This is a genomic window from Metapseudomonas resinovorans (assembly GCF_002003485.1).
GTDB lineage: Bacteria > Pseudomonadota > Gammaproteobacteria > Pseudomonadales > Pseudomonadaceae > Metapseudomonas > Metapseudomonas resinovorans_D.
Genome location: NZ_BDMA01000095.1, coordinates 1 through 56939 on the forward strand (window position 1 = coordinate 1; position 56939 = coordinate 56939).

Below are 56939 nucleotides of genomic sequence, written 5' to 3' on the forward strand. Positions count from 1 at the left end.
CAGCTTAACGCCCTATCGGGGTGTCCAGAATCATTAGGCCACTTCACCCCCGGCCCCTCTCCCAGAGGGAGAGGGGTGACTATCGGGGAGCGTTCGGTGCGAATTACCTTCCGCCCATGATCGCGATGTAGTCCTGGGTCCAGCGGCTGTACGGCACGTACTTGCCGCCCTCGGCCTGCGGGGTTTTCCAGAAGGCGATCTTGTCGAACTGCTCGTAACCGTTGGTGGCGCAACCTTCGGCACCCAGCAGGGCACTGGCCTTGCAGCCGGCGGGAACGGCGGGCAGGGCGCCGAACCAGGCGGAAACGTCCCCCTGGACCTTGGGCTCCAGCGACCAGTTCATCCATTTGTAGGCGCAGCTCGGGTGCTTGGCGTCCACGTGCAGCATGGTGGTGTCAGCCCAGCCGGTGACCCCTTCCTTCGGGAACACGGTAGCGACGGGCTGACCTTCGGCCTTCAGGGTGTTGGCCATGTAGCCCCAGGTGCTGGAAACGGCCACGCCTTCGTTCTTGAAGTCGCTCATCTGCACGGTCGCGTCGTGCCAGTAGCGGTGCACCAGGCTGTGCTGCTTGCGCAGCAGGTCGAGCGCGGCGGTGTACTGCTCTTCGGTCAGTTGGTACGGGTCCTGGATGCCCAGTTCCGGCTTGGCGGACTTCAGGTAGAGGGCGGCGTCGGCGATGTAGATCGGGCCATCGTAGGCCTGGACGCGGCCCTTGTTGGCCTTGCCGTCGGCCAGTTGCTGCGGCTCGAACACCGCGCTCCAGCTGTCCGGGGCCTTGGCGAAGGCCTTGGTGTTGTACATCAGCAGGTTCGGGCCCCACTGGTAGGGCGTGCCGTACTGCTGGCCCTGGACGGTGAACCAGGGCGCGTCCTTCAGGCGCGGGTCGAGGTTCTTCAGGTTGGGGATCAGCTCCGGATTGATCGGCTGCACGCGCTTGCCGTAGATCAGGCGCAGGGACGCGTCGCCGGAGGCGGTGACCAGGTCGTAGCCGCCCTTGGCCATCAGGCTGACCATTTCATCGGAGGTGGCGGCGGTCTTCACGTTGACCTTGCAACCGGTGTCCTGCTCGAACTGGGTGACCCAGTCGTAGTTCTTGTCCGACTCACCGCGTTCGATGTATCCGGGCCAGGCGATGATGTCGAGCTGACCTTCGCCGGCACCGACTTGTTTCAGGGCTTCGGCGGCCTGCAGGCTGCCACTGGCGAGGATGGCGGTGGCCACTGCACTGAGCAGGGCGGTTTTGCGCACGGACATGTTGTTCCCTCTTTTTCGTTATTGGTCGGGGCAGATGAAGCAGGTACAGCCGGCCTTCAGGGCCTTTTATCTCTCTTAAAAATCAGTGCCGTGGCGGGCCATGATGTGACGCACCACGCTGTAGTCCTGCAAGGAGTCGCTGGACAGGTCCTTGCCATAGCCGGAGCGCTTGAGACCGCCATGGGGCATCTCGCTGGCCAGCATGAAATGGGTGTTGATCCAGGTGCAGCCGTATTGAAGCCGCGCGGCCACCTGCATGGCCTTGTCCAGGTTTTGCGTCCACACGGACGAAGCCAGGCCGTACTCGGAGTCGTTGGCCCAATCCACGGCTTGGGCCAGGTCGTCGAAGCGGGTGACGGTGACCACGGGGCCGAAGACTTCGCGCTGGACGATTTCGTCCTGCTGCTTGCAGCCGGCCAGCAGGGTGGGCTGGTAGTAGAAGCCCGCACCGGAGTGCACGGCGGCCCCGGTGACGCGCTCGATGTGGGGCTGGCCCAGGGCGCGCTCGACGAAGCTGGCCACGCGGTCGCGCTGGCGGGAGCTGATCAGCGGGCCGATTTCGTTGTCCTGGTCGCGCTTGCGGGCGAAGCGCAGGCTGGCCACCGCTTCGCCGAGCTCGCTCACCAGACGGTCATGGATGCCGGCCTGGGCGTAGATGCGGCAGGCGGCGGTGCAATCCTGGCCGGCGTTGTAGTAGCCATGGGTACGTACGCCCTGGACCACGGCTTCGATATCGGCGTCGTTGCAGACGATCACCGGCGCCTTGCCGCCCAGTTCCAGGTGGGTGCGCTTCAAGGTGCGCGCGGCGCTCTGGAGAATCTTCTGGCCGGTGACGATATCGCCAGTCAGCGACACCATGCGGACCCGTGGGTGGCCGACCAACTGGCTGCCGACGCTGTCGCCGCCGCCGCAGAGAACGTTGATCACTCCCGGCGGGAGGATTTCCGCGAGGGCCGGGGCCAGGGCCAGGATAGACAGCGGTGTGTGTTCGGAAGGCTTGAAGATCAGGGTATTGCCGGCGGCCAGCGCCGGGGCGATCTTCCAGGCCGCCATCATCAGCGGGTAGTTCCAGGGGGCGATGGAGGCGACCACGCCCACCGGATCGCGGCGCACCAGGCTGGTATGTCCGGGCACGTACTCGCCGGCGAGCTGGCCCTGCTGGCAACGCACCGCGCCGGCGAAGAATCGAAAGACGTCGGCGGTAGCCGGAATGTCGTCCTGGCGCGCCAGATGCAGCGGCTTGCCGCAGTTCAGAGCTTCCAGGCGGGAGAGTTGGTCCGCGCGCTTTTCGATGGCGTCGGCAATGGCCAGAAGGGCGGTGGCGCGTTGTGCAGGCGTGGTTCGCGACCAGTGGGTAAAGGCGCGATTGGCGGCAGCGATGGCGACTTCCACCTGTTCGATGGACGCTTCGGCGATAGTCACCAGGGTCTCGCCGCTGGCGGGGTTGATGATCGGCTCGGCCAACCCTTCTCCGATGACGAGCTGGCCGTCGATCAGCAGTTCGGTGTGCAGGGTTGGTGTGCTGGCGGCGCCGGTCATCTTGCTGGCTCTTTTCTTCTCGGGTTTTTGTTCGGTCATGCCGGTGCTCCCTGAATGGGGCCCGGCATGCCTCTGCTTATGGGGACGAGAGACTAGAGGCCGGACCTGAGGTCGACAAATTCTAAATATTGAAAGCAGCGTTCGATTAAATCGAAGGCTTGCGATTGTTCGGCTGCTCGCGCGCCACAGTGAGGAATGGGTCCACTAGTGCGGGGCGAGCGGTGCCTCGACGCCAGGCCAGGCCCACGTCCAATGGTGCGCCCAGGTCCACCAGCGGACGGGCTTCGATGATGTCGCCTTCGAGCGACCAGGGGCGGTAGGTCATGTCCGGCTGGATCGACAGCCCGAGGCCAGCCGCCACGAGGCTTCGGACCGCTTCCACCGAGGCGGTGCGCAGGGTGACCTGGGGTGTCAGTCCGGCGCGGGACCAGATGCGCTGGGTGTGCAGGCCCATCTCGTCGGCGTTGAGCTGGATCAGCGGCTCGCCAGCCACATCCGCCAGGGCGATGCTGTCGCGTTCCAGCAGAGGGTGCTGGGCTGGCAGCCAGAGGCGGTGGGGCGAGTGGGTCAGTACTTCGGTCTGCAGGGCGTGGCGGTCTTCCAGGTTGGAAAGGATCAGTACGCCCACATCGATCTCGCCGCTGACCAGAAGGTGCTCGATGTACGGGCGCTCGTCTTCCACTACGCGGGTCTTCACGTTGGGGTAAGCGCGCTGGAAGCGGGTGATCAGGTCGGCCAGGTAGTAACCGGCTACCAGGCTGGTCACGCCGATCGTGAGGCTGCCGGCTACCTGGTCGGTGCTCTGTTGCAGGCTGCGCTTGGCGTTCTCCACCGTCGCCAGGATCAGGTGCGCCTGGCGCAGGAACTGGTGGCCCTGATGGGTCAGCGACATGCCCTTGGCGTGGCGGTTGAACAGGTTGACGCCGATCTCCTCTTCCAGTTGCTGAATGGCCAGGGTCAGGGTGGATTGGGAGATGAACACCGCCTGGGCGGCGGCGGAGATGGAGCCGGTCTCGGCAACAGCGATGAAATGTCGGATCTGGCGGAGGGTCATCATGGGCGTGGTTCGCGTCTGGATGGCGGCCGGTGGTTGGGGTTTATCGAAATATGAACGAGTGATTCGCTTTTTTAGATGGTTACGTCGATTTCCGCCACCCTGCGGACCCGCAGCAATATCTCGAAGCACTCTGTGAACTGCTGTGTGGAATCCCTCCGGCTAGAGTCGGTCGATCTGTGAACTCGGAATGACTCGGAGGTTTTCCATGATTACCCGCGGACTGCTCGACCAACTGCTCAAATCCGGCCAGGACCTCCTGCAGCAGAAAACTGCCGGCAAATCCGGCGGTTTTTCGGGCGGGAAGTCCAGCTCCGGCGATCTCGGCAGCCTGCTCAAAGGCGCGGGTGGAGGCGCGCTTGCAGCAGGTGCCTTGGGCCTTCTGCTCGGCAACAAGAGCGCCCGCAAGCTGGGCGGCAAGGCGCTGACCTATGGCGGCCTGGCCGCACTCGGCGTGCTGGCGTACAAGGCCTACGGCAATTGGCAGGCGCAACAGGCCGGTGCGCCGCAAGGCGAACCCCAGACCCTCGATCGTCTGCCCGCGCCCCAGGCCGAGCTGCACAGCCAGGCCATCCTCAAGGCGCTGGTGGCGGCGGCCAAGGCCGATGGCCATGTGGATGCCCGCGAGCGCCAGTTGATCGAAGAAGAGTTGGCCAAACTGACCCAGGATGCCGACCTGCGCCGCTGGCTGGACGCCGAACTGAACAAGCCGCTCGACCCGGCAGACGTCGCCCGTGCTGCCACGACCCCGGAAATGGCCGCCGAGATGTACCTGGCCAGTGTGCTGATGGTGGATGAGGAGCACTTCATGGAACGTGCCTACCTGGAAGAGCTGGCGCGCCAGTTGCGCCTCGATCCGGGGCTCAAGGTCGAGCTTGAACGCCAGGTGCGGCAGGAGCTGGCCTGAATGGCGACGCCTTGTGGGGGCGATTTCAATCGCGAATGAATTCGCTCCCACGATGAGTCGAGCACGTACCTGAAGAAGGGTAGGGTGCGCCATGCGCACCGACGATCAAGCATGAAACGCCCTGCTCCGGGTCGGGTGCGAGCTTTCCAACTGAGAATTCCTTCCCCCTGCAAACTGGCAACTTTCTGCCAAACTCCCCAAGGCCACGCGCCGTCGGCTTTCTGGCGACGTAAATGTATGTCGTCCGGTGCTTGCGAGCGTTGGGGCGAGTCACTAGAGTCGCCGCCAATGGCGCTGGGCCGCCAAGATTCCGGGCATTGGTAACTGGGGAAGTTTTGTGAAGAACTGGACTGTTCGCCTGCGTATCCAGGCAAGTTTCGCGGTGATCATCGCCATCATGCTGTTGATGGCCACCATGTCCTACCTGCAGCTGCGAAACATCGAGCACGAAGGCGACCGGGTGCTGGCCGATTCCGTGCCCGGCATGTTCGTGATCAGCAAGCTGCGCAGCAGCTGGACTGACAACATGCTGCGCACCCAGGCGTTGCTGGGTGGCACAGACGAAAGTGACATACAGGTCTATCCCGGCGATGAGAAGGCGCTCAAGGACAGCACCGACCAGCTCGATGCCTTCCTCAAGTCGTATGAAGCGACCATCTCCAAGGCCGATGACCTGGACAGCTACCGGCAATTCCTCGGTATCCACAAGACCTATCGCGAGCACCAGGCGCAAATACTGGAGCTGGTGCACGCCGGCAGCCTGGAACAGGCTCGCCGGACCTTCCGCGAAGGGCTCGTCGTGCAGTGGAACGGTGGACGCCAGCTGCTCAACGAGATGATCGATTTCAACAAGGGGACTGCCGAGAGCTCCGTCGGGGAGATCGTCGGCTCGGTGCGCAACGCCGAGCGCAGCATGCTCCTCGCCATGGTGCTGGCGGTTGCCGCCGCGGCCGTTTGCGGCCTGTTGCTGATGCGCGCGATCACCCGTCCGGTCGGCGGCATCGTCGATACCCTGCGCATCATGGGCGGCGGCGATCTGTCCACGCGTCTGGACCTCAAGCGCCAGGACGAATTCAACGCCATCGAGACCGGCTTCAACAGCATGGCCGAGGAGCTCAAGGCGCTGGTATCCCAGGCCCAGCGCTCTGCTGTCCAGGTGACCACCTCGGTCACCGAGATCGCCGCCACGTCCAAGCAACAGCAGGCCACCGCCACCGAGACCGCTGCCACTACCACCGAGATCGGCGCCACCTCGCGGGAGATCGCCGCGACCTCCCGCGACCTGGTGCGGACCATGAACGAGGTGTCCGGCACCGCCGAGCAGACCTCCATCCTCGCCGGCTCCGGCCAGCTTGGCCTGGCGCGCATGGAAGACACCATGCACCAGGTAATGGGCGCCGCCGAGCTGGTGAATGCCAAGCTGGCGATCCTCAACGAGAAGGCCGGCAACATCAACCAGGTGGTCACCACCATCGTCAAAGTGGCCGACCAGACCAACCTGCTGTCCCTCAACGCTGCCATCGAGGCGGAAAAGGCGGGCGAGTACGGCCGCGGTTTCGCCGTGGTTGCCACCGAGGTGCGCCGCCTGGCCGACCAGACCGCCGTGGCCACCTACGACATCGAGCAGATGGTGCGCGAGATCCAGTCGGCGGTGTCCGCCGGGGTCATGGGCATGGACAAGTTCTCCGAGGAAGTCCGCCGTGGCATCGCCGAAGTGGGGCAGGTGGGCGAGCAACTGTCGCAGATCATCCAGCAGGTGCAGGCGCTGGCGCCGCGCGTGCAGATGGTCAACGAAGGTATGCAGGCCCAGGCCACCGGCGCCGAGCAGATCAACCAGGCCCTGGTGCAGCTGGGCGAGGCCACCGGGCAGACGGTGGAATCCCTGCGCCAGGCCAGCTCAGCCATCGACGAACTGAACCTGGTGGCCAACGGCCTGCGAACCGGCGTCAGCCGCTTCAAGGTCTGAGTCGGCGCCATGTGCCCGAGTCGTACCCGCGCGCCGGCCCGTACCGTCAGGGGCCAGCTCTACCTGCAGTTCCGCATGGGCGGCGACCGCTATGCGCTGGATGTGCATGAAGTGGTGGAGGTCCTGCCCCTGCGCCAGCTGAAGCAGGTGCCCGAGACGCCGAGCTGGGTGGCCGGGGTGTTCTCCCATCGCGGCGTGCTGGTCCCCGTGCTGGACCTGGGCGTGCTCGCCTTCGGCCAACCCGCGCAGGTGCGCACCAGCACCCGGCTGGTGCTGGTGAATTACCCGCTGGAAGGGCGGACGCGCTGGCTTGGGCTGATCCTCGAACAGGCGACCGACACGCTGCGCTGCAGTCCGGACGAGTTCCGCGACTACGGCCTTGAGCAAGGTGGGGCGCGTTACCTCGGGCCCGTCTACCAGAGCGCCGATGGCCTGGTGCAGCGCATCCGCGTTGCCGACCTGCTTCCGGATGAGGTGCGCGCGTTGCTGTTCCCGGCCACGGAGGGCGCGGCATGATCGAGCGCTTCGAGGCCCTGTTGAAGAGCCGCATTGGCCTGGAGGCGGAATCCGTCGGCCGGGTAGTGATCGAGCGTGCCCTGCGCCAGCGCATGAGTGCCTGCGGCAGCCTGGACGAAGAAGCCTATTGGGCCACCCTCAACGCGTCGCCGGCCGAGCAGCAGGCGCTGGTGGAAGCGGTGGTGGTCCCCGAAACCTGGTTCTTCCGTTATCCGGAATCCTTTGCTGCCCTTGGCCGCCTGGCCTTCGAGCGCCTGCCAAACCTGGTGGGTGGGCGGCCCTTGCGTATCCTCAGCCTGCCCTGTTCCACCGGGGAAGAGCCGTTTTCCATTGTCATGGCACTGCTGGATGCCGGCCTTGCGCCGGGGCTGTTCCAGGTGGATGCGGTGGATATCAGCGAACGGGTACTGGAACGGGCGCGCCAGGGACTTTACGGACGCAACTCGTTCCGCGGTGACGACCTGGGCTTTCGCGACCGTTACTTCATTCCTTCGGGCGAAAGCCATGCGCTGGCCCAGCAGGTGGCGTCCAAGGTGCGCTTCCTGCGTGGCAACCTGCTGGACCCCGGCCTGCTCGCCGGTGAGCCGGCCTACGACTTCGTCTTCTGCCGCAACCTGCTGATCTATTTCGACCGAACCACCCAGACCGCCGTGCTGGAGGTGCTCAAGCGCCACATGCAGAAGGACGGCGCCATGTTCATCGGCCCGGCCGAAGCCAGCCTGCTCAGTCAGCAGGGCATGCAGCCGCTGGGTTATCCACAGGCCTTCGTGTTCCGCAATGCGCCACCCCAGGTGGCCGCCAAACCGGCCAAGGTACGCATCCCGGCGCCGGCTCCCGTCGTTGCCGCGCCATTGTCCAGCCGAGCGCCGGCCAGGCCGCGCGCGCCGCTGCCGAAGCCCGAGCTGCCCAAGGCCAAGGCCGATGGCGCGGGACCTGAAGCTGCCCTGACGACTATCGCCAGCCTGGCCAACAGCGGCCGGACCGAGGAAGCCCGCGCCGCTTGCGAAGCCTTCCTGTCGGCCCACGGCCCGTCGGCGGAGGCCTTCTACTGGCTGGGCCTGCTCAGCGATGTGGCTGGCAAGGCCGATGAAGCCCAGGACCATTACCGCAAGGCGCTCTACCTGGAACCCCAGCATGCCGAGGCATTGGCGCACCTGGCGGCGTTGCTCGCTGCCCGTGGCGACCGCGCCGGCGCAGAACGCCTGCTGCAGCGCGCCAGTCGTGGAGTGAACAGCCATGGCCGATAACCGTCTGCCCCTGATCGCCAGCGACCAGTTGCCCGCCGTGGACGACTGCTGGAATCGCATTGGCGTGCATGGCGACAAGTCCTGCGAACGCCTGGAAAACCACGTGCACTGCCGCAACTGCGAGGTGCATGCGGCCGCCGCCACCCTGCTGCTCGACCGCTACGCGCTGGTTCGCGAGGAGATCGCCGCCGCGCCGGTGGAGGAGGAGGAAGATGGCCGCGAGCGTCGTTCAACCCTGGTTTTCCGTATGGGCGAGCAGTGGCTCGGCCTGGCGACGCGCAGCCTGGTGGAGGTGGCTTCAATCAACCCCATCCATTCCCTGCCGCACCAGCGTTCCCTGGCCCTGCTGGGCGTGACCAACGTGCGTGGGGCGCTGGTGGCCTGCCTGTCGTTGAGCGAGTTGCTGGGGCTGGAAAAAGGCGGGCAAGTGAACGGTGAGCGGCGTGTCGTGCCGCGTATGCTGATTCTCGCCAGCCAGGGTGGACCGCTGGTGGCGCCAGTGGACGAAGTAGACGGAATACACGGCATTCCCGTGGACGCGGTGATCGACCCGGGCCGTACCCCGGACCTGGCAGCCCGCCAGTTCGCTTCGGGGGTGGTGCAGTGGCGTGGACGCAGCATCACGCTGCTGGACGAAAGCCTGCTGTTGCAGGCCATGGCAAGGAGCCTGGCATGACGCCGGACCAGATGCGCGACGCATCCCTGCTGGAGCTGTTCCGCCTGGAGGCGGATGCCCAGACCCAGGTGCTCAACACCGGCTTGCTGGTGCTGGAACGCAATCCGACCCAGGCCGACCAATTGGAAGCCTGCATGCGTGCTGCCCACTCGCTGAAAGGGGCGGCGCGTATCGTCGGGCTGGATGCCGGGGTGCGGGTCGCCCATGTGATGGAAGACCTGCTGGAGGCCGCGCGCCAGGGGCACGTGCGCCTGCAGCCGGACAATATCGATGCGTTGCTGCAGGGTTCCGATCTGCTGGTGCGCATTGGCAGCGACGCTGACTGGGCGGAGAACGCCGGTCGCGATGTCATCGCTGCGCTGGTAGCCCGCCTGCAGGGGCAGCCCGCCGAGCCTGCGCCAGCGACGGGAGGGCTTATCGAGCCGGTCATCCCCGCGCCGGTCATTTCTGCACCTGCCATTCCTGTCGCGCCGTCGCCATTACCGTCGCCTGAACCTGTCGAAGCCCAGGTCCCTGCGGATACCGGTGCCGAGGCCCGTGACCGGGTGTTGCGAGTCAGCGCTGAACGTCTTGATCACCTGCTGGATATCTCCAGCAAGTCGCTGGTGGAGTTCCAGCGCATAAAGCCCCTGAACGATGCCCTGCACCGTCTCAAGCGCCTTCAGGCCAGCGCCAGTCGCGCCCTCGACGTGGCGCGCGAATCGGTGCTGGACGGCACCCTGGACCCGCAAGCCCAGGCGATGCTTGGCGAGGCCCGGCAACTGCTCGGCGAGTGCCAGCAGATGCTTTCCGGCTACATGGCCGATTTCGATGAATTCGGCTGGCAGGGCGGCCAGCGTGCCCAGTTGCTCTATGACGCCGCCCTCGCGTCACGCATGCGTCCGTTCGCGGACGTGTTGGCTGGCCAGGCGCGCATGGTCCGGGATCTCGGCCGCTCGCTGGGCAAACCGGTGCGGCTGGAAGTGAGCGGCGAGACCACGCAGGTCGACCGCGATGTGCTGGAACGTCTGGAGGCGCCGCTCACGCACCTGCTGCGCAATGCCGTGGATCACGGTATCGAGAGCCCCGCCGTGCGCCTGCGCCTGGGCAAGCCGGAGGAGGGTGTGATCCGCCTGCATGCCCGCCATCACGCCGGGATGCTCCTGCTGGAGCTGGCGGATGATGGCGCCGGGGTGGACCTGGAGCGGCTGCGCGATGCGGTGGTCGCCCGCCAGTTCGCCAACCTCGAGACCGCTGCACGGATGACCGAGGAAGAGCTACTGGCCTTCCTCTTCCTGCCCGGCTTCAGCATGCGCGAGCAGGTCACCGAGGTGTCCGGGCGCGGCGTCGGCCTGGATGCCGTGCAACACATGGTGCGCCAGTTGCGTGGCGGCGTGCGCATGGAGCAGCGCAGCGGCCAGGGGGCAACCTTCCATATCGAAGTACCGCTGACGCTGTCGGTGGTGCGCAGCCTGGTGGTGGAAGTGGGCGGCGAGGCCTACGCCTTCCCCCTGGCCCATATCGAACGCATGACCCGTTTGCAGCACGAGGACATCGTCCAGCTCGAAGGGCGTCAGCACTTCTGGTACGAAGGCCGGCATGTGGGGCTGGTTTCGGCCAGCCAGATCCTTCAGTGCGCCGAGGGCAAGCGCGACGAGGCCGGTATTCCGGTGGTGCTGATCAATGAACGCGACACCTGCTACGGCGTTGCCGTGGAGCGGTTCATCGGTGAGCGCACCCTGGTGGTGATGCCGCTGGACCCGCGTCTGGGCAAGGTCCAGGACCTGTCCGCCGGGGCCTTGCTGGATGATGGCCGGCCCGTGCTGATCCTCGATGTCGAGGATCTGCTGAAATCCGTTGGCAAGCTGCTGGGCAGTGGCCGCCTGGAGAAGGTCGACCGCGGTGGCCGCCAGGGCGCTGGCGCCCAGCGCAAGCGCGTCCTGGTGGTGGACGACTCGCTGACGGTGCGTGAACTGGAGCGCAAGCTGCTGACCGGTCGCGGCTACGAAGTGGCGGTGGCGGTGGATGGCATGGACGGCTGGAACGCACTGCGTTCGGAGCACTTCGATCTGCTCATCACCGATATCGACATGCCGCGCATGGACGGCATCGAGTTGGTCACCCTGGTGCGTCGTGACAACCGTCTGCAGTCGTTGCCGGTGATGGTGGTTTCCTACAAGGATCGTGAAGAGGATCGTCGACGCGGCCTGGACGCCGGCGCCGACTATTATCTGGCGAAGGCCAGTTTCCACGACGAAGCGTTGCTGGATGCAGTGGTCATGCTGATCGGGGAGGCCCAAGGGTGAGGATAGGGATAGTCAACGATATGCCCCTGGCGATCGAAGCGCTGCGTCGGGCCCTTGCCCTGGAGCCGGCGCACCAGATCGCCTGGATCGCCTGCAATGGCGCGGAAGCGGTGGAGTGCTGCGGTCGGGATGTGCCGGATGTGGTGCTGATGGACCTGCTGATGCCGGTGATGGACGGGGTCGAAGCGACCCGCCAGATCATGGCGCGCAGCCCGTGCGCCATCCTCATCGTGACCGTGGATATCGAACAGAACGTGCACCGGGTGTTCGAGGCCATGGGTCATGGCGCCCTGGATGCGGTGAATACCCCTGCGCTCGGTAGCGGTCAGGCCCAGGAGGCCGCGCTGCTGTTGCGCAAGATCCAGAACATCGGCTGGCTCGTGGGCCAGCGCGACAATCGCGCCCGCGGCGCAGCCGAACCGAGCGCCCGGCGCAGCGGGGGGCAGCGCCTGGTCGCCATCGGTGCCTCGGCAGGCGGTCCGGCGTCCCTGGCGCAGTTGCTCAAGCAGTTGCCGGCGAACTTTTCGGCGGCCGTGGTGCTGGTCCAGCACGTGGACGAAGTCTTCGCCGGGGGGATGGCCGACTGGCTGGCCAGCGAGTCTCGTTTGCCGGTTCGACTGGCACGGGAAGGCGAGCCGCCACAGCCGGGAACCATCCTTCTGGCCGGCACCAACAACCACCTGCGATTGCTGAAAAATGGCACTTTGGCCTATACCGCCGAGCCCACCAGCTTCGTATATCGTCCTTCCATCGATGTCTTCTTCGACAGCTTGGTGGAGCACTGGAAGGGCGAAGCCGTCGGCGTGCTGCTTACCGGCATGGGCCGGGACGGCGCCGAGGGCTTGAAGCGCATGCGCGGCCGCGGCTTCCTGACCATTGCCCAGGACCAGGCCAGCTGCGCGGTCTATGGCATGCCCAAGGCCGCCGCCGCCATTGGCGCGGCGGTGGAAATCCTCGCCCTGGAGCGCATCGCGCCCCGGCTGGCCGAGGTATTCGGATAATTTCTACCTGAGGCCTGCGGGCCCGGAGAGCGTGATGCAATACCCCTATCGCAACCCCATGGACATGACCCCGGTCGAGCCTTCGGCAATGGTGCTGCTGGTCGATGACCAGGCCATGGTCGGTGAAACGGTGCGTCGGGCACTGATGGCCGAACCGGGCATCGATTTCCATTTCTGCGCCGACCCGCTGCAGGCGGTCGCCGTGGCCTTGCAGATCAAACCCACGGTCATCCTTCAGGATCTTGTGATGCCCGGGGTAGACGGCCTCAGCCTGCTCGCCGAATACCGCGCGGTGCCGGCGCTGCGCGATGTGCCGATCATCGTCCTGTCCACCAAAGAAGAACCCACGGTGAAGAGCGCCGCCTTCGCCGCCGGCGCCAACGATTACCTGGTCAAGCTGCCCGACACCATCGAACTGGTCGCGCGTATCCGCTACCACTCGCGTTCCTTCACCGCCCTGCAACAGCGCGACGAGGCGTATCGCGCCCTGCGCGAGAGCCAGCAACAACTGTTGGAAGCCAACCTGGTGCTGCAGCGGCTGATGAACTCCGACGGCCTGACCGGGCTGTCCAACCGGCGTCACTTCGACGAGTACCTGGACATGGAGTGGCGACGCGCGCTCCGCGAGCAGAGCGAGCTGTCGATGCTGATGATCGACGTCGACCACTTCAAAGGCTTCAACGACAACTTCGGCCACGTAGCGGGTGACGAGGCGCTGCGCCGGGTGGCGGAATCCATCCGTGCGTGCTGCAGTCGAGCCACCGACCTGGCCGCACGCTACGGTGGCGAAGAGTTCGCGATGATCCTGCCGGGCACTGCGGCTGGCGGCGCACGCCTGCTGGCGGAAAAGGTACGACGCTCGGTGGAGGCGCTGGCCATTCACCACGATCTGCCGGTGGCGGGCTCGGTGCTGAGCGTCAGCATTGGCGTCGCCACGCTCACGCCGAAGTCGGGCCAGGTTTCCCTGGTGCTGGTGGACATGGCTGACCAGGGCCTCTATCAGGCCAAGAACAATGGCCGTAACCGGGTGGCCATGGTGGCAGCCAGCCCCGCGCCCTGATCGGGAGGGGGCTCCAGTGCGCCCGTGCGTCGCCGGCGGGGCGCATTTCGCGGCTGGCATGCTGCCGGCATCCGGTGACTCGGGTATACTCGCCGGCTTTTCCGAAAGTTTTGCCAGCGAGAGCTTCCCGTCATGGAAATCAACCCGATCCTGAACAGCATCAAGGACCTCTCCGATCGCACCCTGTCTATTCGGGGGTATCTTTGACTACGATCAGAAGCATGATCGTCTCGTCGAAGTAAACCGCGAACTCGAAGACCCCGCCGTCTGGAACAACCCCGAATACGCCCAGAATCTTGGCCGTGAACGTGCCCAGCTGGCGCAGATCGTCGAAACCCTGGACGACCTCACCAGCGGCCTCGGCGACTCCCGCGACCTGCTGGACATGGCAGTCGAGGAGAACGACGAAGGCGCTGTCAACGACGTCTCCACCGAAGTCGAGCGCCTGCGCGAAATCCTCGAGAAGCTCGAGTTCCGCCGCATGTTCAGTGGCGAGATGGACATGAACAACGCCTACCTGGACATCCAGGCCGGCTCCGGCGGCACCGAAGCCCAGGACTGGGCCAACATGCTGCTGCGCATGTACCTGCGCTGGGCCGACAAGCGCGGCTTCGACGCCACCATCATCGAACTGTCCGCAGGTGAAGTCGCCGGCATCAAGGGCGCCACCGTGCATGTGAAGGGCGAGTACGCCTTTGGCTGGCTGCGCACCGAGATCGGCGTGCACCGTCTGGTGCGCAAGAGCCCGTTCGATTCCGGCAACCGTCGCCACACATCGTTCACCGCGGTGTTCGTATCGCCCGAGATCGATGACAACATCGAGATCGAGATCAACCCGTCCGATCTGCGCATCGATACCTACCGCTCCTCCGGCGCGGGCGGTCAGCACGTGAACACCACCGACTCCGCGGTGCGTATCACCCACGTGCCCACGAACACCGTGGTGGCGTGCCAGAACGAACGCTCCCAGCACGCCAACAAGGACACCGCCATGAAAATGCTGCGGGCCAGGTTGTACGAGCAGGAGATGCAGAAACGCACCGCCGCGTCCCAGGCGCTGGAAGACACCAAGTCCGACATCGGCTGGGGCCACCAGATTCGCTCCTACGTACTCGACCAGTCGCGGATCAAGGACCTGCGCACCGGTGTCGAGCGCAGCGACTGCGACAAGGTGCTGGACGGCGATCTGGACGAATACCTTGAGGCCAGCCTCAAACAAGGGCTCTGACGCGGAGCCGCTTTTGTAGGAGCGAGGGGGACGCCGAGTTCTTGTGCACCCCTCGAAGAGCTTCGCAAGTTCGCTCCTACAGTTACCTTCTTTTGAAATTGACGCCAGGCAGATAGACGACCATGAGCGACCAACAACTCGACCAGCACGAACTGCAACAGGAAGAAAACAAGCTGATCGCCCAGCGCAAGGAAAAACTTGCCGCCGTGCGTGAAGCCAAGGCCATTGCCTTCCCCAATGACTTCCGCCGCGAGAACTACTTCGCGGACCTGCAGACGCAGTACGCCGACAAGACCAAGGAAGAGCTGGAAGCAGCCGCCATCCCCGTCAAGGTCGCTGGTCGCATCATGCTCAACCGCGGTTCCTTCATCGTTCTTCAGGACTCCAGCGGCCGCCTGCAGGTCTACGTCAACCGCAAGACCCTGCCGGAAGAAACCCTGGCCGAGATCAAGACCTGGGACCTGGGCGACATCATCGGCGCCGAAGGCACCCTGGCCCGTTCCGGCAAGGGCGACCTGTACGTCGAGATGACCAGCGTGCGCCTGCTGACCAAGTCCCTGCGCCCGCTGCCGGACAAGCACCACGGCCTGACCGACACCGAGCAGCGCTATCGCCAGCGCTACGTCGACCTGATCGTCAACGAGGAAACCCGCAACACCTTCCGCGTACGTTCCCAGGTGATCGCTCACATCCGCCGCTTCCTGTCCGATCGCGGTTTCCTCGAAGTGGAAACCCCGATGCTGCAGACCATCCCCGGCGGCGCCGCAGCCAAGCCGTTCGCGACCCATCACAATGCGCTGGACATGGCCATGTTCCTGCGTATCGCACCGGAGCTGTACCTCAAGCGTCTGGTGGTTGGTGGTTTCGAGAAGGTCTTCGAGATCAACCGCAACTTCCGTAACGAAGGCGTTTCGACCCGGCACAACCCCGAGTTCACCATGCTCGAGTTCTACCAGGCCTACGCTGACTACGAAGACAACATGGACCTGACCGAGGAGCTGTTCCGCGAGCTGGCCCAGGCGGTGCTCGGCAGCACCGACGTGCCCTACGGCGACAAGGTCTTCCACTTTGGCGAGCCGTTCGCCCGCCTGTCCGTGTTCGACGCCATCCTCAAGTACAACCCGGAAATCAGCGCCGCTGACCTCAAGGATGTCGAGACTGCCCGTGCGATCGCCAAGAAGGCCGGTGCCAAGGTCCTTGGCCACGAAGGCCTGGGCAAGCTGCAGGTGATGATTTTCGAAGAGCTGGTGGAGCACAAGCTGGAACAGCCGCACTTCATCACCCAATACCCCTTCGAAGTGTCGCCGCTGGCGCGCCGCAACGACCAGGATCCGAGCGTCACCGACCGCTTCGAGCTGTTCATCGGTGGCCGCGAGATCGCCAACGCCTATTCCGAGCTGAACGACGCCGAGGACCAGGCCGAGCGCTTCATGCTGCAGGTCAAGGAGAAGGATGCCGGTGACGACGAGGCGATGCATTACGACGCCGACTTCGTCAACGCACTGGAATATGGCATGCCGCCCACCGCCGGCGAAGGCATCGGTATCGACCGACTTGTGATGTTGCTCACCAATTCGCCGTCTATTCGTGACGTCATCCTGTTCCCGCACATGCGGCCCCAGGCTTGATGCAGGAGTAAGAAAGAAACCGCCTTCGGGCGGTTTTTTCTTGGCCGCCGTCCGGCATGCGAACCTTTTGCCCCCGGCGCCGCTCCTACAAGGCGCTAGTCAGGGAGACAGAGCCTAAATCTCGCCAGTTCCTGCATTGATAAGCGGGATAAATGGTCAACACTTTCACCTTGAGTGAGTTCGGAGGGTTTCCTGTCTTGAGCCAGTCGTCCCGCAGTGACAGCGCCGCCCGCGTGGCCAGCGCGGTCGCCGAAAGCGTGAAATACCAGGGCCGCAAGGCCAGTCGCCAGGGCAGCGAGCAACGCCGCCAGGCAATCCTCGATGCCGCCATGCGCATCATCGTCCGCGACGGTGTACGGGCCGTGCGCCATCGGGCCGTCGCCGCGGAGGCGCAGGTGCCGCTGTCGGCCACTACCTATTACTTCAAGGACATCAACGACCTCATCACCGATACCTTTGCGCAGTTCGTGGAGCGCAGTTCGGCGGTGATGGCGGCCTTCTGGGCCAGCGTGGAGGATGACCTGCAGGCCATGGCCGGCGTGCTCAGCCGCGACGGCGATTCGCGCCGGGAAATGACCGACCAGATCGTCGAACTGGCGATCCAGTACGTGCGCAGCCAGCTCGAAGAGAACCGCGACCAGTTGCTGGCCGAACATGCCTTCCGCCAGGAAGCGCTACTGAATGCCGGTCTCCGTAATCTTGCTGACGCACATCGCAGGATACTCTCGCAGGGCGCGGAGCATTTCTTCCAGGTACTGGGCTCGGCCGAACCCACCGAAGACGCCAAGGTGTTGACGGCCGTCATTCTGCGGATGGAATATCAGGGCCTCCTCGACGGCGTGGAAAACCTCGACATCGACGAGATGCGAGCGGTCCTTAAACGCTACCTTTACCTGGTGATGGGACTTTAAGCGCATAGATCAAACCCCGCCGTACCGGCGACTGCGTGAACACTGCTGCACTCGGCCATGCGTCGTTGAAAGCAGGCTCAGAATGCTCATTTACTGCGTGTAAACTGCGCTTCTTCGCCTGTTTCGCCTAGCCTGGCCATCGCTCGCGACGTGTTCACTTGGCCGGCGAGGCGGGGTTTTTCGTTATCACAAGGAGAGCGAGATGAAAGTCTGGCGTGCCGTGGTTGCCCTGTCCTTCCTGCTGTTGGGCGGCTGCCTGGTCACCTTCAAGGATCCGATTCCGGCCAATGAGCCGGCCCCCATCCCACTGCTCGGGGACTGGACCCGCAAGGACGAATGGGGCGAGCGCGAGTATCTGGAGATCAGCCGCTCCGGCTCCAACGTGTACAAGGCACGCAGCTTCGAGGGCAGCAAGGACAACCTGGAGGGCATGGAAGAGTTCGGCTTCACCGTCGCCCACCACGGTCGCCGCTGGTACCTCTCCGCCGGGTTGCCGAAGAAAATGGGCGCGAACTTCGCCATCGCCGGTTTCGAACTGACCACGGATAACGAACTGGTGGTCTACAACCTGGATGTCGAGCGCATCGAACAGGAAATGCAGGAAGGCAAGTTCCAGGGCCAGCCCGTGGAAATGCCGGACGGCGACGGCGTGCTCATCACCACTCCGCTGGATGTCGTCTTCGGCTGGCTGGATGACCCGGCCAACTCGGATGTCTTCGTTGAAGTGGCGCGTTACCAGCGCTCGGCCGAGGAGTGAGCCAACGATGACCCGTCGCAAGCTCCCTGACGATTACCAGAAGACCATCCGCGCGCTGTCCGATCGCATCGTCCAGGCGCAGACCCCGATCCGCGTGCTGGACGCTGTGAAATGGGACGACAGCGTCCGCCAGGACTTCCTCAAGCACAAGGGCAAGTCCATGCCCGCTGTGGACCGCGCTTACTACGAGAGCCGCCCGCTGGCCTTCGACTCGGTAGAGAAGAAGCTGGAATTCCAGAACATCGAGCGCGACATCACCCGACACCTGGGCCAGTTCAACCCGGTGGGGCAGATCATGCGGCGCATGTGCAAGGAATACCGCATGGTGATCCGCATGCTGGAAGCGCGCGGCACCGCGGATTTCGGCCTGATTTCCCAGGAGCTTTACGGTGCGGCGTCCGATGCCTTCCATGCCGGTGACCCGACCTTGGCCGACCTCGGCCTGATGCTCTCGGACTACCTGAATAACATTGCCGACCGTGGCGACCTCAAGGACGATCCCAAGACCCTGAGTGCCAAGGACGCCGTCAACCTGCTGCAGAGCCGGCTGGGAGAGGTATTCGGCGATGACACCATCCGGGTGTTCGAGTCCGACGGCATCGTCGCCGACGCGGCCGCGGGTGCCGACTACATCAAGATTCGCGCTGACGCCATGTTCAACGAGCGCGACGTGCGAGCCCTGGAAGTCCACGAGGGGCTGGTGCACGTAGGCACGACCCTGAACGGCCAGAACCAGCCGATCTGTACCTTCCTGTCCAAGGGCCCGCCGTCTTCCACCGTGACCCAGGAAGGTCTGGCGATCCTGATGGAGGTGATCGCCTTCGCGTCCTACCCGACCCGACTGCGCCGGTTGACCAACCGCACCCGTGCGATCCACATGGCGGAGGAGGGCGCCGATTTCCTCGAGGTCTACCACTTCTACCGCGAGCAGGGTTACAGCACGGAAGAGAGCTACGGCAGCGCCAGCCGTGCCTTCCGTGGTTCGGTGCCGGGCGGGCTGCCCTTCACCAAGGATCTGTCGTACCTGAAGGGTTTCATCCTGATCTACAACTACATCCAGCTCGCGGTGCGCAAAGGCAAGCTGGAGCAGATCCCGCTGCTGTTCTGCGGCAAGACCACCCTGGAGGACACCCGCACGCTGCGCCAGTTGGTGGACGAAGGCCTGGTGGTGCCGCCGAAGTACCTGCCGCCGCAGTTCCGCGACCTCAACGCGCTGTCGGCCTGGATGTGCTTCTCCAACTTCCTCAACCATCTGAGCCTGGACCGCATCGAGGCGGATTACGCCAACATCCTCTGACCACTGCCTGTGACGATTCGAATGGCCGGAATTGCAGGATGAAGCTGATCCGGTAGGGTGCGCCGTGCGCACCAACGGTTTGACGGGGTGCCGAGGCAGATCCTGGAATCGGTGCGCGCAGCGCACCCTACGGCTCAGACCGAGCTAAAGAGGTCGGCCTTGTGTTCAGGGGCTATCGAAAGTCCATGCTTTACGAATGTGGAAATTCATTCGCCAACCAGCCCGCAGGGCTGGCCTGTGATGTTTCAGGAAGGAAATGCACATGCCCGCTTCTCGCCTCCTGCTGATCCTCTTCGCTCTGATCCTGCAAGGCTGCAGCTCGCTGCTGTTCTACCCGGACAAGTACCTGCCCTTCACACCGGAAAAGGCCAAGCTGCAATATCGCGACATCCAGCTCACCGCCGCCGACGGCACCCGCCTGCATGCCTGGTGGCTGCCGGCCAAGCCCGGCGTGGAAGTGAAGGGCACCGTGCTGCACCTGCATGGCAACGGCGGCAATGTCGCCAGCCACCTGGGCGGCAGCTGGTGGTTGCCGGAGCAGGGCTACCAGGTGCTGTTGCTGGACTATCGCGGCTACGGCCGTTCCGAGGGCTCGCCCAGCCTGCCGGCGCTCTACGAGGACATCGATGCCGCCTTCGCCTGGCTCGACCAGGCGCCGGAGGTCCAGGGCAAACCGGTCGTGCTGCTCGGCCAGAGCATCGGAGGCGCCCTGGCGGTGCATTACCTCTCCGAGCGCCCGGAGCGCCGCAGTCGGCTCAAGGCCCTGGTACTGGACGGCGTACCCGCCAGCTACCGCGAGGTGGCCCGCTTCAGCCTGTCCAATGCCTGGCCGCTCTGGCCGCTGCAAGTTCCGCTCTCCTGGTTGGTGCCCGATGGGGACAGCGCCATACGCGCCATTGGCGAGCTGAAGGGCTTGCCGATGCTGATCTATCACAGCATCGATGATCCGGTGGTGCCCCTTTCCAACGGCGTGCGCTTGTATCAAGCTGCGCCCCCGCCGCGGGTATTCCAGCCGGTCCGCGGCGGCCATGTGCAGACCTTCGCCGATCCCACCTGGCGCAAGGTAATGGTGCTTTACCTCGAAGACCCCAAGGGCTTCGTCGGACTGCGCCGGCTGGCTGAAGTCCCGAATACAGAGAGTCCCCAATGAGCGAACGCAATCCCATCCCGCTGATCCTCACCGGCATCGGCAGCATTGTCGGCACCGTGATGGTGCTCTGGTACTACGGCTACCTGCACTTCGCCAAACCCGAAGATGCGCTGCTGCTGTCCGACTTCACCATGCTCAAGACCGTCCCCGGCGAAGACTACAAGGTCTCCCTCGAGCCCGCCGCACAAGTGGCGCAGTGCATCGACGGCGTGCTGGTGATGTTCGATACCACGCAGAAGGGCCTGACCGGCGTGCTTGTGGATAACAAGAAGAAAGCGGTGCGCTGCGTAGGTCAGGAGACCCCGCAAGAGGTCAAATAAGGGCTAGCCTCCGTAAGGAGGTGACCCCATGGACATTCGTATCTGGCAGGGCGACATCACCACCCTGGAGGTGGACGCCATCGTCAATGCCGCCAACTCCTCTCTGCTCGGCGGCGGGGGCGTTGATGGCGCCATTCACCGCGCCGCCGGCCCCGAGCTCCTCGCCCATTGCCGCACCCTTGGCGGTTGCCCCACGGGCGAGGCGCGCATCACGCCCGGCTTCCGTCTGCCGGCGCGGTTCGTGATCCACACCGTCGGGCCGGTCTGGCAAGGCGGCAAACACCGCGAACCTGAACTGCTCGCCAACTGCTACCGCAACAGCCTCGCCCTGGCCGACGCCGAAGGGCTGGCGAGCATCGCCTTTCCGGCGATCAGTTGCGGGGTGTATGGCTATCCGTTGCAGGAAGCAGCGCGGATCGCCGTAGCCGAGTTGCGACGGCCCCGCCCAGCGGGCAGCCGCCTCAAGGAGGCGCTGCTGGTGGCCTTCGGCGCAGATATGGTGAAGGTCTACGAGAACGTGCTGGCGTAGGTACGTATTTAATGTCTGCACGGACAGCCCCCTCTCCCTTTGGGAGAGGGTTGGGGTGAGGGAAGCTAACAGCCGCGCGGACCTTCCCTCACCCCCGGCCCCTCTCCCGGAGGGAGAGGGGAGAAAGCAACCGCAACCCGTTGAACACCACCAGCAGGCTCGCGCCCATATCGGCGAACACCGCCATCCACAGCGTGCCTTCGCCCATCAGGGTCAATCCCAGGAACACGGCCTTGATACTCAACGCCAAGCTGATGTTCTGCATCAGCACGCTGTGGGTTCGGCGGGACAGGCGGATGAATTGCGGCAGCTTGCGCAGATCGTCGTCCATCAACGCCACGCCGGCGGTTTCGATGGCGGTATCGGTGCCGGCCGCGCCCATGGCGAAACCGATGTCGGCGCGGGCCAGGGCTGGAGCGTCATTGATGCCGTCGCCGACCATGCCCACGGGCACGCCGCCCGACTGGCGCCTGCCGATCTCCGCCAGTTTGTCTTCAGGCAGCAGGTTGCCGCGGGCGTCGTCCATGCCCACCTGGCCGGCGATGGCTTGCACCGTGTGCGGGTTGTCGCCGGAGAGCATCAGGGTTTTCACCCCCAGTTCATGCAGTTGGCCGATGGCTTCGCGGCTGCTGTCACGCACCGTATCGGCCACCGCGAACAGCGCGAGCACGGCGTTTTCACCACACAGCGCCACCACTGTCTTGCCCTGTGTTTCCAGGGCGTCCAGGCGCGCTTCCAGCTCTGCCCCGCAGAGACCGAGTTCTTCCACCAGACGGTGATTGCCCAGGTGATAGCTATGGCCCGCGATCTGGCCACTGACGCCGCGGCCGGGCAGGGCGGCCAGGTTATCCACAGCGTAGAGGGCAATGCCGTCGGCTTCGGCGGCGCGTGCCACGGCCAGAGACACTGGATGGTCAGAGCGGGCGGCCAGGCTGGCCGCCAGGGCTCGGGCATCGCGCTCGCCCGCCTGCAGCAGCTCGAAATCGGTCTGCCGAGGGCGCCCCTCGGTCAGGGTGCCGGTCTTGTCCAGGGCCACCCACGCAAGTTTGCGGCCGAGTTCGAGGAATACCCCGCCCTTGATCAGGATGCCGCCCCGCGCCGCTGCGGCGAGGCCGCTGACGATGGTCACCGGCGTGGAGATCACCAGTGCGCAGGGGCAGGCGATGACCAGCAGCACCAGCGCACGGTAGAGCCAGTCGAGCCAGGCGCCGTCGAACAGCAGCGGGGGAAGCAGGGCGGTGAGTACGGCGATGCCGATCACCACCGGGGTGTAAATGCTCGAGAAGCGGTCGACGAAGCGCTGGGTCGGTGCGCGCGCGCCCTGCGCTGCTTCCACCGCATGGATGATGCGCGCCAGGGTGCTGTCGTCGGCGGCGCGGGTGGCGCGGTACTCCATTTCGCCTTCGCCATTGATGGTGCCGGCGAACAGCGGGTCGCCCAGGTCCTTTTCCACCGGCAGGCTCTCGCCGGTGATGGGGGCCTGGTTGACGCTGGAGCGCCCGCTCAGCACTTCACCGTCGAGGGCGATGCGCTCGCCGGGACGCACCCGCAGGCGGGCGCCGGGCAGTACGTCGCGTGCCGGACGCTCGCGCCACTGACCGTCTTCGAACACGGTCGCCTGCTCGGGGGCCAGTTGCAGCAGGCCGCGAATGGCGTTCCGCGCGCGCTCCAGCGAGCGTGCTTCGATCAGCTCGGCAATGGCGAACAGCACGCTGACCATCGCCGCTTCCGGCCACTGGCCGATCAGCAGGGCGCCGGTGACCGCGATGCTCATCAGGGCGTTGATGTTCAGGTTGCGGTTCTTCAGGGCGATCCAGCCCTTCTTGTAGGTGGGCAGGCCGGCACCGAGGATGGCGAGTATCGCCAGCCCGGCGATCACCCACTCGGGCGCCAGGCCAAACCATTCACAGGCTTCCGCGGCCAGTGCGGCGAGCCCCGCCAGCGCCAGGGGCCACCAAGGTTTCTTTTCCTGGGCCGGCGCCGTGGCGGTAGCGCCCTCGGCCAGTGGCACCGCTTGCATGCCGAGACTCTCGATCAGGCGCTGCAGGGGCTCGACGTTGTCGAAACGGTGCCGCACGCGTAGCAGGCGCTGCATCAGGTTGAACTCCAGCGCCTCGACGGCCGGGACCTTGCCCAGGGCGTCGCGGATCAGGCGTTCCTCGGTGGGACAGTCCATGGCGTCGATGCGCAGGCTACTCCAGCGAGCTTCGGCGGTAGCGGCGACGGCGGCTATTTCCGGCGTGGCGGAGCGGGGCGCGTGGTCATGGTCGTGGCAGCAATGGTGGCTCATGGGTCAATTCCTGTTTGACGCTTCGAGTGGCATTGCACACCCTGTAGCAACTACAGAGTCAAGCGGAGGCGGAGCATGAAAATCGGCGAACTGGCGACCCTCACCGGTTGCCCCGTGGAAACCATCCGCTACTACGAGCGTGAAGGCCTGTTGCCCGAACCTTCGCGCAGTGCGGGCAACTACCGCCAGTACGACACCCTCCATGTGGAGCGGCTGTCCTTCATTCGTCACTGCCGTTCGCTGGACATGACCCAGGAAGAAATCCGTGCCCTGCTGGCCCTGCGCGATCGCCCCGAGGCCGATTGTGGTACCGCCAATCGACTGATTGAGGAGCACCTGCACCATGTGGAGGTGCGCATCGCCGAACTGCATTCCCTGCGCGACCAGCTCAGGGAGCTGCGCGCGCGCTGCAGCGGCGTAGGAGCCAGCGAAGCCTGCGGCATCCTCCGCGAACTGGAGCAGCCCGGACCACCGCCGGTGACCAGCGAGGAATGCGCGCACGCAGGCCACCTGCACGTGCCGGGCGTGCATCGGCGGGGCTGAAACGGACTGCGGCGGTCTAGTGGTTCGTGTTTTCGCGCGGGTCGCTCAACTGCCGCAGGTAGCGGCGTGAAAGGGCCAGGAAACGGGGCGTCGGCCCGATATCTTCATAGAGCGGGTCGCCCTGCTCGTCGGTGGCGACCACCTGGCTGCCCTTGACGTAGGGGAAGCTGGCTTCCAGCTCCTCGAGGGCGGAGCCGACCAGTTCCCCGATCAGTTCCTCGACGCTGCGCTTGGGGTACATCTCGGCCAGGGCGGCCAGTCGCGCTGCGGACTCCAGGTCCAGATGAATGCTGTACTCGCTGCGGGTCAGGCGACCCTTGGCGTTCTGCTCCCAATGGCGGACCAGTTCTCGGATCTTCATAGACACCTCATCCTCTTCCCACGTGGTTGTGGGTGGCTTTGAGCTCCGGGCGGTCTCTGCCACCCGGGAGTCGTCATTCGTGATGGCGGCTACTGTTCAGACTAGCTCGCAGGCGCATGGGGATACACCGTTCGTCGCACCCTTGTATCTGCATGGCGCTATCGGCAATCTGGAGGTCGAATCCAGCTAAGGAGGGGAAGGCAATGGCCGAAATAGACGCGCGCCTGCGTGAGGATGTCCACCTGCTCGGCGAGTTGCTCGGCGACACCATTCGTGCCCAGCTGGGGGATGCCTTCCTCGACAAGATCGAGCGCATTCGCAAGGGCGCCAAGGCCGCGCGCAAAGGCTCGGCCCAGGGCGAGCGCCAGCTCATCGAGACCCTCGACGGCCTTAGCGACGACGAGCTGCTGCCGGTGGCTCGCGCCTTCAACCAATTCCTCAACCTGGCGAACATCGCCGAGCAGTACCACCGCATCCGCCGACGCGGCACGGACGAACCGCAACCCTTCGAAGACTCGGTGCTCGGCGACCTGCTGCAGCGCCTGCTCCACGCCGGTCACGGCCCGGAGCAACTGGCCCGGCAGCTCGGACGGCTGGACATCGAACTGGTGCTGACCGCCCACCCCACTGAAGTCGCACGCCGTACGTTGATCCAGAAATACGACGCCATGGCCTCGCAACTGGCGGCCCAGGATCATGCGGATCTCAGCGATGCCGAGCGCGAACAGACGCGCCTGCGCCTGCTGCGCCTGATCGCCGAGGCCTGGCACACCGAGGAAATCCGCCGCAGCCGACCGAGCCCGGTGGATGAGGCGAAATGGGGCTTCGCGGTGATCGAACATTCCCTCTGGCACGCCCTGCCCAATGTGCTCCGCCATGTCGACCGGACCCTGCACACTGCCACCGGCCTGCACCTGCCATTGACCGCTGCGCCGGTGCGTTTCGCGTCATGGATGGGGGGCGACCGCGACGGCAATCCCAACGTCACCGCCGCCATCAGTCGCCAGGTGCTGCTGTTGGCGCGCTGGATGGCGGCCGATCTATATCTGCGGGACATCGACCACCTTGCCTCCGAGCTGTCCATGCAGCAGGCCAGCGATGAGTTGCGAGTGCGGGTGGGCGTCCATCCCGAACCCTATCGCGCAGTGCTCAAGCAACTTCGCGACCGCTTGCGCGCCACCCGTGCCTGGGCGGAAGCGGCGCTGGATGGCGACGTCGCGCCGGCTGCCGACGTGCTGAGCGAGAACACCCAGCTGCTGGAACCCCTGGAGCTCTGCTATCACTCGTTGCATGCGTGCGGCATGGGCGTGATCGCCGATGGCGCGCTGCTCGACTGCCTGCGCCGTGCGGCCACCTTCGGCCTATTCCTGGTACGCCTGGATGTCCGCCAGGACGCCGGCCGCCACGCCGCGGCCCTCGATGAGATCACCGATTACCTGGGCCTCGGCAACTATGCCGAATGGGATGAAGAGACCCGTCTGGCCTTCCTCCAGCGGGAACTGGACAACCGCCGCCCGCTGCTGCCTGCGAACTACCGACCCTCCGCCGACACCGCCGAAGTGCTCGCCACCTGCCGCGTGGTGGCCCATGCGCCGGCAGCCTCCCTTGGTTCTTATGTGATTTCCATGGCCGGGGCTCCTTCCGATGTGCTGGCGGTGCAATTGCTGCTCAAGGAAGCCGGGTTGCAACGGCCTATCCGCGTGGTGCCACTTTTCGAAACCCTGGCCGATCTGGATAACGCGGGTCCCGCTATTGACCGCCTGCTGGGACTGCCCGGCTATCGCGCCCGGTTGCACGGCCCGCAGGAAGTGATGATCGGCTACTCCGATTCGGCCAAGGATGCCGGCACCGTCGCTGCCGCCTGGGCCCAGTACCGTGCTCAGGAGCGCCTGGTGGAAGTGTGCCGCGAGCATCAGGTGGAGTTGCTGTTGTTCCACGGCCGCGGTGGCACCGTGGGGCGCGGCGGCGGTCCGGCCCACGCGGCGATCCTGTCGCAACCGCCGGGGTCCGTGGCAGGGCGTTTCCGCACCACGGAACAGGGCGAGATGATCCGCTTCAAGTTCGGTTTGCCGGGTATCGCCGAGCAGAATCTCAACACCTACCTGGCTGCTGTCCTGGAGGCGACCCTGCTGCCACCACCGGAGCCGGAGCCAGCCTGGCGTGCCGCGATGGACCGCCTCGCGACGGACGGTGTGGCCGCCTACCGCGCCGTGGTGCGCGAACATCCGCAGTTCGTCGAGTATTTCCGCCAGGCGACGCCCGAGCAGGAACTGGGCCGCCTGCCCCTGGGCAGCCGACCGGCCAAGCGCCGCGCCGGCGGGGTGGAAAGCCTGCGGGCGATCCCGTGGATCTTCGCCTGGACCCAGACACGCCTGATGCTGCCGGCCTGGCTGGGCTGGGAAGCGGCCCTGGCCAATGCCCAGCAACGCGGTGAAACCCAGCTGCTGGAGCGGATGCGCGAGCGCTGGCCGTTCTTCGCAACGCGCATCGACATGCTGGAAATGGTCCTGGCCAAGGCCGACGCCAATATCGCCGCGCTCTACGACGAGCGGCTGGTGCCGGAAGAGCTGAAATCCCTGGGTGCGCAGTTGCGCGACCTATTGTCGCAGGCGCGTACTTCGGTGCTGGCTCTGACCGGCCAGTCCGAGCTTCTGGCGCATAACCCGGAGACCCGCGAAGCCATCAGTGTGCGCAATACCTACCTGGACCCCCTGCACCTGCTTCAGACGGAGCTCCTGGCCCGTTCCAGACGCTGTGAAGAGCACGTCGAAGGGCCGCTGGAACAGGCCCTTCTGGTGAGCGTTGCGGGCATCGCAGCGGGGCTCCGCAACACCGGTTGAGGCCGTTTTCGCCCCTCCTTCCGGCGTCTTGTGCGCTATAGGGGCGCTGTGTATCTTGAACGTCCTTTTGGCCCGACAGCGACGCCGAAAACCTATTCTGAGATTGGCCCCATGAGGCAAATCCGACCGATCTGAAAACAAAATCTTTGAGGAGCACATCGATGCGCGTGATTCTGCTGGGGGCCCCTGGTGCCGGCAAAGGTACTCAAGCCGGTTTCATCACCAAGAAGTTCGGCATTCCGCAAATTTCCACCGGCGACATGCTGCGCGCAGCCGTCAAGGCCGGTACCGAGCTCGGCCTGCAGGCCAAGAGCGTAATGGATGCCGGTGGCCTGGTTTCCGACGACCTGATCATCAACCTGGTCAAGGAACGCATCGCCCAGCCCGACTGCGCCAACGGCTTCCTCTTCGATGGTTTCCCGCGCACCATCCCTCAGGCTGAAGCCATGAAGGAAGCTGGTGTGAGCATCGACCATGTGGTCGAGATCGCCGTGGACGACGAAGAAATCGTCGGTCGTATCGCTGGCCGCCGTGTGCACCTGGCTTCCGGCCGCGTCTACCACACCGAGCACAACCCGCCGAAGGTTGCCGGCAAGGATGACGAAACCGGCGAAGACCTGATCCAGCGCGAAGACGACAAGGAAGAGACCGTGCGCAAGCGCCTCGCCGTGTACCACTCGCAGACCAAACCGCTGGTGGATTTCTACCAGAAGCTCTCTGCCGCTGAAGGCACCCCGAAGTACAGCGCCGTTGCCGGCGTGGGCTCGGTGGACGAGATCACCTCCAAGGTGCTGGCCGCTCTCAGCTGAGACGCAGCCCGTATCTGACCGACGGCCCGCTTGCGGGCCGTTGGCGTTTATAATGCGCGCCTTTTTCTGCGTCTGGACTGATCGATGACCACTCTGCTGGCCCTGGATACCGCCACCGAAGCTTGCTCCGTCGCCCTGCTGCACGACGGCAAGGTGCTCAGCCACTACGAGGTGATCCCGCGCCTGCACGCCCAGCGCCTGCTGCCGATGATCCAGACCCTGCTGGGCGAGGCCGGCGTGCCGCTGTCGGCGCTGGATGCCATCGCCTTCGGCCGTGGTCCCGGGGCTTTCACCGGCGTACGTATCGCCATTGGCGTTGTTCAGGGTCTGGCCTTCGCCCTGGATCGTCCGGTGCTGCCGGTGTCCGATCTGGCCGTTCTGGCCCAGCGCGCCCACCGGGAGCAGGGTGTCGACCAGGTGGCTGCCGCCATCGATGCGCGCATGGATGAGGTCTATTGGGGCTGCTACCGCCTGGACGCCGGCGAAATGCGCCTGGCCGGTGTGGAAGCGGTATTGCCGCCCGAGCAGGCACTGCTACCGCGCGATGCGAGCGGTGACTGGTACGGGGCCGGCACCGGTTGGGGCACCTTCGCCGCACGGATTCCGGTGGCGGTCAGTGGCCAGTCGCCAAACCTTTTGCCCCATGCAGAAGACCTGCTGACCTTGGCCCGTTTCGCTTGGGCGCGGGGCGAAGGCCTGCCCGCCGACCAGGCGCAACCGGTCTACCTGCGCGACAACGTCGCCACGCCCAAGGCGCCGCAGTAGGATTGCGCCATTGAGCCCCGTGCCGCGGATTGCCAAGCCGTGGCCGGACGGCTAGAGTCCACCAGCTATAATTTCGAAACGCCAGCACTGCCGAGCAGTAATCGATGCGCATCGACGGCTTTACCTCCTCCTTCCCACTGGAACGCAGCCCCCGTCAGGGCAGCGCGGTTACGCCTTTCCGCGAGGTCCAGCGTGAAGAAGAAGCTCGCCGTGAGCAGCCGGGTACCCCGTCTTCGACTCAGGGTTACGAACAGGCTCCGCAACTCCGCCGCGTGCAGGCCAGCAATGGCTCCACAGACAGCCTGCCGGTGCGCCCGCAGGACCTGATCCAGCAGCAGCGCAACCTCAGCAACCGTGCCGCCCAGGCAATCGCCAGCTACAGCAGCACCGCCAGCATGACCGCCGAATACGACGCCCCCGAAGTTCTCGGCCTCGATCTCTACGCCTGATGCTGCCCTACCATCTGGGCTGCCCGTCCTGGAACGAGCCGGCCTGGCGCGGCAGCTTCTACCCCGCTGACCTGCGACCCGCCGATACCCTTGGCCACTACGTCCAGGTATTCAACGCGGTGGAAGGCAACACCACGTTCTACGCCCGTCCCTCCGCCGATACCCTGCAGCGTTGGGCGAACACGATGCCGGAGCAATTCCGCTTCTGTGCAAAGGTGCCCCGCGACATCAGCCACGAAGGCGATCTGCGCGACCAGTTCGCCGCTACATCCGACTTCCTCAAGCTCCTGGCGCCCCTTGGCCAGCGCCTGGCGCCGCTCTGGCTGCAATTGCCGGCTGCCTTCGGGCCGAACCGGCTGGGCGAGCTGGCCTGTTGGCTGGATGAGTTCCAGCATCAACCCATCGCCGTGGAAGTGCGCAGTCCCGCCTTCTTCGACAAGGGCGACGACGAGCGGCTGCTCAACCGCCTGTTGCATGAGCGTGGCGTCGAGCGAATCTGCCTGGATTCGCGGGCCTTGTTCCGCGTTCGCTCCCAGGACCCGGCGGTACTGCATGCCCAATCGAAGAAACCCCGCGTGCCGGTGCGCCCCACGGCGTTCAGCGCCAGTCCGCAGGTGCGCTTCATCGGCGGGCCGGACCTGGATGCCAACCAGCCATTCCTCGCGCCCTGGGTGGACAAGATTGCCGGCTGGATCGAGCAGGGCCTCACGCCGAACGTCTTCCTGCATACCCCGGATAACCACCTGGCTGCTGCCCAGGCCCTGCGCTTCCATGCCTGCCTGCGCGAGCGCTTGCCAGGGCTGCCGGAGCTCGTGCTTCCGGAGCCGCCAGCGCAACAACTTGGCCTGCTCTGACAGCGGCCCCGTGGCACCATCGCCGCCTTGCAATCCGCATCGACAGTTCGCCGCCACACGAACTGTCCCGCATCACCTTGGGCTAGGCTATCGAACTCTTCCCCCGGAATGCGGAGCCTGCCATGACTACCCAAGCACAACGCGGTGAAGCCTTCGCCAGCTTGCATCACGGCCCCGGCGTTCTCGTCCTGCCCAACCCCTGGGACGCCGGCTCGGCGAAGATGCTTGCCCATCTCGGTTTCCATGCCCTGGCGACCACCAGTGCCGGCCTGGCGTTCGCATTGGGACGACGGGATGCCGAAGGCAATGTCAGCCGCGACGAGGCCCTGGTCAATGCCCGGGAAATCGTGGACGCCACGCCGTTGCCGGTGGCGGCGGACCTGGAGAACGGTTACGGCGATCATCCCGAGGATTGCGCGGCGACCATTCGTGCTGCCGCCGCTGTCGGCCTGGTAGGCGGCTCCATCGAGGACGCCAGTGGACGTCCCGACCAGCCCATCTACCCCATGGAACTCGCCGTCGAACGCATTCGTGCGGCGGTGGCGGCGGCGCGCGGCCTTGGCTTTCCGTTCACCCTGGCTGCGCGGGCGGAGAATTATCTTCACGGTCGCCCCGATCTGGACGACACCCTGCGCCGACTGGTCGCCTATGCGGAAGCTGGCGCCGATGTGTTGTATGCGCCGGGCCTGACCACGCGTGAACAAATCCATGAGGTCGTGCACGCCGTGGCGCCGCGTCCGGTGAATGTGCTGGTGGGATCGGCCAGTCTGAAGCTGGGCCTGGATGAGCTGGCCGAACTCGGGGTCAGGCGCGTCAGCGTCGGTTCGACTCTGGCGCGCGTGGCCCTGGGAGCGTTCTTCCAGTCAGCCGAGGCATTGCGCCGGGGCGATCTCGAGCCGATGTCCCGCGCGATGCCCTTCGACCGCCTGAACGAGCTGTTCAGGCCATGAGCCTGTCTTGCGTCGAATCCTGACCGGTCTCGCGGCGTTGGCCCTCCTGCTTGCGCCGACGTTGGAACGGGGCTGGCGCCTGGAGCTGCCGCCACGCTGGAATCCCTGGGCGCCGCTGGATGTGCGGGAAGCGCCCAATCTGGTGACTCGTTTCAAGCTCTCACGCCTGCAGGGCGACCGCGAGCTTTGCCGACTGGCCCTGACCAGTTCTCCTCTGCGCTACGCGGCATTGCTCGATAGCGCCCCGGTGGCCGGCTGTCCCCTATCCAACAGCGTCCGCATCAGTGCATCCGACCTGGCCTTCAACAGCAGCTTCATCGCCACCTGCGAGCTTGCCGTGGCCGTCGCCCTGTTCGAGCGCCACGGCCTGCAACCCGCCGCGCAGGAAGTGTTTCGCCAGCGCGTGGTACGTATCGATCACCTCGGCAGCTTCGCCTGTCGCAATATCGGCGGCAGCCAGCGCCGCAGTCAGCATGCATCGGCCAATGCGCTGGATATCGCCGGATTCCGGCTGGCCGACGGTCGTCGTATTTCGGTGGCCAGGGATTGGGCCGGGGAGGGCGACAATGCCCGGTTCCTACGCGAGGTGCGGAAAGCCGCCTGTGCACATTTCAGTGTGACCCTCGGCCCGGATTACAACGCCGCCCATCACGACCACTTCCACCTGGATATGGGGCGATTCCACATGTGCCGCTGAGACGGGCGCGAATCTCCGTCCCTGGTCTGGCAGAATGCGCGGGTTTTTACCGGTCAGGCGATGGCGTCCATGAGTGAAGATTCTGTCAGGGTGAGGGCTGAGGCCCTGGAGTCGGCTTTTGCCGAAGCGCTGGATGCCTGGGCGGCGCGCCTGGGCCTGGCGCGTGATGGCGAGGCGGATTTCGCCCTGCAGCTGGGCGGCGAGGGCCTGCAATTGCTGCAACTGGGGCCGGACTCGCCCGGGCCGGTGCGGGTGGATTTCGTCGAGGGCGCTTCCGCCCACCGGCGCAAGTTCGGGGGCGGCAGTGGGCAGATGATTGCCAAGGCCGTCGGCGTGCAGCCGGGCGTGCGCCCAACGGTACTGGATGCCACGGCGGGGCTCGGTCGTGATGCTTTCGTCCTGGCGACGCTGGGTTGCGACATGACGCTGATCGAGCGCCAGCCGCTGATCGCTGCCCTGCTGGAAGATGGCCTGGTCCGCGCGGGAAAGGACCTGGAAACGGCGGCAATTGCCGCGCGCATGCGCTTGCTGCATGGCAATGCCATCGAACTGATGCGCACCTGGCAAGGCGAAGCGCCTCAGGTGATCTACCTCGACCCGATGTTCCCGCACCGCGACAAGAGCGCCCTGGTGAAGAAGGAAATGCGCCTGTTCCGTCCTCTGGTCGGGGATGACCAGGATGCGCCGGCTCTGCTGGAGGCTGCCCTGGCCCTGGCCAGCCACCGGGTGGTGGTGAAGCGCCCGCGCAAGGCGCCGATCATCGACGGCGCCAAGCCGGGCTATGCGCTGGAAGGCAAGTCCAGCCGCTACGACATCTACCCGAAGAAGAAGCTGGGTAGCTGACAGCCCCCAGGACGGGCTGCATGACTCAGCCCAGCCTGCGGAACCCCGTCAGCCCGGCGCTCAGGGTGCATAGGCCCTGATGAACAGCTCCACCACTTCCTGGACATGCTCTTCGGCCTCGTCCCCCTCCAGCGCTGCGGCGCAGCCGATCAGCATGCGGAAGTTGTGCCCGCCCTTGATCAGGCAGAAGAAATGCTCGGCCGCGTTCTGTGGGTGGTCGATGCGTAGCTTGCCCGCCTGGTTGGCGTGGTCCAGCAGGCCGGTCATTTCCTGCAGGATCTGCAGCGGCCCCGCCTCGTAGAACATTCGAGACAGCTTCTGATCCTGGTTGGCCATGGCCACCATCACCCGGTGCAGCTCCAGGGATTCCCGGCTGTTGATCAGCCGATGGAAGCTGCGGCCGATGTTCAGCAGCACGTGCTGGATGCTGGCGTCTGCCGGCAGTTCGAACAGCAGTTCCGGCAGCTGCTCCTCGCACTTGGCCTTCACCGCCGCAGAGAACAGCGTCTCCTTGTCGGTGAAGTGGCTGTAGACCGTCAGCTTGGACACGCCGGCCTCGGCGGCGATGGCGTCCATGCTGCTGCCGTCGTAGCCCTTTTGTAGGAAAAGATTCTTCGCAGCTTCGAGAATTGCCTTTCTCTTCGCTGGATCTTTCGGGCGGCCTGGGCCGCTGGTCGGAAATGAATTGTCTGACATTTCTTTCTAAATACTGGACTGGTGAGTTTGCTATTTTTACTATACCCAGCAGTATAAATATTCCAGCTGCTCTTCGCGAAAGGTCATTCATCATGTTTCGCCATGCTTTGCCCCTCGCTTTGCCCCTTTCCCTCTCCCTTCTGATCACGGCCTGCGGTAATGGGGAGCCTGTGCAACAGGTGGTGCGTCCGGCCATGGTGGTTCAGCCCGAGCCCGCTGCGGATGCGGTGGATACCTTCCCGGGCGAGGTGCGTTCGCGCTACGAGCCGGACCTGGCTTTCCGCATCGGCGGCAAGGTCGCCAAGCGCCTGGTGGAAGTGGGGCAGCGGGTGAAGAAGGATCAGGCCCTGGCGGAACTGGACCCGGAGGATGTGCGCCTGCAACTGGAAGCCAGCCGGGCCCAGGTGGCTGCGGCCGACGCGAACCTCAAGCTGGTGCGGGCCGAACGTGATCGCTATCGCACCCTGCTGGACCGTCAGATGATCAGCCGTTCCCAGTACGACAACGTCGAGAACCAGTACCGCGCCGGCGAGGCACGGGTGAAGCAAATCAAGGCCGAACACAACGTCGCCAGCAACCAGGCTGCCTACACCGTGCTGCGTGCGTCCCAGGACGGCGTCATCGCCACTCGCCGGGCCGAAGTCGGGCAGGTGGTGGCCGCCGGACAGACGGTATTCACCCTCGCTGTCGACGGTGAGCGCGAAGTGCTGATCAGCTTGCCGGAGCACGCCATCGATCGCTTCAAGGTGGGGCAGGACGTTGCTGTGGAGCTCTGGTCGCTGCCTGGCCAACGCTTCCCGGCACGAATCCGTGAGCTCGCTCCGGCCGCCGATTCGCAGTCGCGCACGTTCGCCGCGCGGGTCGCCTTCATCGACGGCAAGGCACCGGCGGAACTGGGCCAGAGCGCCCGAGTGTTCATCCGCAGCAATGGCAATGTACCGCTCTCCGTCCCGCTCTCGGCGCTCACCGCCGAGGCCGGCCAGCCTTACGTCTGGGTAGTCGACCCGAAGGATTCCACGCTGAAGCGCCGCCTGGTGCGCGTTGGTCCTTACGGCGAGGACCGCGTGCCGGTGCTTGAAGGCCTCCAACCCGATGACTGGGTGGTGGCCGCCGGCGTGCAGGTTCTGCGCGAAGGCCAGCAGGTGCGGCCGGTGGACCGCGCGAACCGTTCGGTGAAAATGCTGGCCAAGGAGTAAGGCGCCGTGAACTTCAACCTATCCGCCTGGGCGCTGCAGAATCGCCAGATCGTCCTCTACATCATGCTGCTGCTAGGCATTGTCGGGGCCATTTCCTATACCAAGCTGGGGCAGAGCGAAGACCCGCCCTTCACCTTCAAGGCCATGGTGATCCGCACCAACTGGCCGGGCGCCAGCGCCGAGGAAGTTTCCCGCCAGGTCACCGAACGCATCGAGAAGAAGCTGATGGAGACCGGCGAGTACGACAAGATCATCTCCTTCTCCCGGCCCGGCGAGTCGCAGGTGACCTTCATCGCGCGGGACTCCATGCACTCTAACGAGATTCCCGAGCTCTGGTACCAGGTCCGCAAGAAGATCAGCGACATTCGCCACACCTTGCCGCCGGGCATCCAGGGGCCGTTCTTCAACGACGAATTCGGTACCACCTTCGGCAATATCTATGCGCTGACCGGTGAAGGTTTCGACTACGCCGTGCTCAAGGACTATGCCGACCGCATCCAGCTGCAACTGCAGCGGGTCAAGGACGTGGGCAAGGTGGAGCTGCTCGGCCTGCAGGACGAGAAGATCTGGATCGAACTGTCCAACGTCAAGCTGGCGACCCTGGGCCTGCCGCTCGCCGCGGTCCAGCAAGCCCTGGAAGAGCAGAACGCGGTGGCCGCCGCTGGCTTCTTCGAAACCCCCAGCGACCGTGTGCAACTGAGGGTTTCCGGCCGCTTCGATTCCGTGAAGGAAATCCGCGACTTCCCCATCCGCGTGGGTGACCGCACCTTCCGTATCGGCGATGTCGCCGACGTCCGCCGTGGCTTCAATGACCCGCCCGCGCCGCGCATGCGCTTCATGGGCGAGGACGCCATCGGTCTCGCGGTGTCCATGAAGGGCGGCGGCGACATCCTGGTGCTCGGCGAGGCGCTGGAAAGCGAGTTCGCCCGCTTGCAACAGGACCTGCCGGCCGGTATGCAGCTGCGCAAGGTGTCGGACCAGCCGGCAGCGGTGAAGACCGGGGTGGGCGAGTTCGTTCGCGTGCTCACCGAGGCGCTGATCATCGTGCTGCTGGTGAGCTTCTTCTCCCTCGGCCTGCGTACGGGCCTGGTGGTGGCGCTGTCCATTCCGCTGGTGCTGGCGATGACCTTCGCCACGATGTATTACCTCGGCATCGGCCTGCACAAGATTTCCCTGGGCGCCCTGGTGCTCGCGCTTGGCCTATTGGTGGACGACGCGATCATTGCGGTGGAGATGATGGCCATCAAGATGGAGCAGGGCTACGACCGCCTGAAGGCGGCGAGCTTTGCCTGGAGCAGTACCGCATTCCCCATGCTCACCGGCACGCTGATCACCGCCGCCGGCTTCCTCCCCATCGCCACGGCGCAATCCGGCACCGGCGAATACACCCGCTCGATCTTCCAGGTGGTGACCATCGCCCTCGTGGTGTCCTGGATCGCCGCGGTGGTGTTCGTCCCCTACCTGGGCGACCGCCTGCTGCCAGACCTTGCCAAGCTGCACGCGAAGAAACATGGCGGCAGCGACAAGGGCCATGATCCGTATGGCACGCCGTTCTACCAGCGCGTCCGTCGCGTGGTGGAGTGGTGCGTGCGGCGGCGCAAGACGGTGATCCTGCTGACCCTGGCGGCTTTCGTTGCCTCCATTGCCCTGTTCCGTTTCGTGCCCCAACAGTTCTTCCCGTCTTCCGGACGTCTGGAGCTGATGGTCGACCTCAAGCTGGGCGAGGGTTCTTCCCTGGCCAATACCGAGGTCGAGGTTAAGCGCCTGGAGCAGCTCCTGCGTGAGCATCCGGGTGTGGATAACTACGTGGCCTATGTCGGCACCGGTTCGCCTCGCTTCTATCTTCCGCTGGACCAGCAGTTGCCGGCGGCGAGCTTCGCCCAGTTCGTGGTGCTGGCCAAATCCATCGAGTCGCGCGAAGAAATCCGCAGCTGGCTGATCCAGGTACTGAACGACGACTTCCCCACGCTGCGCAGCCGTATCTCGCGCCTGGAGAACGGCCCGCCAGTGGGTTACCCGGTGCAGTTCCGCGTTTCCGGTGAGCACATCGATGAAGTCCGCGCCCTGGCTCGCAAGGTGGCCGACAAGGTGCGCGAGAACCCCCATGTGGTGAATGTGCATCTGGACTGGGAAGAGCCAAGCAAGGTGGTGCGCCTGAATATCGACCAGGACCGCGCGCGTGCCATGGGTGTGAGTACCGCCGATCTCTCGCGCTTCCTGCAGAGCTCGCTGACCGGCGCGCCGGTGAGCCAGTACCGCGAGGACAACGAGCTGATCGAGATTCTCCTGCGTGGCACGGTGCGCGAGCGCCAGGAACTGGCCCTGCTGCCGAGCCTGGCGATACCCACCGACAACGGCCGCAGCGTGCCGCTGTCGCAGATCGCCACCCTGGAATACGGCTTCGAGGAAGGCATCATCTGGCACCGCAATCGTCTGCCGACGGTCACCGTGCGTGCCGATATCTACGACAAGTCGCTGCCGGCTGGCCTGGTGAAGGACATCTCGCCGACGCTGGACCCGATCCGCGCTGAGTTGCCGGACGGCTACCTGCTGGAAGTGGGCGGGACGGTGGAAGACTCCGCGCGCGGGCAGAAGTCAGTGAACGCCGGCATGCCGCTGTTCATCGTGGTCGTGCTGACCCTGCTGATGCTGCAGCTGAAGAGCTTCTCGCGCTCGGCGATGGTGTTCCTCACCGCGCCTCTGGGGCTGATCGGCGTGACCCTGTTCCTGCTGGTGTTCCGCCAGCCCTTCGGCTTCGTCGCCATGCTCGGCACCATCGCCCTGGCGGGGATGATCATGCGCAACTCGGTGATCCTCGTGGACCAGATCGAGCAGGACATCGCCCAGGGTCTGGATCGCTGGCACGCAATCATCGAAGCCACGGTGCGACGCTTCCGTCCCATCGTGCTCACCGCCCTGGCCGCGGTGCTGGCGATGATCCCGCTGTCGCGCAGCGTGTTCTTCGGCCCGATGGCCGTTGCCATCATGGGCGGACTGATCGTCGCCACGGCCCTGACCCTGCTATTCCTGCCGGCGCTCTATGCGGCCTGGTTCCGCGTCAAGCCGGCCGAGGCGGAGCAGGCACGGGCGGTACCGGTGCCGGGCACCCAGCCCAGCCTCTGACGACAAAGGCCCCTTCGGGGGCCTTTTTCATGGGCCTCTCCCGGCGATCCTGCCAATCATCAGGCCACTTCTTCCCAGGCTCTTGGCGTCGATCGCCGGTGGGCAGAGACTGGCCGAGCTTGTCTCCGCCCATGACAACAAGACGAGGTGCCCATGCAGCACGCGACCCAGGTGGACTTGCTCAAACGGACCCTGGCCCTGGTGGAACGGGGCGTGTCCGAATGCGTCGAGACGCCATCATCGCTCCCCGTGGACCTGTACCTGGACGAGCGACGCTACCGCCGCGAACGTGACGAGATTCTGCGTCGCGAGCCCCTGCTGGTTGCCCGCTCCGGCGAGATTCCCGCCGGCCACTTCATTACCCGTGATCTGCTGGCGCCTCTCCTGCTGACCCGCGACGAGCAGGGACGGCTGCGTGCCTTCCTCAACGTCTGCAAACACCGGGGCACCCAACTGGTAGGCGACGCGTCCGGGCGCAACCGAGTCTTCGTCTGCCCCTATCACGCCTGGTCCTACAACCCCGACGGCCAGTTGCGCGGCATTCCCCACGGCTACGGCTTCGAGGGAATCGACCGCTCCTGCCTGAATCTCACCGAAGTGCCGGTGGCTGAGCGTTTTGGCGCTATATGGGCTCGGCATTCACCGGGGCCGGCACTGGACATGGACGCCTTCTTCGGCGAGCAGATACTGGCTGATTTCGACAGTTTCGCCCTGGACGATCATGTGATCTTCGATCCCCAGGACATCCGCCGACCGGTGAACTGGAAACTGACCATCGACACCTTCCTGGAGAACTACCACGTCACCAAGGCACACCAGGCCACCATCGACCATCTGTTCTGGCCCAACCTGGGGCTGTTCGAGCGTTTCGGTCGGCATATCCGCAACTACTACGTGAAGCGCAACCTGCGAGAGATCCTCGACCAGCCCGAGCAGGACTGGAACCTGCGACAGCACGGCAACCTGCTGTATTTCCTCTGGCCCAACACGCTGGTGCTGGTGGAGCCTGACCACATCGACTTTTCCACAGTCTTCCCTGATGGCCCGTTGGCGACCCGTGTACTGGGGCATACCTTGCTGCCGGAGGCACCTGCAACGGAGAAGGCGCAACGCTACTTCGAGAGGAACAACGCCATTCTCTATTCAGCGCTGGAAGAAGATTTCACCATGGCCGCGCGGGTGCAGTCGGGAATCCAGGCCGGCGCCAGTGACCGGCTTTGGCACGGGCGCTTCGAGCAGGCGCTGAGGTGGTTTCATCAGGGGCTGGATGAGGCGTTGGGGGAGGAACGGGTGGAAATTCTCGAGAGGTGAGCGCGTGTGAAACTCGAATGTTTCGTGCGGCCGGAACCACCCCTCACCCCCGGCCCCCGCCCTGCGCCCCGGCCTGCTCGCTTCGCGATCTGGCGTTCATCGGCACTGGAAGCGGTGCTTCCAAAAACGTGCCTCTTCACCCCAGAGGGCGAGGGGTGACTCGCGCCGGTGAGGCACAAGTCATCCTGAAGCCCACACGGGCCGGACCCGGATGCAGGGGCAAGCGTTTTTGGTTTCTTTTTTGTGGGCGGCATTCCGACGATTGAAAAAAGAGACTCGCCGGGAGGCGAAACGGAAACCTGACACCCATTCGGCAAATGAGCTGGACATCTATCTCCCGGATTGCCAACTCACTGGAACCAACCGGATACCCACAAAAAAGCCCGGCATCAAGCCGGGCTTTTTCGCAGCGGTGCGACGCTCAGAGCGCCCCGAACACCTTTTTCGCCAGGCTGGTGGCTGCACCGGCCGGGTTCTGGCGGATGCTGGCTTCCTGCTCAGCGATCATCTTGAACAGGCCGTCCAGGGCCTCTTCGGTCACGTAGCTCTCGATATTCGCGCTCTTGGCATTCACCACGCCGAAGCTCGCGGCTTGACCGGCGAAGCTGTTGTATTGCTGGGCCAGCCCAACCTTGTCGGTGGCCTGCTTGACGATGGGCAGGAACTTGGCGCGCAACTGCTCGCGGCTGGACTTGTTCAGGTACTGGGTGGCGGCATCGTCCGAGCCGCTGAGGATGCCCTTGGCGTCCTGCACGGTCATCTTCTTCACTGCGTCCACCAGCAATGCCTGGGCCTGCGGCACCGCAGCCTCGGCGGCCTTGTTCATGGTGTCTTCGAGCTGTTCCACCTGGGCGCCCATGCCCATCATCTTCATGGTCTTGGCGGCCTTGCCGAGGTTGCCCGGCAACTCGATGCGGACGTCCGGGTTATCGGCGAAACCGCCCGGCTTGCCCAATTGCTGAACGGCGACCTTGGCACCCTGGGTCAAGGCGTCCTTCAGGCCGCCGCTGGCATCCGACTGGCTGAGATCGGCAATGGACAGGGCGAAGGCACTGGCGGAAAGGGCTAGGCCGGCGCAGAGGGTGGCGAAGCGGATCATGGCTGCATCCTTGTGGCTATTTGAGGGCGGTCCAACTCGAGGATCAGCGGACCGGGTCGACCTTGATCCGGAGTGGCTGCGGGTCGGAGCCGTCGAGTTTAACCGAGTGCTGCTCGGTGCTGATGAACATCAACCTGCCGTCCAGTTCTATTCGTGCGCTCACGGCGTAGCGGTGATTGGTCTGGACCTTGGCGGGGTCGTAGTCGAGGCGAAAGGCGAGGGGTACCTGACCCTGGATCGGCCCCTGTTGGCGAGCCAGTTCCACCGCCGGAGCATCGGCAAGGGAAACGTCCTGCAGGCTGACGCTGAGGGTGGCGGCGGGAGGCAGCGCAATGCGCTGCCGGTAGAAGACTTCACCTTCCAGGTGGCTCGTCTGCTCGGTGGGCTGGCCGGCACAGGCGGCGAGCAGGCTGCCGGCGAGGATCAGGGGCAGTGTTCTCATGGGGGCCTCGGGGTCATGTGGGATCGATAGGACCCACTATAGAAGGCGAAATGCATTGGGCCAGGGCTTCGAGCGCCCAAAAAGACATCGCCCCCGATCGGGGGCGATTGAGGGTCAGTGCGCGTTGTCGTCCAGTGCGGTGCTGGAGATGGCGTTGAGGGTGTCGTTGAACTGCACCGTTTCGTTGAACGCCTTGACCAGCGCGCGGAAGCGGTCCTTGGCGGCGATCAATTGCTTGAGCTTCTCGGCCAGTTCGTCCTTCTTTCGGACGAGCGCGGCTTCGCGTTCGTCCAGGGCATCGCTGCGACGCTGCAGGGCTTCGGTCAACTCGTCATTGCGCTGCTTTTCGTGGCGTAGGGTGTCGGCGAGCCTGACCGTGCTGCGGTCCCGCGCTTCCACATTCTCGGCCAGGGATTTGAGCGCGGCACTGCGCTCGGCCAGGGCTCGGGCGTTGTCTTCGGCGCTACGCTCCAGATTGCCGACTTCGCGCGTCAGGCGCGCTTCCAGCAATCGCAATTGCTCCTCCTTGTCGGCGAGGAGGCGTTCCTTTTCCTGCACGTGCAACTTGCGTTGCTCCAGACTCTCCTGATGTTTCAGCGCGTCCAGTTTCTGCTGGGTGAGCCCCTTGGCCATGTCCGCGAGGGAGTCGAGGGTGTTCTGCACGTCGCACAGGAGATTATCTGCATCGCCGCCAAGGGAAGGCGTCACGGTGGATTCGAGCTCCGGCGCCACCTCGGGTTGTTCCTCGATCGCTGCTGTCGCATCGGATGGCTCGGAGGGGACTTGTGTTGCGAGTTCGACGCTGAAATTACGCAGGTCGGCGGTTTCTATGCTCCGTTCGGGTTCGAGTGTCGGGGCGTCCCCGGACTCCGGCTCCTGCTCGGAAGCGATTGGCAGCGCTGTCTCGTCCTGGCTGAATTCCTCATCGACAACTTGCACGTCCGGTTCCTCTGCGCGCACTTCCTCCGCTTCAGGCACGGGCTCTGTTGCGATCACGGGTTCGGCGGACGGTGGCGGCAGACTGAAATCCACGCTCAGGGAGCTGCTGTGGAAGTGGGCGGACGGTGCGGCTTCCTTGGCGCCCAGATCCGCCAGCGGTGGGCGGGTGGAGGGCAGCGGATCGCCGGTGTTGGCACTCTGCCGTGTGGCGATCAGCTTGTTCACCGAGGAACGGTTGATGGCGAGGCGTCGGTGTTCACGGGCTATTGGAGGATTCTCGTCTGCGCCGGTGATTTCGCCATCGAGCCGGACGAAGTGGAACTGCGGTTTATCGTTCGTGCTCACGATTGCTCCCCCTTGGTGATCTGCCTGAGCACCTCCAGGACGCACTGCCACTCGCGTTCGGACTCCAGACTGGCCAGGCGATAGCCGTTCTCCTGGGGAACGGCGCTGGTCACGTACACCTTGGCGGTGCCGTGGCGGTCTTCTTCATTGAGGGTGTAGACGAGGATGTTTCTATCGATCTGGGGAATGGCGAAGCTGCACAGGACGGCAGCGTTGACCACCTCTCCAGTGCCGTTCTCGACAGTGATGGTTCTCAGGAGCATGGGGCGGGGCCTTCCGTGTTCAGGGCTGGTGATGCGCTCGGTGGACCGAGGCGGCGCAGCGCCGAATGGTACGAAGTGGTCCCGGCCACGCCTGCCGGAAGCGGTCTGGATGTCTTGTAGGAACGGTCTAAAGCGGGTGATACAGGAAAGCGCCAGGCCCGAAGGCCTGGCGGGGACGCGGGGTCAGCCAGCTTCTACCGTGGCTTCCGGTTCCGCTTCGGCCTGGCGATCGAAGGCCACTTGGCGGATGGACAGGCGAATCTCCGCGGGCAGCACACGCTTGGCTGCGCCCTCGGCCAGTTCTCCGAGCAGTTCGTGATAACCCAGCTTGCCGGCGTCGTCCCGGCGCAGCACGCGCTGGTCCAGCATCGTCTGGATGAAGTGGCGGAACAGGCTCTTGTCGAAGAACTCCGGGGCGTTCAGGCCGTGGAGGATCGACAGGCGCTGGGCCATGACGGTGCAGAGATCTTCCAGTTCCTCGGCGCTCAGTTGGTTCTGTCCGGCGTTCAGCAGCAGGGCGATGGCCATGTAGAAACGCTGCAGCGTCTGGACGATGGCGCGGGCCAGCAGGGTCAGCAGGACGAACTGCCGCGAACTCGGGGCTGGCCGCACGTAGACGTCACCTTCCACCTTGAGTAGGCCCTGCTCGACGAAGGCCGCCAGCCACTGGTCCACCACGCCTTCCAGTTCGCTGGCGTCCCAGCGGATGAACAGTTCGGCCTGCAGGTAGGGATACAGGGCTCGGGTGTAGCGCAGGATCTGCTCGCGGCTCATACGCGCGCTGCTCTGGAAGAAGCACGCGAGCAATGCGGGCAGGGCGAAGACGTGGAGGACGTTGTTGCGGTAGTAGGTCATGAGGACGGCGTTCTGCTCGTCCAGATAGAGGATCTTGCCCAGCGCGTCTTTCTGTTCGGCCAGCAGGTTCATGCTCTGCACGTACTGGATCAGCGCCTGACCGTCGCCTTCCGGTAGCGTCGCGTGGGGCGAATAAGGCACGGCGCGAATCAGCGCCAGGTAGAGGTCCAGCACTCGGGTCAGGGCGCGCTCATCCAGGGCCAGGCGGCTGGTGGAAAGCAGCGCCAGGGCCACCAGGTTGACCGGATTGATCGCCGCCGCGTCGTTGAGGTGGCGGGCGATGCGTACGGCGAGCTGGTTGGTGGTGTCGTTGAGCCAGGCCGGGCGGAACTGCGGGCCCAGCTCCTGGGCGCGCCAGTCCGGCTGCTGCTGGTCGAGGAATTCGGCCAGCTTGATCGGCTCGCCGAAGTTCACCGCCACCGAGCCGAAACGCAGCTTGAGGGCGCCGATGACCTTGAAGATGTCGAAGATGGATTCCTTCTTCTTGCTCGCGCCGCGCAGTTCGCCCAGGTAGGTGCGGCCTTCCAGCACGCGCTCGTAGCCGATGTAGACCGGCACGAAGACGATGGGCAACCGAGAGGAGCGCAGGAAGCTGCGCAGGGTGATGGCGAGCATGCCGGTTTTCGGATGCAGCATGCGCCCGGTGCGCGAGCGCCCGCCCTCGACGAAGTACTCCACCGGGAAACCGCGGCTGAACAGGGTGTGCAGGTATTCATTGAACACCGCCGTGTACAAGGGATTGCCCTTGAAGGTGCGGCGCATGAAGAAGGCACCGCCTCGGCGCAGCAGGCCGCCGATCACCGGCATATTGAGGTTGATGCCGGCGGCGATGTGCGGCGGTGTCAGGCCGTTGCGGAACAGCAGGTAGGACAGCAACAGGTAGTCGATATGGCTGCGATGGCAGGGCACGTAGATGACCTCGTGGCCATGCACGATCTCCTGCACCTGCTCGATGTGGTTGACCTTGATGCCCTCGTAGAGCTTGTTCCAGAACCAGGACAGCACCACTTCGAGGAAACGGATGGCGGTGTAGGCGAAGTCCGAGGCGATCTCATTGCCGTACTTCAGCGCCTGCGCTTCGGCGGTGGCGAGGCTGATCTTCTCGCGCTCGGCTTCTTCGGCGATGGCCTGGCGCACCAGTGGGCCCCGCACCAAGCCCTTGACCAGGTTGCGACGGTGGGAAAGGTCGGGGCCGATCACCGCAGTCTTCTGGTTGCGGAAGTGCACCCGGAGGATGCGGTTGACCATGCGCAGGGTGCGCTCCGGGCCCTTGTCCTGCTCCACCAGCTCGCGCAGGTGGATGGGGGCGGAGAACTGCACGCGGGTCTTGCGCCCAAGAATGAGGATGCTGACCAGCTTGCGCAGGCGGCCGGTCACCGCCCAGCTATCGGCGAACAGCAGCTTCCAGGGACTCGTCTCGCGGTCGGGTGACTGACCCCAGAACACCGTCACGGGGATGATCTGTGCGTCTTCCACCGCCTGCCGCTCGATGGCACCCAGTACCCGCACCAGGGTCGGGGAGGCCGCGCGCTTGTCCTGGCCGCCGAGCCAGCCCGGTTCGGGTTGCAGATAGAAAAAGGCCGCCTGCTCCATCAGGTCGCCCACTGCCACGGGCAGTACCGGGCGCGGCAGGCCGGCCTTGGTGCACTCCCGATCCACCACCGCCAGATCGCTGGCCGACGGTTGTTGCAAGACGTAGAACACCGGCTTGCTGCGGTCGAGCTTCAGGGTGAACGCCGACTGGTTGATGGTTTCCGAGCGTACCCACAGATAAAGCAGGCGGCGCAGGGCACCAAAGGCAAGGCGGCGGAAGGGGGAGCGGGTCATGGCGGGGTAATGCTGTGAAACGAGCAATTGCTCGGGGCGGCTAGTTTGCCGTATTCCCCGTCGGGTCGCAAAAAGGCGCGGGCCGTCGTTTTAGCCCGAAGATTCCTGCAACTATTGGCACAAATGCCCGTCTTGCAATGGCGGCGGATCACTCCTTATAGTCCGCCGGCGTTTTGCAAGGCCCCGGTGGCCAGCATGGCCAGGGGCTGCTCCCTTTGGGACTAAAGGCCATGATCGAAATAACAAATCTGACTAAGCGCTTCGCGCAGCATACCGCCGTGGATAACCTGTCCTTCAGCGTCGCTCCGGGGGAGGTGCTGGGGTTCCTTGGCCCCAACGGCGCGGGCAAGTCCACCACCATGAAGATGCTCACCGGCTTCCTCGCCCCGACCTCCGGCAGTGCCAGCATCTTCGGCTTCGACATTCAGACCCAGACTCTGAAAGCCCAGCGGGAAGTCGGCTACCTGCCGGAAGGTGCGCCCTGCTATGGCGACATGACGGTGCGCGGCTTTCTCGAGTTCATCGCTGAAGTCCGCGGTTTCCGCGGTGCCGAGAAGAAGGCCCGCGTGGCCCGTGCGGTGGGGCAGGTGGAGCTGGACAACGTCCTCGGCCAATCCATCGAAACCCTCTCCAAGGGCTACAAGCGCCGTGTCGGCCTGGCCCAGGCGATCCTCCATGACCCCAGCGTGCTGATTCTCGATGAGCCGACCGACGGCCTCGACCCGAACCAGAAGCACCAGGTGCGCCAACTGATCAAGAGCCTGGCCCACGACAAGATCGTGATCATCTCGACCCACATCCTCGAAGAGGTCACGGCGGTCTGCACCCGCGCGCTGGTTATCGCCTCTGGCAAGGCGGTGGCGGACGGCACCCCGTTCGAACTGGAAAGCCGCTCGCGTTATCACCAGGCCGTCACCCTGGTGGCCGAGGAACCCCTGGACATGCTGGCGCTGGCGGTGCTTCCGGGCGTGGCTGGCATCGAGGAGAACGCTATCCCGGGCGGCCTGACCATCCTGGCCAAGCCGGGCGAAGTGATCTTCCCGCAGGTGAACCAACTGATTCACCAGCGGGGCTGGAAAGTGAAGGAGCTGGACGTGGAGCGCGGTCGTCTCGACGAAGTATTCCGCCGACTGACCCGGGGAGAAGCGGCATGAGGCAGTTGCCGGTGATTTTCAAACGCGAGCTGGCGAGCTATTTCGCCACGCCGCTGGCCTATGTGTTCATCGTGATCTTCCTGGTGCTGTCCGGGGTCTTCACCTTCTACCTGGGCGGTTTCTACGAGAGTGGTCAGGCGAGCCTCGCGCCGTTCTTCAACTTCCATCCGTGGCTTTACCTGTTCCTCGTGCCGGCCATCGCCATGCGACTCTGGGCAGAGGAGCGCAAGTCCGGCTCCATCGAGTTGCTGATGACCCTGCCGATCACCCGCTTCGAGGCGGTCACGGGCAAGTTTCTCGCCGCCTGGGCCTTCGCCGGGCTGGCACTGCTGCTGACCTTCCCGATGGTGATCACGGTCAACTACCTGGGTGAGCCGGACAATGGCGCCATCATCACCGGCTACATCGGCAGCTGGCTGCTGGCCGGAGCCTTCCTCGCCATCGGCTCCTGCATGTCGGCGCTGGCAAAGAACCAGGTGATCGCCTTCATCCTCGCCGTCAGCGTCTGCTTCCTGTTCATCGTCAGCGGCTTCCCGCTGGTGCTGGACGCCTTCAGCAGTTGGGCGCCGCAGTGGCTGCTGGATGCCGTGGCTTCGCTGAGTTTCCTGACCCGTTTCGATGCCATCAGCAAGGGCGTGATCGATCTGCGTGACCTGCTCTACTTCGTCACCCTGATCGCTGCCTGGCTGGCCGCCACCGCTGTGGTGGTCGATCTGAAGAAGGCCGACTGAACATGAAAAGACTGATGTATTCCGGTGCCGGGCTGCTGCTCATCGCTGTGGCGTTCCTGGCCTTCAACATGCTCGCCGGGCTGACCCTGACCAACGCGCGGGTCGACCTCACCGAGCAGAAGCTCTACACCATCTCCAACGGGACGAAACAGATCCTTGGCGAGATCGACGAGCCCATCAACCTGTACTTCTTCTACTCCGACAAGTCCGCCAAGGACCTGGTCGTGCTGCGCAACTATGCACGGCGCGTGGAGGAGATGCTGAAAGCCTACGAGCGCGCCGCCGGTGGCAAGATCAAGTTGCACGTCATCGATCCCGAGCCTTTCTCCGAGGACGAGGACAAGGCTGCCGAATTCGGCTTGCAGGCGGTGCCGCTGCAGCAGGGTGGCGACCAGATCTATTTCGGCCTGGCCGGTACCAATGGCGTGGATGACACCCAGATCATTCCGTTCTTCCCGCTGGACCAGGAGGAGTTCCTCGAGTACGAAGTCAGCCGCCTGGTGCAGAGCCTGGCCAAGCCGGAGCGCCCGGTGGTAGGGATTCTCTCCGGGCTGAAGCTCAATGGCGGCTTCGACATGATGACCCGCCAGCCGACCCAGCCCTGGATGGTGATGGAGGAAGTCCGCCAGCTGTTCCAGATCGAGAGCCTGAAGAGCGATATCGACCAGATTCCCGAGCAGGTTTCGGTATTGCTGCTGGTGCATCCGAAGGACCTGCCACAGCAGACCCAGTACGCCATCGACCAGTTCGTCCTGCGCGGGGGCAAGCTGCTGGCCTTCGTCGATCCCTGGAGCGAAGCGGACAGCGGTATGGAAATGCCGGGTGAGCCGGGCGGGGACAAATCGTCTGACCTGGATACCCTGTTCAAGGCCTGGGGCCTGCAAATGGTGCCGGGCAAGGTGTTGGGTGACGGTGCCAACGCGATGTCGGTCAGCGTGGGCCCGGACAAGCCGCCGGCGCGTCATGCGGCCTGGCTCAATCTGCCGAGGCACAACCTGGACCAGAACGATGTCAGCACCGCTGGCCTGGAAAACATCACCGTGGCCACCGCTGGCATTCTCAAGCCGCTGGAGGGTGCTAGAACCCACTTCGTGCCGCTGATCCAGAGTTCCGAATACTCCATGCCGTTCGACGTGCAGCGCTTCGGGATGCTCTCGGACCCCGAGGAGTTGATTCGTGAGCTCAAGCCCACTGGCGAGCGTTACACCGTGGCTGCGCGTATCAGCGGGCCGGCGCAATCGGCGTTCCCCGAAGGGATCGAGGGTCGCAAGGACGGTCTGAAGTCTGCCCAGAACATCAACGTGATCGCCGTCGCCGACACCGACATCCTCAGCGATCGCATGTGGGTACAGGTGCAGGACTTCTTCGGCCAGCGCGTACCGCAACCTTGGGCGGACAACTCGGGCTTCGCCATCAACGCCCTGGACAACCTTGCCGGCTCCGATGCACTGATCAGCGTACGCTCTCGCGGCCGCTACAGCCGCCCGTTCGACGTGGTGGAGAAGCTCCAGCGCGATGCCGAGGTCAAGTTCCGCGAGCAGGAGCAGGAACTCCAGCAGCGCCTGGCGGATACCGAGCAGAAGCTGGCCTCCCTGCAGCAGAGCCAGGACCCGGCCAAGGCCCTGGAGCTGACCCCGGAACAGCAGGCGACGCTGCAGCAGTTCGTTCAGGAGAAACTGCGCATCCGCAAGCAACTGCGTGACGTGCGCTTCCAGCTCAATGCCAACATCGAAGACCTGGGACGTACCCTGAAACTCATCAACATCGCCCTGGTGCCGCTGGTGCTGACGCTGGGGGTGCTGGTGCTGTGGTTCTGGCGCCGCCAGCGCAAGGTCTGAGGGAGGCGCTATGGGACGCAAAGGTCTGATCGTTCTTGCGCTGCTGGCCGCTGGCCTCGGCGTGGCCTACTTCATCCAGCACGACAGCTCGCGGCCCCAACCGCAGCCGGCCAGTGTCACTCGCGAACTGCTGTTGCCTGCCTTGCAAGGCAACCTGGCGAGCGTGACTGCATTGGACGTGCAGATACCCGGGCAGCCGGATCTTCGCCTCGCGCGCAAGGATGGCGTCTGGGTGCTGCCGGTCAAGGCCGACTACCCGGCCGCCGGGCTGCCCGTGGTGAGCTTGCTGCGGGCGCTGGTCGATGCACGCAAGGTGGAAGCCAAGACAGCCAATCCGCAATTGCATGGCCGAGTCGGCCTGGCCGACAAGGGCACTCCCGAAGAACAGGCCACGCGGATCAGGCTGGAACGTGGCGGCGAGCCATCGCTGGAGCTTCTCGTGGGTAAGCCGGCGCAACAGGGGAGCGGTCAACTGGTGCGTCTCTACGGCGACAATCAGGTCTGGTTGATCGACCAGACCATCGCCTTGCCGGCGAACGAACTCAGTTGGCTGGATCGCCGAATCGCGGGCATTCCATTCGCCAGCGTGCGGCAGGTGGACGTCACCTATCCGGATGGCAAGCGCCTGACCGTCTATCGCGATTCGGCCGAAGAGCCCAACCTCAAAGTCAAGCAACTGCCCAAGGGGCGCCGACTGGCGTACGAGGCTGCGGCAAACGGTATGGCGACGCTGTTCGCGGGTCTGGAATTCGCCGACAACGCCCCGCTGGCGCAAGTGCAGTTCAAGGGCAAGCCGATGCTTCAGTTCAGCCTTTCCACCTTCGACGGTGGCGAACTGCGCGGTGAGGTTTTCAACCAGGGCGAGCAGGCCTGGATGGTCATCAAGGACAAGCAGAAACTTGCCGATGAGCAGGTGCCGGGCAAACTGGATTGGGCATATAGGTTGGAGCCATTCCAATATCAGGCGTTGGCCAAGAAGCTCGAAGACGTACTTGCCGCCAAATAGTTGAAGTTATTGGGAGGGCGGTAAATCGGACAATAGATAGTTCATTTCCGCCTACCCTTATGCCCCATTTTGTACTTCCAAAGAGCCAAAAAAGGGCGTCCAGCCCGCATGGCGCGGCCATTCCGAACTGTCATAAAAAAGTGCTTTTCAGTACGAACTCTTGTCGTATACTCCGGTCGCGGTCAAAAAAAGAACGCCATTCGAAGTAACCGCTCCAAGCTTGATTCGGCCGGGGTCGGATATAACAAGAAGAACGTCTTTATCGCACCGTCGAAACCCCCACCAAAGGGGGTAAACAACAAAATTGTGAGTTGGAGAGAGCAGTAATGGCTGATCGTGAGGTCGGAACCGTCAAGTGGTTCAATGACGCCAAGGGCTATGGTTTCATTCAGCGCGAAAGCGGTCCTGATGTATTCGTTCACTACCGCGCTATCCGCGGCGAGGGCCATCGCTCTCTGCTGGAAGGCCAGAAGGTAGAGTTTTCCGTGATCCAGGGTCAGAAAGGCCTGCAGGCGGAAGACGTCGCCAAGGTCTAAGACTCAAAAACAAAAGGCCCGTCAATGACGGGCCTTTTGCTTTCTGCGAATCCTGCATCGGGCAGCCGATCGTTCAATCGGTGCGCCAAATGATCTCCTGCTCACCTTCCGCATTCACCTTGATCCAGCGGTCGGCATCCTCCTCGCCCTGTACTTCCTGCCAGCCACCAGGCGCACAGCGGATTTCCACGCCGAGAGCCGCGAAGGCCGCGCGGGCACAGCCCAGATCGTCCTCCCAGGGCGTCCTATCGCTTTCCAAATAGACGCTGTTCCATTTGCCCACGGCTTTTGGCAGCCAGGTCACGGGAATGCTCCCTGCCAGGCATTTGAAGGTCTGTCCCTTTTGCTGCCAGGGCGTGCAGGTGCCCAGCGCCTCGTTGAGCCAGGTGGTGACGGCCTCCTGGTCGGCGTCCTTGAGGTAGATCTCGATATCGGGTTGGCGCATGGGGACTCCCTAGATTCGTTCGATCCAATCGTAGCGGATGGAAACCGTGACCTCGAATGGTGCTGCCACTACTGCCGCGCGGCGCTCGGCGCTGGCGCGCCAGCCGTGGGGCGTCATCGCCAGCAGATCGGCACGGGCTTGCGCTTCGTCCAGTCGCAGGCGGTAGCTCAGCGTCTCGCTGTGGGCCAGGCGCATGCCGGTGGGGATCTGCGCCAAATGCTTCTGGTCGTCGTAGTCGCGAACTTCGTCATAGAGCTTCTCGCGCAGCTCAAGCAGGTGCTCGCGGGTGGGCCCCATGCGCAGCAGTCCGCCCCCGGGAGAGAGCAGGCGCAGCGCTTCCTGCCAGTCCAGTGGGCTGAACACGCTGGCGAGTAGCTGGCAACCGGCATCGGCCAGGGGGACGCGCGCCATGCTCGCGACCAGCCAGTGCAACTGCGGCGCGCGGCGGCAGGCACGCTTGACTGCCTCACGGGAGATGTCCAGGGCGTAGCCATCGGTCGCGGGAAGGGCCATGGCCAACTGACCCGTGTAATAGCCCTCGCCACAGCCGATATCCAGCCAGCGCTCCGGATCGCGTTCGGCGGCGAGCGCGGCCAGGCGGCTGGCGAGCGGCGAATAGTGGCCTCCGTCGAGGAAGCGTCGGCGCGCCTCGACCATGGTGGCGTTGTCGCCCGGGTCGCGGCTGTTCTTGTGCTGCACCGGCAGCAGGTTGTAGTAGCCCTGGCGCGCGCGGTCGAAGCTATGGTTCGCCGGGCACGCCAGGCCTTGGTCGCGGGCGCTCAGCGCGCCCTGGCAGAGGGGGCAGATGAGCGTCATTGTGCGAGCAGTCGGACCAGGGTCTGCTGGTAGATGTCGGTCAGCAGGTCGAGATCGCTGGCAAGCACCCGTTCGTTCACCTGGTGGATGGTGGCGTTCACCGGACCGAGTTCGACCACCTGCGTGCCCATGGTGGCGATGAAGCGTCCATCGGAGGTGCCGCCACTGGTGGAAGGGGTGGTGTCGCGGCCGGTGATGGCCTTGATGCTCGCGGAAACCGCGTCCAGCAGTTCGCCCGGCTGGGTCAGGAAGGGCAGGCCGGACAGCGCCCACTCCAGGTGGTAGTCCAGGCCATGCTTGTCGAGAATCGTCGCGACGCGACGCTGCAGGCCTTCCACCGTGGATTCGGTGGAGAAGCGGAAGTTGAATACCGCGACCAGGTCACCCGGGATCACGTTAGTGGCGCCGGTACCGGAGTTGAGGTTGGAAACCTGGAAGCTGGTCGGCGGGAAGAAGGCGTTGCCGTCATCCCAGTGTTCGGAAGCGAGCTCGGCCAGCGCCGGGGCGGCCAGGTGAATGGGATTCTTCGCCAGGTGCGGGTAGGCCACGTGGCCCTGCACGCCGCGCACCGTGAGCTTGCAGCCCAGGGAACCGCGACGGCCGTTCTTCACCACATCACCCACCAGCGAGGTGCTCGACGGTTCGCCGACGATGCACCAGTCCAGGCGCTCGCCGCGAGCGGCCAGACGCTCGACCACGGCCTTGGTGCCATGATGGGCAGGACCTTCCTCGTCGCTGGTGATGAGGAACGCAATGGCGCCTTTGTGTTGAGGATGTTCGGCGACGAAGCGCTCGACCGCGACCACCATCGCCGCAAGGCTACCTTTCATGTCCGCCGCGCCGCGGCCGCAGAGCATGCCTTGAGCGTCGATCAGGGCATCGAACGGCTCGTGCTGCCACGCCTGCACAGGGCCCGTGGGGACTACGTCGGTATGGCCGGCGAAGCAGAGCACCGGACCCTCGCCGCCACGGATGGCCCAGAAGTTCTCCACATCCTCGATGCGCATGCGCTCGATGCGGAAACCCGCGGCTTCCAGCCGGCGCATCATCAGGTCCTGGCAACCTTCGTCGATCGGGGTGACCGAGGGACGACGAATGAGGTCGCAGGCGAGTTCGAGGGTGGGGGACAGGGACGACATGAAGGGCTCCGGAGGGCAGCGCGGCAACGCAAGGGATGAAAAGGCCGATATCTTAAAACAAGAACGGCGGCCATAGGCCGCCGTTTAAGGGTTTCGCGCACCGTCAGGCGGTGGCGACCTCCTCTTGCTCCTCTTCCTGGCCCTTCGGCAGGGAGGAGAGCAGCGCCATGATCAGTGCCGCCAGGTAGGGCAGCGACTGCACCAGCAGCATGGCCACCCAGAACTTCACGTCCGGACTGGGCATGCCCTGGACGATGGCGATGCCGATTGCCGCGCCCCAGAGCAGGAGCATGATGAAGACTTCTTCGCGGGCTTCGGCCAGGGCCATCAGCAGGCCGTGGTTGCTGCGCATCTTCGGCGTGCGGAAGAACGGAATGCTCTTGGTGAAGAAGCCATAGAGCACGGCCTTGGCGATGGTGTGGGAGAGGGCGAGGCCCGCTACCGCGGCGCAGAAGGCGTCCTTCAGGTTCACCCCCACCGCTCGCTGGTAGAGGAACACGATCTTGCCCACCTTGAAGAAGAACAGCGCCAGCGGCGGGATCGCGAAGATCAGCAGCGGCGGGTCGACTCGTTGCGGCACGATGATCATCGCTGCCGACCACAACAGGGCGCCGGCGGTGAAGAAGATGTTCAGGCCATCGGCAACCCAGGGCAGCCAGCCGGCGATGAAGTGGTAGCGCTGGCCTTGCTTGAGCTTGGAGTCCTTGCCGAGGAACAGGCTGCGGGCGTGCCCCTTCATGATCTGGATGGCGCCATAGGCCCAGCGGAAGCGCTGCTTCTTGTAGTCGATGAAGGTGTCAGGCATCAGACCACGGCCAAAGCTCTCGTGTGCGTAAGCCGCGGCATAGCCGCTCTTGAACACGCGCAGCCCCAGTTCGGCGTCTTCGCAAATGGTCCAGTCGGCCCACTTCAGCTCGTCCATCACGCTGCGACGGATCATGGTCATGGTGCCGTGCTGGATGATGGCGTTACGGTCGTTACGGGTGACCATGCCGATGTGGAAGAAGCCCTTGTACTCTGCGTAGCAGAGTCGCTTGAAGGTGTTCTCGTTGCCGTCGCGATAATCCTGCGGCGACTGCACCACGGCGATTTCCGGATCGGCGAAGTGCGGAACCATGTGCTTCAGCCAGTTGCGGTCGACGCAGTAGTCGGAGTCGATTACGGCCACGACTTCGGCGTCTGGTGCGGTGTACGGCAGGATGTAGTTCAGCGCGCCGCCCTTGAAGCCTTCCAGCGGAGCAACGTGGAAGAACTTGAAGCGCGGGCCCAGCTGTTCGCAGTAGTCGCGCACTGGCTCCCAGACGGCCGGGTCCTTGGTGTTGTTGTCGATGATCAGGACTTCGTAGTCCGGATAGTCGAGGTTGGCCAGCGCGTCGAGGGTCTGTTTGACCATCTCCGGCGGCTCGTTGTAGCAGGGCACATGCACCGAGACCTTCGGACGGTAGGCGCTGTCGGCCAGTACGGGCAGGAACGGGCGACGGCGCTTGCGCACCCAGACCGCCTCGGCCAGTTCATGGGCTTCGGTCAGCAGCACGATGAAGACGCCCAGGGCGCCGACGCCAAGTAGCAGACCGACGGTCAAGCTGAACCAGGTGCTGTACTGCTGGCTGTAGTCGTAGGCGATCCAGACCAGTACCGAGCCGCCGGCGAAGGCGACGAAGGTCAGGAAGGTGCGACCGCGCTGGCGCAGGGCGCTGCCGTCGATCAGCATCAGGGCCAGGGCCAGCAGCGCCATGACCACGGATGCGACCGCGAGCATGCGCCATTGCGGGATGGCGATCACCGGGCCCTCGAAGGCGAATTTCGGCTGGCGGTCGAGGTTGTAGACGCCCCAGTAGGCACCCACCGAACCCTCGTCACTGGCCTTCCAGGGCTGATCGAAGGCCTCGATCACGAAGTAGTTGTAGCCCTTGGCGTTGAGGGCGTTGACCAGGGTGCGCAGGTAGATGGCCTGGTCGGCCTGGGAAGCGTCGGCACCGCCGCGCATGCGGCCGTTGCTCGGCCAGCCCACTTCGGAGAGCAGCAGCGGCTTCTTCGGGAAGGCCTTTTTCAGGTCCTTGGCGCGCTCCAGGACGAACTCGGTGGAGTCCTCCATCGGCACGAATTCCCAATACGGCAGCACGTGGGCGGCCACCAGGTCGACGTGCTTGGCCAGTTCCGGGTACTTCAGCCAGATGTGCCACTGCTCGGAAGTGGTCACCGGCACTTTCACGGCGGCGCGTACGCGGTCCAGGTAGACCATCAGGTCCTTGCGGCTGATCTCGCGACGGAAGAGGGCTTCGTTACCTACCACCACGCGAACCACGCTGCGGGACGCGTTGGCGATTTCAATGGCCTTGGCGATCTCGCGCTCGTTGCGTTCCTCGTCCGGGCTGATCCAGACACCGAGGGTCACCCGCAGGCCGAACTCTTCCGCCAGGCGTGGGATATCGGCCAGGGTGCCATCCACCGAGTAGGTACGGATGCTGTCGGTCTGCTTGCTCACCAACTCGAGGTCCTGGCGGATCTGCTCGTCGTTGGGGTAGCGGTTGGTTTGCGGGTTCTGGTCCGCGCGGAACGGCGAGAAGGAGTAGCCGGATATCTGTTCCGGCCAGTCCGGCGCGGTGACCGGGCGGTTGTAGAGCGCCCAGATACCGGTGAACAACGCGGCGACTGCCACGAAGACCACCAGGTTGAGTCCAAATTTACGCGATGGCATAGAGGTCAAGGGTTCCGAATCGAGGAACTGGGTTCCATACGAGAATGATCGCCAGTTGATCAAATTTCGTACGAAACCTGGGGTAGGGCCAGCGATATGCTGGTCGGCGCGAATCCTACCCCGGCGCCCAACAGCTGTATAGATTGCGACCAGCCGGGGAAGCCGGATGGCCGTCCCCGCCAGAGGGTTTGTTTGCTTGCGGCGCGAGAAGTTCGATCGGTGAACGAAAGGCAATGTCCGCACTGAGTGTTGCAAGTAGCTGCATTGCCCGTAGGAGCTGGCTTGCCAGCTGAGGGTCCCATTTCGCTAGCAAGCTAGCTCCTACATGGGGCCTGGACCGACGGTCGACTTCTGGACGCCCCGTCGGTTTGACCTCGGTCAGGTTCAGAGCGCGCGCAGCAGAATGCGTTCGCTGGCTTCCAGGTCGAGGTCGCGGCGCTCGCTCAGCGCCGTCATCCCATGCCGCTCCAGTTGCGCCAGCACCTGAGGGATCACATCGGCGTCCAGCCCGTGTTCGGACAGACGGGTAGGCACGCCCATTCGCTTGAAGAAGTCGCGGGTAGCCTTGATGGCCGCGTCGATACGCTGCTCCTCGTCGCCTTCCTTCAAGCCCCAGACGCGAGCGCCGTATTGCAGCAGCTTCTCGCGCTTGACCTGGCGGCGCTCCGCCAGCAAGGCCGGAAGCACCACCGCCAGGGTCTGCGCGTGATCGATGTGGTACAGCGCGGTCAGCTCGTGACCGATCATGTGGGTCGACCAGTCCTGGGGCACGCCGCAGCCGAGGAGGCCGTTCAGGGCCTGGGTGGCGCACCACATCAGGTTGGCGCGCACGGCATAGTCATCGGGGTTGGCCAGGGCCTTGGGGCCTTCCTCTATCAGGGTCAGCAGCAGGCCTTCGGCATAGCGGTCCTGCAGGGGCGCGTCGGAAGGGTAGGTGAGGTATTGCTCGATGGTGTGGACGAAGGCATCCACCACGCCATTGCCGATTTGCCGGGGTGGCAGGCTGAATGTGGTTCGTGGGTCGAGAATGGCGAAGCGCGGGTATAGCAGGGCGCTGGAGAACGGCAGTTTTTCCTGGCGGGCGACATGGGTAACCACACCGTGAGGATTGCTCTCGGAACCGGTCGCGGCCAGGGTCAGCACGCAGCCCATGGGCAGGGCGGCGGTAATGCGTTTACCGCTGAGCAGGTCCAGCGGATCGCCGTCGTAGCAAGCCGCCGCAGCGATGAACTTGCTGCCATCGATGACCGAGCCCCCGCCCACGGCGACGATGAAGTCGCACTGTTCGACCTTGGCCTGCTCGGCTGCCTTGACCAGGGTGTCGAACTGCGGGTTGGCCTCGATGCCGCCGAAACGGACGACCTTGTGGTCCACCAATGCTTCCTCGACCTGCTGCCAGACACCGTTCTGGAAGATGCTGCCGCCGCCATGGGTCACCAACACCCTGCTGCCCGCCGGCACGTCGCGCGCCAGCTTGGTGATCTGGCCTTCGCCGAAGTGGATGCGGGTGGGGTTGTAGAAGGTGAAATTGCGCATGACCGGCTCCCTTGTCGTTATCTGCCGACTATAGCCCTGACGGACCGCGCGCAAATCTATAGGCCGCCATTCAGCGGCAATGGACTTGGGCCGAGGGATAGCGCTTCCTATAATGCGCGCCCGCCCGAAGGTTGGCGATGGGAGTGATTGGGATGAGTACAGACGAGCGTTTCGGCGGCATTGCCCGGCTATATGGCCTGGAAGGACTTGCCCGGTT

Annotated in this window: 50 protein-coding genes (1 of these 50 running past the window's edge); 34 read left to right on the forward strand and 16 right to left on the reverse strand. The window is 64.6% G+C overall.

The genetic code is table 11. From position 1 onward, the window contains the following. Window positions 1-103: 103 nt before the first annotated feature. The 3 genes from ydcS to MnOB_RS27010 all read right to left on the reverse strand — a co-directional run bounded on the left by ydcS (window position 104) and on the right by MnOB_RS27010 (window position 3851). The gene (gene ydcS / locus MnOB_RS27000; RefSeq protein ID WP_077527616.1) at window positions 104-1255 is read right to left on the reverse strand and encodes a putative ABC transporter substrate-binding protein YdcS; all 1152 of its coding nucleotides are present in this window, start codon (window positions 1253-1255) and stop codon (window positions 104-106) included. A 75-nt stretch (window positions 1256-1330) separates the two neighbouring features. Then, a complete protein-coding gene (locus MnOB_RS27005; RefSeq protein WP_077527617.1) occupies window positions 1331-2833 on the reverse strand; it encodes a gamma-aminobutyraldehyde dehydrogenase in 1503 nt (500 codons plus the stop codon). A gap of 106 nt (window positions 2834-2939) precedes the next feature. Further along, on the reverse strand, window positions 2940-3851 hold the full coding sequence (locus tag MnOB_RS27010) for a LysR family transcriptional regulator (protein ID WP_077527618.1): 912 nt from the start codon (window positions 3849-3851) through the stop codon (window positions 2940-2942). Window positions 3852-4056: 205 nt separating this feature from the next. Here MnOB_RS27010 and MnOB_RS27015 point away from each other — a divergent pair, with 205 nt between their 5' ends. The 16 genes from MnOB_RS27015 (at window position 4057) to MnOB_RS27085 (ending at window position 21326) form a co-directional block, all read left to right on the forward strand. Further along, window positions 4057-4755 (forward strand): tellurite resistance TerB family protein, encoded by a 699-nt coding sequence (locus MnOB_RS27015; RefSeq protein WP_077527619.1) that lies wholly within the window; start codon window positions 4057-4059, stop codon window positions 4753-4755. Between the two features lie 337 nt (window positions 4756-5092). Then, window positions 5093-6721 carry a methyl-accepting chemotaxis protein gene (locus tag MnOB_RS27020; RefSeq protein WP_077527620.1) on the forward strand — a complete coding sequence of 543 codons (1629 nt, stop codon included), beginning with the start codon at window positions 5093-5095 and terminating at the stop codon, window positions 6719-6721. A 9-nt stretch (window positions 6722-6730) separates the two neighbouring features. Beyond that, a complete protein-coding gene (locus MnOB_RS27025) occupies window positions 6731-7237 on the forward strand; it encodes a chemotaxis protein CheW (RefSeq protein WP_077527621.1) in 507 nt (168 codons plus the stop codon). Next, window positions 7234-8484, forward strand: a complete 1251-nt coding sequence (locus MnOB_RS27030; protein WP_077527622.1) for a CheR family methyltransferase — start codon at window positions 7234-7236, stop codon at window positions 8482-8484. The genes MnOB_RS27025 and MnOB_RS27030 overlap by 4 nt, the downstream gene beginning before the upstream one ends. After that, window positions 8474-9160 (forward strand): chemotaxis protein CheW, encoded by a 687-nt coding sequence (locus tag MnOB_RS27035; RefSeq protein WP_077527623.1) that lies wholly within the window; start codon window positions 8474-8476, stop codon window positions 9158-9160. The genes MnOB_RS27030 and MnOB_RS27035 overlap by 11 nt, the downstream gene beginning before the upstream one ends. After that, entirely contained in the window at window positions 9157-11445 is a 2289-nt protein-coding gene (locus tag MnOB_RS27040; protein WP_077527624.1) for a hybrid sensor histidine kinase/response regulator, read from the forward strand. The genes MnOB_RS27035 and MnOB_RS27040 overlap by 4 nt, the downstream gene beginning before the upstream one ends. Continuing rightward, window positions 11442-12446 carry a chemotaxis response regulator protein-glutamate methylesterase gene (cheB, locus tag MnOB_RS27045; RefSeq protein ID WP_077527625.1) on the forward strand — a complete coding sequence of 335 codons (1005 nt, stop codon included), beginning with the start codon at window positions 11442-11444 and terminating at the stop codon, window positions 12444-12446. The genes MnOB_RS27040 and cheB overlap by 4 nt, the downstream gene beginning before the upstream one ends. 34 nt (window positions 12447-12480) lie before the next feature. Further along, the gene (locus MnOB_RS27050; protein ID WP_077527626.1) at window positions 12481-13506 is read left to right on the forward strand and encodes a diguanylate cyclase; all 1026 of its coding nucleotides are present in this window, start codon (window positions 12481-12483) and stop codon (window positions 13504-13506) included. A 132-nt stretch (window positions 13507-13638) separates the two neighbouring features. Beyond that, a protein-coding gene (gene prfB, locus MnOB_RS28685) for a peptide chain release factor 2 (RefSeq protein WP_107504140.1) occupies window positions 13639-14734 on the forward strand; the annotation gives its coding sequence in 2 pieces (ribosomal slippage) (window positions 13639-13710 and window positions 13712-14734; 1095 coding nt in all). Window positions 14735-14856: 122 nt separating this feature from the next. Further along, a complete protein-coding gene (lysS, locus tag MnOB_RS27055) occupies window positions 14857-16362 on the forward strand; it encodes a lysine--tRNA ligase (protein ID WP_077527627.1) in 1506 nt (501 codons plus the stop codon). Between the two features lie 197 nt (window positions 16363-16559). After that, window positions 16560-17273, forward strand: a complete 714-nt coding sequence (locus MnOB_RS27060) for a TetR/AcrR family transcriptional regulator (RefSeq protein WP_077527628.1) — start codon at window positions 16560-16562, stop codon at window positions 17271-17273. A 202-nt stretch (window positions 17274-17475) separates the two neighbouring features. After that, entirely contained in the window at window positions 17476-18030 is a 555-nt protein-coding gene (locus MnOB_RS27065) for a hypothetical protein (RefSeq protein ID WP_077527629.1), read from the forward strand. A gap of 7 nt (window positions 18031-18037) precedes the next feature. After that, entirely contained in the window at window positions 18038-19327 is a 1290-nt protein-coding gene (locus tag MnOB_RS27070) for a flavohemoglobin expression-modulating QEGLA motif protein (protein WP_077527630.1), read from the forward strand. Window positions 19328-19583: 256 nt separating this feature from the next. Beyond that, on the forward strand, window positions 19584-20477 hold the full coding sequence (locus tag MnOB_RS27075) for an alpha/beta hydrolase (RefSeq protein WP_077527631.1): 894 nt from the start codon (window positions 19584-19586) through the stop codon (window positions 20475-20477). Continuing rightward, entirely contained in the window at window positions 20474-20797 is a 324-nt protein-coding gene (locus tag MnOB_RS27080; protein ID WP_077527632.1) for a PA3694 family proteiin, read from the forward strand. The genes MnOB_RS27075 and MnOB_RS27080 overlap by 4 nt, the downstream gene beginning before the upstream one ends. Before the next feature lie 28 nt (window positions 20798-20825). Beyond that, window positions 20826-21326: an O-acetyl-ADP-ribose deacetylase gene (locus tag MnOB_RS27085; protein ID WP_077527633.1), complete on the forward strand. Its 501-nt coding sequence runs from the start codon at window positions 20826-20828 to the stop codon at window positions 21324-21326. Window positions 21327-21414: 88 nt separating this feature from the next. Here the strand turns inward: MnOB_RS27085 and MnOB_RS27090 are convergent, their stop codons facing one another. Then, complete coding sequence (locus tag MnOB_RS27090) at window positions 21415-23616, reverse strand: heavy metal translocating P-type ATPase (RefSeq protein ID WP_077527634.1); 2202 nt, start codon at window positions 23614-23616, stop codon at window positions 21415-21417. A 75-nt stretch (window positions 23617-23691) separates the two neighbouring features. Between MnOB_RS27090 and cadR the strand changes: the two genes are divergently transcribed. After that, window positions 23692-24159, forward strand: a complete 468-nt coding sequence (gene cadR, locus MnOB_RS27095) for a Cd(II)/Pb(II)-responsive transcriptional regulator (RefSeq protein ID WP_077527635.1) — start codon at window positions 23692-23694, stop codon at window positions 24157-24159. Between the two features lie 16 nt (window positions 24160-24175). On the opposite strand, the gene MnOB_RS27100 is transcribed toward cadR, so the two are convergent. Then, entirely contained in the window at window positions 24176-24520 is a 345-nt protein-coding gene (locus MnOB_RS27100; protein WP_077527636.1) for a pilin assembly protein, read from the reverse strand. Window positions 24521-24723: 203 nt separating this feature from the next. Between MnOB_RS27100 and ppc the strand changes: the two genes are divergently transcribed. The 8 genes from ppc (at window position 24724) to MnOB_RS27140 (ending at window position 32727) form a co-directional block, all read left to right on the forward strand. Next, complete coding sequence (gene ppc, locus MnOB_RS27105; protein WP_077527637.1) at window positions 24724-27360, forward strand: phosphoenolpyruvate carboxylase; 2637 nt, start codon at window positions 24724-24726, stop codon at window positions 27358-27360. Window positions 27361-27521: 161 nt separating this feature from the next. Beyond that, on the forward strand, window positions 27522-28169 hold the full coding sequence (adk, locus tag MnOB_RS27110) for an adenylate kinase (RefSeq protein ID WP_077527638.1): 648 nt from the start codon (window positions 27522-27524) through the stop codon (window positions 28167-28169). An 84-nt stretch (window positions 28170-28253) separates the two neighbouring features. Then, window positions 28254-28934: a tRNA (adenosine(37)-N6)-threonylcarbamoyltransferase complex dimerization subunit type 1 TsaB gene (gene tsaB, locus MnOB_RS27115; RefSeq protein ID WP_077527639.1), complete on the forward strand. Its 681-nt coding sequence runs from the start codon at window positions 28254-28256 to the stop codon at window positions 28932-28934. A 104-nt stretch (window positions 28935-29038) separates the two neighbouring features. Further along, on the forward strand, window positions 29039-29383 hold the full coding sequence (locus tag MnOB_RS27120) for a hypothetical protein (protein ID WP_077527640.1): 345 nt from the start codon (window positions 29039-29041) through the stop codon (window positions 29381-29383). Further along, window positions 29383-30237 carry a DUF72 domain-containing protein gene (locus MnOB_RS27125; RefSeq protein ID WP_077527641.1) on the forward strand — a complete coding sequence of 285 codons (855 nt, stop codon included), beginning with the start codon at window positions 29383-29385 and terminating at the stop codon, window positions 30235-30237. The genes MnOB_RS27120 and MnOB_RS27125 overlap by 1 nt, the downstream gene beginning before the upstream one ends. A gap of 122 nt (window positions 30238-30359) precedes the next feature. Continuing rightward, window positions 30360-31187 (forward strand): isocitrate lyase/PEP mutase family protein, encoded by an 828-nt coding sequence (locus tag MnOB_RS27130; protein WP_077527642.1) that lies wholly within the window; start codon window positions 30360-30362, stop codon window positions 31185-31187. A gap of 7 nt (window positions 31188-31194) precedes the next feature. Beyond that, on the forward strand, window positions 31195-31884 hold the full coding sequence (locus tag MnOB_RS27135; RefSeq protein WP_077527643.1) for an extensin-like domain-containing protein: 690 nt from the start codon (window positions 31195-31197) through the stop codon (window positions 31882-31884). A gap of 69 nt (window positions 31885-31953) precedes the next feature. Then, a complete protein-coding gene (locus tag MnOB_RS27140) occupies window positions 31954-32727 on the forward strand; it encodes a class I SAM-dependent methyltransferase (RefSeq protein ID WP_077527644.1) in 774 nt (257 codons plus the stop codon). A 60-nt stretch (window positions 32728-32787) separates the two neighbouring features. Here the strand turns inward: MnOB_RS27140 and MnOB_RS27145 are convergent, their stop codons facing one another. Next, window positions 32788-33423: a TetR/AcrR family transcriptional regulator gene (locus MnOB_RS27145; protein ID WP_077527645.1), complete on the reverse strand. Its 636-nt coding sequence runs from the start codon at window positions 33421-33423 to the stop codon at window positions 32788-32790. Window positions 33424-33515: 92 nt separating this feature from the next. Between MnOB_RS27145 and MnOB_RS27150 the strand changes: the two genes are divergently transcribed. The 3 genes from MnOB_RS27150 to MnOB_RS27160 all read left to right on the forward strand — a co-directional run bounded on the left by MnOB_RS27150 (window position 33516) and on the right by MnOB_RS27160 (window position 39053). Then, entirely contained in the window at window positions 33516-34619 is a 1104-nt protein-coding gene (locus MnOB_RS27150; protein WP_077527646.1) for an efflux RND transporter periplasmic adaptor subunit, read from the forward strand. A gap of 6 nt (window positions 34620-34625) precedes the next feature. Then, the gene (locus MnOB_RS27155) at window positions 34626-37742 is read left to right on the forward strand and encodes an efflux RND transporter permease subunit (protein ID WP_077527647.1); all 3117 of its coding nucleotides are present in this window, start codon (window positions 34626-34628) and stop codon (window positions 37740-37742) included. A gap of 153 nt (window positions 37743-37895) precedes the next feature. Beyond that, window positions 37896-39053 (forward strand): aromatic ring-hydroxylating oxygenase subunit alpha, encoded by a 1158-nt coding sequence (locus MnOB_RS27160; RefSeq protein WP_077527648.1) that lies wholly within the window; start codon window positions 37896-37898, stop codon window positions 39051-39053. 421 nt (window positions 39054-39474) lie between these two features. Here MnOB_RS27160 and MnOB_RS27165 read toward each other — a convergent pair whose 3' ends face one another. The 5 genes from MnOB_RS27165 to plsB all read right to left on the reverse strand — a co-directional run bounded on the left by MnOB_RS27165 (window position 39475) and on the right by plsB (window position 44823). Continuing rightward, window positions 39475-40152, reverse strand: coding sequence for a DUF4197 domain-containing protein (locus MnOB_RS27165; protein WP_077527649.1), 678 nt, complete (start codon window positions 40150-40152; stop codon window positions 39475-39477). Window positions 40153-40195: 43 nt separating this feature from the next. Continuing rightward, window positions 40196-40594 carry a YbaY family lipoprotein gene (locus MnOB_RS27170; protein ID WP_077527650.1) on the reverse strand — a complete coding sequence of 133 codons (399 nt, stop codon included), beginning with the start codon at window positions 40592-40594 and terminating at the stop codon, window positions 40196-40198. A gap of 114 nt (window positions 40595-40708) precedes the next feature. Continuing rightward, complete coding sequence (locus MnOB_RS27175) at window positions 40709-41878, reverse strand: hypothetical protein (RefSeq protein ID WP_077527651.1); 1170 nt, start codon at window positions 41876-41878, stop codon at window positions 40709-40711. Beyond that, complete coding sequence (locus MnOB_RS27180) at window positions 41875-42141, reverse strand: hypothetical protein (RefSeq protein WP_077527652.1); 267 nt, start codon at window positions 42139-42141, stop codon at window positions 41875-41877. Before MnOB_RS27180 ends, MnOB_RS27175 begins: the two co-directional genes overlap by 4 nt. A gap of 183 nt (window positions 42142-42324) precedes the next feature. After that, window positions 42325-44823 carry a glycerol-3-phosphate 1-O-acyltransferase PlsB gene (plsB, locus tag MnOB_RS27185; protein WP_077527653.1) on the reverse strand — a complete coding sequence of 833 codons (2499 nt, stop codon included), beginning with the start codon at window positions 44821-44823 and terminating at the stop codon, window positions 42325-42327. A 230-nt stretch (window positions 44824-45053) separates the two neighbouring features. Between plsB and MnOB_RS27190 the strand changes: the two genes are divergently transcribed. The 5 genes from MnOB_RS27190 to MnOB_RS27210 all read left to right on the forward strand — a co-directional run bounded on the left by MnOB_RS27190 (window position 45054) and on the right by MnOB_RS27210 (window position 50088). Next, window positions 45054-45977: an ABC transporter ATP-binding protein gene (locus MnOB_RS27190; protein ID WP_077527654.1), complete on the forward strand. Its 924-nt coding sequence runs from the start codon at window positions 45054-45056 to the stop codon at window positions 45975-45977. Beyond that, window positions 45974-46708: an ABC transporter permease subunit gene (locus MnOB_RS27195; RefSeq protein WP_077527655.1), complete on the forward strand. Its 735-nt coding sequence runs from the start codon at window positions 45974-45976 to the stop codon at window positions 46706-46708. Before MnOB_RS27190 ends, MnOB_RS27195 begins: the two co-directional genes overlap by 4 nt. Window positions 46709-46710: 2 nt before the next feature. Continuing rightward, complete coding sequence (locus MnOB_RS27200; protein WP_077527656.1) at window positions 46711-48546, forward strand: GldG family protein; 1836 nt, start codon at window positions 46711-46713, stop codon at window positions 48544-48546. 10 nt (window positions 48547-48556) lie between these two features. Beyond that, window positions 48557-49552, forward strand: a complete 996-nt coding sequence (locus tag MnOB_RS27205) for a DUF4340 domain-containing protein (RefSeq protein ID WP_077527657.1) — start codon at window positions 48557-48559, stop codon at window positions 49550-49552. Window positions 49553-49878: 326 nt separating this feature from the next. Beyond that, window positions 49879-50088, forward strand: coding sequence for a cold-shock protein (locus MnOB_RS27210; RefSeq protein WP_016494409.1), 210 nt, complete (start codon window positions 49879-49881; stop codon window positions 50086-50088). A gap of 73 nt (window positions 50089-50161) precedes the next feature. Here MnOB_RS27210 and MnOB_RS27215 read toward each other — a convergent pair whose 3' ends face one another. The 5 genes from MnOB_RS27215 to MnOB_RS27235 form a co-directional block, all read right to left on the reverse strand. Next, window positions 50162-50533, reverse strand: a complete 372-nt coding sequence (locus MnOB_RS27215) for a hypothetical protein (protein ID WP_077527658.1) — start codon at window positions 50531-50533, stop codon at window positions 50162-50164. 9 nt (window positions 50534-50542) lie between these two features. After that, window positions 50543-51349 (reverse strand): putative RNA methyltransferase, encoded by an 807-nt coding sequence (locus tag MnOB_RS27220; protein WP_077527659.1) that lies wholly within the window; start codon window positions 51347-51349, stop codon window positions 50543-50545. Then, entirely contained in the window at window positions 51346-52488 is a 1143-nt protein-coding gene (gene dapE / locus MnOB_RS27225) for a succinyl-diaminopimelate desuccinylase (protein WP_077527660.1), read from the reverse strand. Before dapE ends, MnOB_RS27220 begins: the two co-directional genes overlap by 4 nt. 103 nt (window positions 52489-52591) lie before the next feature. After that, window positions 52592-55186, reverse strand: a complete 2595-nt coding sequence (locus tag MnOB_RS27230) for a glycosyltransferase (protein ID WP_077527661.1) — start codon at window positions 55184-55186, stop codon at window positions 52592-52594. A 384-nt stretch (window positions 55187-55570) separates the two neighbouring features. Then, the gene (locus tag MnOB_RS27235; RefSeq protein WP_077527662.1) at window positions 55571-56722 is read right to left on the reverse strand and encodes an iron-containing alcohol dehydrogenase; all 1152 of its coding nucleotides are present in this window, start codon (window positions 56720-56722) and stop codon (window positions 55571-55573) included. Between the two features lie 152 nt (window positions 56723-56874). On the opposite strand from MnOB_RS27235, the gene tcdA reads away from it, so the two are divergent. Beyond that, window positions 56875-56939: the 5' portion of a tRNA cyclic N6-threonylcarbamoyladenosine(37) synthase TcdA gene (gene tcdA / locus MnOB_RS27240; protein ID WP_077527663.1), read on the forward strand. 739 nt of this gene lie beyond the right edge of the window; only the first 65 of its 804 coding nucleotides appear in the window; the start codon lies at window positions 56875-56877; the stop codon falls past the right edge of the window.

What these genes read in the sequence shown, in the direction of transcription:
- ydcS (WP_077527616.1), bottom strand. Translation starts at nt 1,255, where the DNA reads ATGTCCGTGCGCAAAACCGCCCTGCTCAGTGCAGTGGCCACCGCCATC.
- MnOB_RS27005 (WP_077527617.1), bottom strand. Translation starts at nt 2,833, where the DNA reads ATGACCGAACAAAAACCCGAGAAGAAAAGAGCCAGCAAGATGACCGGC.
- MnOB_RS27010 (WP_077527618.1), bottom strand. Translation starts at nt 3,851, where the DNA reads ATGATGACCCTCCGCCAGATCCGACATTTCATCGCTGTTGCCGAGACC.
- MnOB_RS27015 (WP_077527619.1), top strand. Translation starts at nt 4,057, where the DNA reads ATGATTACCCGCGGACTGCTCGACCAACTGCTCAAATCCGGCCAGGAC.
- MnOB_RS27025 (WP_077527621.1), top strand. Translation starts at nt 6,731, where the DNA reads ATGTGCCCGAGTCGTACCCGCGCGCCGGCCCGTACCGTCAGGGGCCAG.
- MnOB_RS27030 (WP_077527622.1), top strand. Translation starts at nt 7,234, where the DNA reads ATGATCGAGCGCTTCGAGGCCCTGTTGAAGAGCCGCATTGGCCTGGAG.
- MnOB_RS27035 (WP_077527623.1), top strand. Translation starts at nt 8,474, where the DNA reads ATGGCCGATAACCGTCTGCCCCTGATCGCCAGCGACCAGTTGCCCGCC.
- MnOB_RS27040 (WP_077527624.1), top strand. Translation starts at nt 9,157, where the DNA reads ATGACGCCGGACCAGATGCGCGACGCATCCCTGCTGGAGCTGTTCCGC.
- MnOB_RS27050 (WP_077527626.1), top strand. Translation starts at nt 12,481, where the DNA reads ATGCAATACCCCTATCGCAACCCCATGGACATGACCCCGGTCGAGCCT.
- lysS (WP_077527627.1), top strand. Translation starts at nt 14,857, where the DNA reads ATGAGCGACCAACAACTCGACCAGCACGAACTGCAACAGGAAGAAAAC.
- MnOB_RS27065 (WP_077527629.1), top strand. Translation starts at nt 17,476, where the DNA reads ATGAAAGTCTGGCGTGCCGTGGTTGCCCTGTCCTTCCTGCTGTTGGGC.
- MnOB_RS27070 (WP_077527630.1), top strand. Translation starts at nt 18,038, where the DNA reads ATGACCCGTCGCAAGCTCCCTGACGATTACCAGAAGACCATCCGCGCG.
- MnOB_RS27075 (WP_077527631.1), top strand. Translation starts at nt 19,584, where the DNA reads ATGCACATGCCCGCTTCTCGCCTCCTGCTGATCCTCTTCGCTCTGATC.
- MnOB_RS27080 (WP_077527632.1), top strand. Translation starts at nt 20,474, where the DNA reads ATGAGCGAACGCAATCCCATCCCGCTGATCCTCACCGGCATCGGCAGC.
- MnOB_RS27085 (WP_077527633.1), top strand. Translation starts at nt 20,826, where the DNA reads ATGGACATTCGTATCTGGCAGGGCGACATCACCACCCTGGAGGTGGAC.
- MnOB_RS27090 (WP_077527634.1), bottom strand. Translation starts at nt 23,616, where the DNA reads ATGAGCCACCATTGCTGCCACGACCATGACCACGCGCCCCGCTCCGCC.
- cadR (WP_077527635.1), top strand. Translation starts at nt 23,692, where the DNA reads ATGAAAATCGGCGAACTGGCGACCCTCACCGGTTGCCCCGTGGAAACC.
- MnOB_RS27100 (WP_077527636.1), bottom strand. Translation starts at nt 24,520, where the DNA reads ATGAAGATCCGAGAACTGGTCCGCCATTGGGAGCAGAACGCCAAGGGT.
- ppc (WP_077527637.1), top strand. Translation starts at nt 24,724, where the DNA reads ATGGCCGAAATAGACGCGCGCCTGCGTGAGGATGTCCACCTGCTCGGC.
- adk (WP_077527638.1), top strand. Translation starts at nt 27,522, where the DNA reads ATGCGCGTGATTCTGCTGGGGGCCCCTGGTGCCGGCAAAGGTACTCAA.
- tsaB (WP_077527639.1), top strand. Translation starts at nt 28,254, where the DNA reads ATGACCACTCTGCTGGCCCTGGATACCGCCACCGAAGCTTGCTCCGTC.
- MnOB_RS27120 (WP_077527640.1), top strand. Translation starts at nt 29,039, where the DNA reads ATGCGCATCGACGGCTTTACCTCCTCCTTCCCACTGGAACGCAGCCCC.
- MnOB_RS27125 (WP_077527641.1), top strand. Translation starts at nt 29,383, where the DNA reads ATGCTGCCCTACCATCTGGGCTGCCCGTCCTGGAACGAGCCGGCCTGG.
- MnOB_RS27130 (WP_077527642.1), top strand. Translation starts at nt 30,360, where the DNA reads ATGACTACCCAAGCACAACGCGGTGAAGCCTTCGCCAGCTTGCATCAC.
- MnOB_RS27140 (WP_077527644.1), top strand. Translation starts at nt 31,954, where the DNA reads ATGAGTGAAGATTCTGTCAGGGTGAGGGCTGAGGCCCTGGAGTCGGCT.
- MnOB_RS27145 (WP_077527645.1), bottom strand. Translation starts at nt 33,423, where the DNA reads ATGTCAGACAATTCATTTCCGACCAGCGGCCCAGGCCGCCCGAAAGAT.
- MnOB_RS27150 (WP_077527646.1), top strand. Translation starts at nt 33,516, where the DNA reads ATGTTTCGCCATGCTTTGCCCCTCGCTTTGCCCCTTTCCCTCTCCCTT.
- MnOB_RS27160 (WP_077527648.1), top strand. Translation starts at nt 37,896, where the DNA reads ATGCAGCACGCGACCCAGGTGGACTTGCTCAAACGGACCCTGGCCCTG.
- MnOB_RS27165 (WP_077527649.1), bottom strand. Translation starts at nt 40,152, where the DNA reads ATGATCCGCTTCGCCACCCTCTGCGCCGGCCTAGCCCTTTCCGCCAGT.
- MnOB_RS27170 (WP_077527650.1), bottom strand. Translation starts at nt 40,594, where the DNA reads ATGAGAACACTGCCCCTGATCCTCGCCGGCAGCCTGCTCGCCGCCTGT.
- MnOB_RS27180 (WP_077527652.1), bottom strand. Translation starts at nt 42,141, where the DNA reads ATGCTCCTGAGAACCATCACTGTCGAGAACGGCACTGGAGAGGTGGTC.
- plsB (WP_077527653.1), bottom strand. Translation starts at nt 44,823, where the DNA reads ATGACCCGCTCCCCCTTCCGCCGCCTTGCCTTTGGTGCCCTGCGCCGC.
- MnOB_RS27190 (WP_077527654.1), top strand. Translation starts at nt 45,054, where the DNA reads ATGATCGAAATAACAAATCTGACTAAGCGCTTCGCGCAGCATACCGCC.
- MnOB_RS27195 (WP_077527655.1), top strand. Translation starts at nt 45,974, where the DNA reads ATGAGGCAGTTGCCGGTGATTTTCAAACGCGAGCTGGCGAGCTATTTC.
- MnOB_RS27200 (WP_077527656.1), top strand. Translation starts at nt 46,711, where the DNA reads ATGAAAAGACTGATGTATTCCGGTGCCGGGCTGCTGCTCATCGCTGTG.
- MnOB_RS27205 (WP_077527657.1), top strand. Translation starts at nt 48,557, where the DNA reads ATGGGACGCAAAGGTCTGATCGTTCTTGCGCTGCTGGCCGCTGGCCTC.
- MnOB_RS27210 (WP_016494409.1), top strand. Translation starts at nt 49,879, where the DNA reads ATGGCTGATCGTGAGGTCGGAACCGTCAAGTGGTTCAATGACGCCAAG.
- MnOB_RS27215 (WP_077527658.1), bottom strand. Translation starts at nt 50,533, where the DNA reads ATGCGCCAACCCGATATCGAGATCTACCTCAAGGACGCCGACCAGGAG.
- MnOB_RS27220 (WP_077527659.1), bottom strand. Translation starts at nt 51,349, where the DNA reads ATGACGCTCATCTGCCCCCTCTGCCAGGGCGCGCTGAGCGCCCGCGAC.
- dapE (WP_077527660.1), bottom strand. Translation starts at nt 52,488, where the DNA reads ATGTCGTCCCTGTCCCCCACCCTCGAACTCGCCTGCGACCTCATTCGT.
- MnOB_RS27230 (WP_077527661.1), bottom strand. Translation starts at nt 55,186, where the DNA reads ATGCCATCGCGTAAATTTGGACTCAACCTGGTGGTCTTCGTGGCAGTC.
- MnOB_RS27235 (WP_077527662.1), bottom strand. Translation starts at nt 56,722, where the DNA reads ATGCGCAATTTCACCTTCTACAACCCCACCCGCATCCACTTCGGCGAA.